The 56,856-nt window shown below is 64.0% G+C and carries 54 protein-coding genes (2 of these 54 only partly in view); 48 read left to right on the forward strand and 6 right to left on the reverse strand.

Annotated features, from left to right (window positions below; all coding sequences use genetic code 11):
- From V1479_RS02580 to V1479_RS02595, 4 genes are all read left to right on the forward strand, one after another.
- Positions 1 to 1,289, forward strand: the 3' portion of a protein-coding gene (locus V1479_RS02580; protein WP_368801525.1) for a sigma-54-dependent transcriptional regulator. Its footprint begins 46 nt before the window's first position; only the last 1,289 of its 1,335 coding nucleotides appear in the window; the start codon falls outside the window, past its left edge; its stop codon occupies positions 1,287 to 1,289.
- Positions 1,290 to 1,487: 198 nt separating this feature from the next.
- Positions 1,488 to 2,444 (forward strand): TAXI family TRAP transporter solute-binding subunit, encoded by a 957-nt coding sequence (locus V1479_RS02585; RefSeq protein WP_368801526.1) that lies wholly within the window; start codon positions 1,488 to 1,490, stop codon positions 2,442 to 2,444.
- 90 nt (positions 2,445 to 2,534) lie between these two features.
- Positions 2,535 to 4,652: a TRAP transporter permease gene (locus tag V1479_RS02590; protein ID WP_368801527.1), complete on the forward strand. Its 2,118-nt coding sequence runs from the start codon at positions 2,535 to 2,537 to the stop codon at positions 4,650 to 4,652.
- Position 4,653: 1 nt separating this feature from the next.
- The gene (locus tag V1479_RS02595) at positions 4,654 to 5,019 is read left to right on the forward strand and encodes a DUF1850 domain-containing protein (RefSeq protein ID WP_368801528.1); all 366 of its coding nucleotides are present in this window, start codon (positions 4,654 to 4,656) and stop codon (positions 5,017 to 5,019) included.
- Between the two features lies 1 nt (position 5,020).
- Here the strand turns inward: V1479_RS02595 and V1479_RS02600 are convergent, their stop codons facing one another.
- Positions 5,021 to 5,170, reverse strand: coding sequence for a hypothetical protein (locus V1479_RS02600; RefSeq protein WP_173188368.1), 150 nt, complete (start codon positions 5,168 to 5,170; stop codon positions 5,021 to 5,023).
- Between the two features lie 367 nt (positions 5,171 to 5,537).
- Here V1479_RS02600 and V1479_RS02605 point away from each other — a divergent pair, with 367 nt between their 5' ends.
- The 19 genes from V1479_RS02605 (at position 5,538) to V1479_RS02695 (ending at position 26,862) form a co-directional block, all read left to right on the forward strand.
- Positions 5,538 to 6,044, forward strand: coding sequence for a YciE/YciF ferroxidase family protein (locus V1479_RS02605; RefSeq protein ID WP_368801529.1), 507 nt, complete (start codon positions 5,538 to 5,540; stop codon positions 6,042 to 6,044).
- A gap of 180 nt (positions 6,045 to 6,224) precedes the next feature.
- The gene (locus V1479_RS02610) at positions 6,225 to 6,791 is read left to right on the forward strand and encodes a thioredoxin family protein (protein ID WP_368801530.1); all 567 of its coding nucleotides are present in this window, start codon (positions 6,225 to 6,227) and stop codon (positions 6,789 to 6,791) included.
- 162 nt (positions 6,792 to 6,953) lie between these two features.
- Entirely contained in the window at positions 6,954 to 8,186 is a 1,233-nt protein-coding gene (locus V1479_RS02615) for an MFS transporter (protein ID WP_368801531.1), read from the forward strand.
- Positions 8,187 to 8,258: 72 nt separating this feature from the next.
- Positions 8,259 to 9,146: a MurR/RpiR family transcriptional regulator gene (locus V1479_RS02620; RefSeq protein WP_368801532.1), complete on the forward strand. Its 888-nt coding sequence runs from the start codon at positions 8,259 to 8,261 to the stop codon at positions 9,144 to 9,146.
- Positions 9,143 to 10,495, forward strand: coding sequence for an aspartate aminotransferase family protein (locus V1479_RS02625; protein WP_368801533.1), 1,353 nt, complete (start codon positions 9,143 to 9,145; stop codon positions 10,493 to 10,495). Before V1479_RS02620 ends, V1479_RS02625 begins: the two co-directional genes overlap by 4 nt.
- Complete coding sequence (locus V1479_RS02630) at positions 10,495 to 11,346, forward strand: beta-keto acid cleavage family enzyme (protein ID WP_368801534.1); 852 nt, start codon at positions 10,495 to 10,497, stop codon at positions 11,344 to 11,346. The genes V1479_RS02625 and V1479_RS02630 overlap by 1 nt, the downstream gene beginning before the upstream one ends.
- Before the next feature lie 89 nt (positions 11,347 to 11,435).
- Positions 11,436 to 12,416 carry a TAXI family TRAP transporter solute-binding subunit gene (locus V1479_RS02635; RefSeq protein ID WP_173188354.1) on the forward strand — a complete coding sequence of 327 codons (981 nt, stop codon included), beginning with the start codon at positions 11,436 to 11,438 and terminating at the stop codon, positions 12,414 to 12,416.
- Between the two features lie 91 nt (positions 12,417 to 12,507).
- Entirely contained in the window at positions 12,508 to 15,180 is a 2,673-nt protein-coding gene (locus V1479_RS02640) for a TRAP transporter permease (protein WP_368801535.1), read from the forward strand.
- 12 nt (positions 15,181 to 15,192) lie between these two features.
- Complete coding sequence (locus tag V1479_RS02645; protein ID WP_368801536.1) at positions 15,193 to 15,627, forward strand: universal stress protein; 435 nt, start codon at positions 15,193 to 15,195, stop codon at positions 15,625 to 15,627.
- A gap of 112 nt (positions 15,628 to 15,739) precedes the next feature.
- On the forward strand, positions 15,740 to 16,696 hold the full coding sequence (locus V1479_RS02650; protein WP_368801537.1) for a sugar-binding transcriptional regulator: 957 nt from the start codon (positions 15,740 to 15,742) through the stop codon (positions 16,694 to 16,696).
- 297 nt (positions 16,697 to 16,993) lie between these two features.
- Positions 16,994 to 17,890, forward strand: coding sequence for a transcriptional regulator GcvA (gene gcvA / locus V1479_RS02655; RefSeq protein WP_368801538.1), 897 nt, complete (start codon positions 16,994 to 16,996; stop codon positions 17,888 to 17,890).
- A 142-nt stretch (positions 17,891 to 18,032) separates the two neighbouring features.
- Positions 18,033 to 19,343, forward strand: a complete 1,311-nt coding sequence (locus V1479_RS02660; RefSeq protein ID WP_368801539.1) for an ABC transporter substrate-binding protein — start codon at positions 18,033 to 18,035, stop codon at positions 19,341 to 19,343.
- Between the two features lie 250 nt (positions 19,344 to 19,593).
- Positions 19,594 to 20,466: a carbohydrate ABC transporter permease gene (locus tag V1479_RS02665; RefSeq protein WP_368801540.1), complete on the forward strand. Its 873-nt coding sequence runs from the start codon at positions 19,594 to 19,596 to the stop codon at positions 20,464 to 20,466.
- Between the two features lie 12 nt (positions 20,467 to 20,478).
- Complete coding sequence (locus V1479_RS02670) at positions 20,479 to 21,303, forward strand: carbohydrate ABC transporter permease (RefSeq protein WP_173188324.1); 825 nt, start codon at positions 20,479 to 20,481, stop codon at positions 21,301 to 21,303.
- A 17-nt stretch (positions 21,304 to 21,320) separates the two neighbouring features.
- On the forward strand, positions 21,321 to 22,319 hold the full coding sequence (locus V1479_RS02675) for an ABC transporter ATP-binding protein (protein WP_368801541.1): 999 nt from the start codon (positions 21,321 to 21,323) through the stop codon (positions 22,317 to 22,319).
- Positions 22,319 to 23,092 (forward strand): L-iditol 2-dehydrogenase, encoded by a 774-nt coding sequence (locus tag V1479_RS02680; RefSeq protein WP_368801542.1) that lies wholly within the window; start codon positions 22,319 to 22,321, stop codon positions 23,090 to 23,092. Before V1479_RS02675 ends, V1479_RS02680 begins: the two co-directional genes overlap by 1 nt.
- A 1-nt stretch (position 23,093) precedes the next feature.
- Positions 23,094 to 24,605, forward strand: coding sequence for a mannitol dehydrogenase family protein (locus V1479_RS02685; RefSeq protein ID WP_368801543.1), 1,512 nt, complete (start codon positions 23,094 to 23,096; stop codon positions 24,603 to 24,605).
- Positions 24,602 to 25,279, forward strand: a complete 678-nt coding sequence (locus tag V1479_RS02690) for an HAD family hydrolase (protein WP_368801544.1) — start codon at positions 24,602 to 24,604, stop codon at positions 25,277 to 25,279. The genes V1479_RS02685 and V1479_RS02690 overlap by 4 nt, the downstream gene beginning before the upstream one ends.
- Entirely contained in the window at positions 25,276 to 26,862 is a 1,587-nt protein-coding gene (locus V1479_RS02695) for an FGGY-family carbohydrate kinase (protein ID WP_368801545.1), read from the forward strand. Before V1479_RS02690 ends, V1479_RS02695 begins: the two co-directional genes overlap by 4 nt.
- A 3-nt stretch (positions 26,863 to 26,865) precedes the next feature.
- On the opposite strand, the gene V1479_RS02700 is transcribed toward V1479_RS02695, so the two are convergent.
- Both V1479_RS02700 and V1479_RS02705 read right to left on the reverse strand, forming a co-directional pair.
- A complete protein-coding gene (locus V1479_RS02700) occupies positions 26,866 to 27,102 on the reverse strand; it encodes an Lrp/AsnC ligand binding domain-containing protein (protein WP_368801546.1) in 237 nt (78 codons plus the stop codon).
- A 195-nt stretch (positions 27,103 to 27,297) separates the two neighbouring features.
- A complete protein-coding gene (locus V1479_RS02705) occupies positions 27,298 to 28,128 on the reverse strand; it encodes a hormone-sensitive lipase (RefSeq protein ID WP_368801977.1) in 831 nt (276 codons plus the stop codon).
- Between the two features lie 149 nt (positions 28,129 to 28,277).
- Between V1479_RS02705 and V1479_RS02710 the strand changes: the two genes are divergently transcribed.
- From V1479_RS02710 to gnd, 14 genes are all read left to right on the forward strand, one after another.
- Positions 28,278 to 30,569, forward strand: a complete 2,292-nt coding sequence (locus tag V1479_RS02710) for a bifunctional salicylyl-CoA 5-hydroxylase/oxidoreductase (RefSeq protein WP_368801547.1) — start codon at positions 28,278 to 28,280, stop codon at positions 30,567 to 30,569.
- Positions 30,569 to 31,324: an SDR family NAD(P)-dependent oxidoreductase gene (locus tag V1479_RS02715; RefSeq protein WP_368801548.1), complete on the forward strand. Its 756-nt coding sequence runs from the start codon at positions 30,569 to 30,571 to the stop codon at positions 31,322 to 31,324. The genes V1479_RS02710 and V1479_RS02715 overlap by 1 nt, the downstream gene beginning before the upstream one ends.
- Before the next feature lie 2 nt (positions 31,325 to 31,326).
- Positions 31,327 to 31,800: a MarR family winged helix-turn-helix transcriptional regulator gene (locus V1479_RS02720; RefSeq protein ID WP_173188312.1), complete on the forward strand. Its 474-nt coding sequence runs from the start codon at positions 31,327 to 31,329 to the stop codon at positions 31,798 to 31,800.
- Positions 31,797 to 32,609 (forward strand): enoyl-CoA hydratase family protein, encoded by an 813-nt coding sequence (locus V1479_RS02725; protein ID WP_368801549.1) that lies wholly within the window; start codon positions 31,797 to 31,799, stop codon positions 32,607 to 32,609. Before V1479_RS02720 ends, V1479_RS02725 begins: the two co-directional genes overlap by 4 nt.
- Positions 32,609 to 33,760: an acyl-CoA dehydrogenase family protein gene (locus tag V1479_RS02730; RefSeq protein ID WP_368801550.1), complete on the forward strand. Its 1,152-nt coding sequence runs from the start codon at positions 32,609 to 32,611 to the stop codon at positions 33,758 to 33,760. The genes V1479_RS02725 and V1479_RS02730 overlap by 1 nt, the downstream gene beginning before the upstream one ends.
- Positions 33,757 to 35,385, forward strand: a complete 1,629-nt coding sequence (locus tag V1479_RS02735) for an AMP-binding protein (RefSeq protein WP_368801551.1) — start codon at positions 33,757 to 33,759, stop codon at positions 35,383 to 35,385. Before V1479_RS02730 ends, V1479_RS02735 begins: the two co-directional genes overlap by 4 nt.
- A gap of 59 nt (positions 35,386 to 35,444) precedes the next feature.
- Positions 35,445 to 36,224, forward strand: a complete 780-nt coding sequence (gene kynA / locus V1479_RS02740) for a tryptophan 2,3-dioxygenase (protein ID WP_438620495.1) — start codon at positions 35,445 to 35,447, stop codon at positions 36,222 to 36,224.
- Between the two features lie 111 nt (positions 36,225 to 36,335).
- Positions 36,336 to 37,481 carry an ABC transporter substrate-binding protein gene (locus V1479_RS02745; RefSeq protein ID WP_173188304.1) on the forward strand — a complete coding sequence of 382 codons (1,146 nt, stop codon included), beginning with the start codon at positions 36,336 to 36,338 and terminating at the stop codon, positions 37,479 to 37,481.
- Between the two features lie 196 nt (positions 37,482 to 37,677).
- Positions 37,678 to 38,598, forward strand: coding sequence for a branched-chain amino acid ABC transporter permease (locus V1479_RS02750; protein ID WP_368801553.1), 921 nt, complete (start codon positions 37,678 to 37,680; stop codon positions 38,596 to 38,598).
- 10 nt (positions 38,599 to 38,608) lie between these two features.
- Positions 38,609 to 39,589: a branched-chain amino acid ABC transporter permease gene (locus tag V1479_RS02755; protein WP_368801978.1), complete on the forward strand. Its 981-nt coding sequence runs from the start codon at positions 38,609 to 38,611 to the stop codon at positions 39,587 to 39,589.
- Positions 39,582 to 40,331 (forward strand): ABC transporter ATP-binding protein, encoded by a 750-nt coding sequence (locus tag V1479_RS02760; RefSeq protein ID WP_368801554.1) that lies wholly within the window; start codon positions 39,582 to 39,584, stop codon positions 40,329 to 40,331. Before V1479_RS02755 ends, V1479_RS02760 begins: the two co-directional genes overlap by 8 nt.
- Complete coding sequence (locus tag V1479_RS02765; protein WP_368801555.1) at positions 40,328 to 41,014, forward strand: ABC transporter ATP-binding protein; 687 nt, start codon at positions 40,328 to 40,330, stop codon at positions 41,012 to 41,014. Before V1479_RS02760 ends, V1479_RS02765 begins: the two co-directional genes overlap by 4 nt.
- A 52-nt stretch (positions 41,015 to 41,066) precedes the next feature.
- A complete protein-coding gene (locus tag V1479_RS02770; protein WP_368801556.1) occupies positions 41,067 to 41,477 on the forward strand; it encodes a RidA family protein in 411 nt (136 codons plus the stop codon).
- A gap of 152 nt (positions 41,478 to 41,629) precedes the next feature.
- Complete coding sequence (gnd, locus tag V1479_RS02775) at positions 41,630 to 43,057, forward strand: NADP-dependent phosphogluconate dehydrogenase (protein ID WP_368801557.1); 1,428 nt, start codon at positions 41,630 to 41,632, stop codon at positions 43,055 to 43,057.
- A 9-nt stretch (positions 43,058 to 43,066) separates the two neighbouring features.
- Here gnd and V1479_RS02780 read toward each other — a convergent pair whose 3' ends face one another.
- On the reverse strand, positions 43,067 to 44,110 hold the full coding sequence (locus tag V1479_RS02780; protein ID WP_368801558.1) for a LacI family transcriptional regulator: 1,044 nt from the start codon (positions 44,108 to 44,110) through the stop codon (positions 43,067 to 43,069).
- Between the two features lie 406 nt (positions 44,111 to 44,516).
- Here V1479_RS02780 and V1479_RS02785 point away from each other — a divergent pair, with 406 nt between their 5' ends.
- The 11 genes from V1479_RS02785 to rpe all read left to right on the forward strand — a co-directional run bounded on the left by V1479_RS02785 (position 44,517) and on the right by rpe (position 56,064).
- Positions 44,517 to 45,755, forward strand: coding sequence for an ABC transporter substrate-binding protein (locus tag V1479_RS02785; RefSeq protein WP_368801559.1), 1,239 nt, complete (start codon positions 44,517 to 44,519; stop codon positions 45,753 to 45,755).
- A gap of 82 nt (positions 45,756 to 45,837) precedes the next feature.
- A complete protein-coding gene (locus V1479_RS02790) occupies positions 45,838 to 46,731 on the forward strand; it encodes a carbohydrate ABC transporter permease (protein WP_368801560.1) in 894 nt (297 codons plus the stop codon).
- Entirely contained in the window at positions 46,724 to 47,659 is a 936-nt protein-coding gene (locus tag V1479_RS02795; protein WP_368801561.1) for a carbohydrate ABC transporter permease, read from the forward strand. Before V1479_RS02790 ends, V1479_RS02795 begins: the two co-directional genes overlap by 8 nt.
- Before the next feature lie 8 nt (positions 47,660 to 47,667).
- Positions 47,668 to 48,765 (forward strand): ABC transporter ATP-binding protein, encoded by a 1,098-nt coding sequence (locus V1479_RS02800; RefSeq protein ID WP_438620496.1) that lies wholly within the window; start codon positions 47,668 to 47,670, stop codon positions 48,763 to 48,765.
- A 25-nt stretch (positions 48,766 to 48,790) separates the two neighbouring features.
- A complete protein-coding gene (locus V1479_RS02805) occupies positions 48,791 to 49,537 on the forward strand; it encodes a sugar phosphate isomerase/epimerase family protein (protein ID WP_368801563.1) in 747 nt (248 codons plus the stop codon).
- Between the two features lie 11 nt (positions 49,538 to 49,548).
- Positions 49,549 to 50,691, forward strand: coding sequence for a Gfo/Idh/MocA family protein (locus V1479_RS02810; protein ID WP_368801564.1), 1,143 nt, complete (start codon positions 49,549 to 49,551; stop codon positions 50,689 to 50,691).
- Positions 50,692 to 50,744: 53 nt separating this feature from the next.
- Complete coding sequence (gene mgrA / locus V1479_RS02815; protein ID WP_368801565.1) at positions 50,745 to 51,791, forward strand: L-glyceraldehyde 3-phosphate reductase; 1,047 nt, start codon at positions 50,745 to 50,747, stop codon at positions 51,789 to 51,791.
- The gene (locus V1479_RS02820) at positions 51,792 to 53,399 is read left to right on the forward strand and encodes a glycoside hydrolase family 43 protein (protein WP_368801566.1); all 1,608 of its coding nucleotides are present in this window, start codon (positions 51,792 to 51,794) and stop codon (positions 53,397 to 53,399) included.
- On the forward strand, positions 53,399 to 54,226 hold the full coding sequence (locus V1479_RS02825) for a TolB family protein (protein ID WP_368801567.1): 828 nt from the start codon (positions 53,399 to 53,401) through the stop codon (positions 54,224 to 54,226). The genes V1479_RS02820 and V1479_RS02825 overlap by 1 nt, the downstream gene beginning before the upstream one ends.
- A 25-nt stretch (positions 54,227 to 54,251) precedes the next feature.
- Positions 54,252 to 55,310 (forward strand): sugar phosphate isomerase/epimerase family protein, encoded by a 1,059-nt coding sequence (locus tag V1479_RS02830; RefSeq protein WP_368801568.1) that lies wholly within the window; start codon positions 54,252 to 54,254, stop codon positions 55,308 to 55,310.
- A gap of 70 nt (positions 55,311 to 55,380) precedes the next feature.
- Positions 55,381 to 56,064, forward strand: a complete 684-nt coding sequence (gene rpe, locus V1479_RS02835) for a ribulose-phosphate 3-epimerase (RefSeq protein WP_368801569.1) — start codon at positions 55,381 to 55,383, stop codon at positions 56,062 to 56,064.
- Positions 56,065 to 56,082: 18 nt separating this feature from the next.
- Here the strand turns inward: rpe and V1479_RS02840 are convergent, their stop codons facing one another.
- On the reverse strand, positions 56,083 to 56,703 hold the full coding sequence (locus tag V1479_RS02840) for a LysE family translocator (protein WP_438620477.1): 621 nt from the start codon (positions 56,701 to 56,703) through the stop codon (positions 56,083 to 56,085).
- A 3-nt stretch (positions 56,704 to 56,706) separates the two neighbouring features.
- Positions 56,707 to 56,856: the end of a hypothetical protein gene (locus V1479_RS02845; RefSeq protein WP_368801571.1), read on the reverse strand. The gene runs 381 nt beyond the window's last position; 150 of the gene's 531 nt are visible here — the last part of the coding sequence; its start codon lies beyond the right edge, outside the window; its stop codon occupies positions 56,707 to 56,709.

A 56,856-nucleotide genomic window follows, 5' to 3' on the forward strand; every position in this document is an offset into this window, starting at 1 on the left:
GCGAATCCGCGCGGGAGTGGCTTGTCCTCAGCGGGTTCGATGTTGTGACCGCACCCAACGCCGAGGCCGCTTTGGCGGGGTTCAACGCGCGCGGCTGCGACGCGCTGATCACGGATGTCCGCATGCCTGGCATGGGCGGTCTCGCGCTGCTTGCGGAGGCACGACGCAGGGACGCCGCTCTGCCCGTCATCCTCCTTACCGGTCACGGCGATGTTCCCCTCGCGGTTGAGGCGATGCGTGGCGGCGCGCATGACTTTCTGGAAAAACCCTACGACGCCGACCATCTGGTCGCCGTGCTCGACCGCGCCGTCTCGCAACGCCGGCTGAACAGCGAGGTCGAGCGGCTGCGCGATGCGGTTGGCGCTTCCGCGTCGATCGAGACGCGCTTCATAGGCGATTCCGGCCCGGCCCGGGCGCTGCGCGCGCAGGTCGCGCAACTGGCATCGCTCGACGTCGATGTGCTCATCCATGGCGAAACGGGTACCGGCAAGGAGGTCGTGGCGCGCGCGCTGCATGATTTCGGCAAGCGCAGCGGCAGTCCCTTCGTCGCCCTCAATTGCGCCGCCATTCCCGAAAGCGTCTTTGAAAGCGAGGTATTCGGCCACGATCGCGGCGCGTTCACCGGAGCGGCCCAGAAACGCGTCGGTCGCATCGAGCACGCGAATGGCGGCACGGTTTTCCTCGATGAAGTCGAATCGATGCCGCTTGGCCTTCAGGCGAAGCTTTTGCGTGTGATACAGGAACGCGAGGTCGAACCGCTCGGCTCGAACCGGCACGTGCCGGTCGATGTCCGCTTCGTTGCCGCGACCAAGGCGGATTTGCGTGCGGAGAGCGACGCGGGGCGTTTTCGCGCCGACCTCTATTTCCGCCTTGCGACGGTCATCGTCACCATCCCGCCGCTGCGCCAGCGCCGCCAGGATGTGGCCTTGCTGTTCCGCCATTTCTGCATCGAGGCGGCAAACCGCCACGGCGTTGATCCGCGAGAGCCGGATGCGGGCCTGCTGACTGCTCTCGAGGATACCGACTGGCCGGGCAATGTGCGAGAGCTGCGCGCCGCCGCCGAGCGCTTTGCGCTCGGACTAACGCTGGATCCGGGGTCGGCGGTCGCGGGGCAGGCTAACCAGCCGTCGCTTGCAGAGCGCGTCGCGACCTACGAGGCGCGGCTCATTGCACAGATGCTGGCCGAAACCGGGGGCAATACGCAGGAGGCGAGCCGCCTGCTTGGAGTGCCGTTGCGAACGCTGAACGAAAAGATCCAGCGCCATGGGCTGAGGCCGTCGCGATCCTGAGACTTCGGCGGATTCTTGCCGCGCTTTCGTAGGGTCAGGCGGAATCCTGCCGCGACCAGCAGGAAGAAGCTCGCTGAGAGCCGGGAATTCCAAGGCTTTGGCGAAATGCTTGGAAATGGCACGCAGGATGCTAGGTTTCATCCGGGTGCGCGGCATCGGTGCCGTGTCACGACAGGAAGTCAGGGAGGACTTTGCACCATGAAACACGTCACCAGGAATCTGCTTGCCGCCGGCGCTGTCGCCGTGTCGCTGGGCTTCGGCGCGACCGCTGCCAAGGCGCAGGAATTCATCAACGTGCTGACCGGTGGCACGTCGGGGGTCTATTATCCGTTGGGCGTGGCGCTGGCGAAGATCTACAGCGACAACATGGACGGCGTGCAGACGCAGGTCCAGTCGACCAAGGCGTCGGTCGAAAACCTCAACCTGCTGCAGCAGGGCCGTGGCGAGATCGCGCTGGCGCTCGGCGACTCGGTTCAGAACGCCTGGGCGGGCAACACCGAAGCCGGCTTCCCCGGCAAGCTGGACAAGCTGCGCGCCATCGCCGCGATCTATCCGAACTACGTTCAGATCGTCGCCTCGCAGGAGTCCGGCATCACCGATCTTGAAGGGCTCAAGGGCAAGAGCCTGTCGGTGGGCGCGCCCGCGTCGGGCACCGAGCTTAACGCGCGCGCCATCTTCGAGGCGGCCGGCATGAGCTACGACGACCTCGGCAAGCTCGAATACCTGCCGTTCGCCGAATCCGTCGAACTCATCAAGAACCGCCAGCTCGACGCTACGCTTCAGTCTGCCGGCCTCGGCGTCGCCTCGATCAAGGATCTGGCGATCTCGCTGCCGACCACTGTCGTGGCGGTGCCGGCCGAGATCGCGGAAAGCATGGGCGCGCCATTCATCGCGGCGACGATACCTGCCGGCACGTATGAAGGCCAGGCCGAGGACGTGCCGACCGTGGCGATCACCAACATCCTCGTCACGCATGACGGTGTCACCGACGAGGTCGCCTATCAGATGACCAAGCTGCTGTTCGAGAACCTCGACGAGATGGTCGCCGCTCATTCGGCGGCCCGTGCGATCTCCGCGGAGAAGGGTCCGCAGGGCCTGCCGATCCCGCTGCATCCGGGCGCCGAGCGCTACTACAAGGAAGCTGGCCTCCTCTAGGCCTTCGCCTTCGGGGCGTGCAATCGGCCGGCGCGGTTTCGCGCCGGCCCGTTGCCCGCAGCAACGTGGCTATCCCTTTCGGAGCACGCGATGACCAATGCAGCATCCAGCCCGTCCAAGGCGGACGAGGCCGCGGCAGCCATTCACGATCCCACCCATGGCAGCTTTCCGCTGACCCGTGAAGGCAGGGTTCTGTTCTGGATCGCGGTAGCCTTCTCGCTCTACCAGATCGGTTCCGCAGCGCACATCATCAACCTGCCGAGCCAGGTGGTGCGCGCCTTCCATCTCGGCTTTCTGGTGCTGCTGACCTTCCCGCTGGTCGCGGCGATGACGGGCCGTGCGCTTCCTGTTCGCGCCGTGGCCTGGGCGCTGGGTGCCGCCGGCATGGCGGTCGCATTCTATCAGTGGTGGGAATACGTCCCACTGATCCAGCGGACGGGGTTTCCGCTCACGCGCGACATCGCCGTGGGCGTCGTCGCGCTGATCACCGTATTCATCGCCGCCTGGGTCATCATGGGACCGGCGCTGCCGATCATTTCGGGCCTGTTCCTCGCTTACTGCCTGTTCGGCCAATACCTGCCGCGACCGCTCAACCATCGCGGCTACGCCTTCGATCAGGTGATCGACCACATGGCGTTCGGCACCGAAGGCATCTACGGCATCCCGATCTACGTATCGGCGACCTATATCTTCCTTTTCATCCTGTTTGGCTCCTTCCTGGAGCGGGCGGGCATGATCAAGCTGTTTACCGACGTATCGCTGGGCTGGGTCGGTCATGCGCGCGGCGGCGCGGCCAAGGTCTCCGTCATCTCGTCCGGCATGATGGGCACCATCTCCGGCTCGGGCGTCGCAAACGTCGTGACAACCGGCCAGTTCACCATCCCATTGATGAAGCGCTTCGGCTACCGCCCCGCTTTTGCGGGCGGCGTGGAGGCGACGTCCTCGATGGGTGGGCAGATCATGCCGCCGGTCATGGGTGCGGTGGCCTTCATCATGGCCGAGACGCTGGGCATCGAATATTACGAGGTCGTCAAGGCGGCGATCATCCCCGCGATCCTGTACTTCGCCTCGGCCTTCTGGATGGTTCACCTGGAAGCGGGCAAGCGCGGGCTGATGGGCCTGCCTCGCTCCGAACTGCCTTCGCCGCTGCGCGCGCTCCGCGAGAGCTGGTATCTGATCCTGCCGCTGGCTGCACTCGTCTACCTGCTCTTTTCAGGCTACACGCCGCTCTTCGCCGGCACCGTCGGCCTGTCTTTGACAGTCCTGCTCATCCTCGGCACCACCGTTGCGCTCGGCCTGCCCAACACCGTGCTGCGCTACGTCTTCTGGATCGGCCTTGGCGTGGTTGCGGCAAGCTTCTTCCGCCTCGGCATCAATGTCATTCTGGCGGCTGTTGTGGCGCTGATCCTGGTGAACGTTTTCATAGCGGGCGGTCGCGACACGCTCGCGGCCTGCCGCGATTCCCTCGCCGAGGGCGCAAAGACTGCCCTGCCTGTTGGTGTCGCCTGCGCGGTCGTTGGTGTCATCATCGGTACCATGACGCTGACCGGCGTCGCCAACACCTTCGGTCAGTACATCGTATCGGTCGGCCAGACCTCGTTGTTCCTGTCGCTGGTCCTGACAATGATCACCTGTCTGATCCTCGGCATGGGCATCCCGACGATCCCCAACTACATCATCACCTCGACGATCGCCGGGCCGGCTCTGCTGGCGCTGGGCGTTCCGCTGATCGTCAGCCACATGTTCGTCTTCTATTTCGGCATACTGGCCGATCTGACGCCGCCCGTGGCGCTCGCCTGCTTCGCAGCAGCGCCCATTGCGCGCGAAAGCGGGCTGAAGATCGCCATGCAGGCGATCAAGATCGCCGCTGCCGGCTTCGTCATCCCGTTCATGGCCGTCTATACGCCGGCGCTGATGCTGCAGGACGGGGGTGCTCTCACCCAGTCGATCGGCTTCTGGCCCGCCGTGATCTACATCGTCTTCAAGACGGGCTTGTCGATCATGCTGTGGGGCGTCGCCGTCATCGGCTATCTGCGCGCCGATCTCGCGATATGGGAGCGCCTGCTTGCAGCCGCTGCCGCCTTCACGCTGATCGCCGCCCTGCCGGCAACGGATGAGATCGGCTTTGCGCTGGCGGCCGCGATGATCGGCCTGCACTGGTGGCGCACCCGCGAGCAGGTGCCGCCTGCGCGCGAGGCGGGCGAATAGGATGAGCGTGTGCATCGCCGCTGCCGGCAAGACGCTGATGCTGGCGGCGAGCCTGTTCACGCTCTCCTGGGAGCACTCGGTCGAGAAGATCGCATGGCAGGAGGACTGGCTGGCGACACCGGCCGGCCTTCACGCTTTGCAGGCACGCGTCAAGGGCTCGGGCGCCGGCATGGACCCGCCCGAGGGTTCGGTTCTTCATGATGGATGGTGGCGCTGGAAGCCCTCGATACCGCCGCTGCCGCGACTGGTGCTTGCCGCCTCGGGCGCAACGGCTTCGGGCTGGACGGTCTGTGCGGAGGGCCGGTGTGTCGAGGTGGGCGCTGACGCGGCGGAGCCGGTCGTCATCGAACCCTGCCGAAAGCCCTGACTTACTGGAAGCTGGCGTCGGGGTGCACGCCGCGGATGCGTGCGCAGGCGGGGCCGGGGCCGCGCATGTAATGGCGCTCCGGGCGGTAGCTCGGCATGAAGAATTCGCGCACCGAAACTGCGCGGCTGATGATGTGAGCCCAGACCGTCATGACCCGAATTTCCCGTCCTCTCGGATGTCCCTTCCGAATGGCATTGATTGTAGCGCAGACCCGTGAATAACCCGTGAACGCGTTGTTAATGGGTAGCTGTTTAGGGCGCGATCCGTGACGCAATTGCGAGTGATTCGCGGCCCTTTCGCGGCTGCGCGACGATTGCCTGCCCGTGTTGCATTTGCGCAACGCCCTTTCTCGCCGCCCCGCTGCCGAAAAATTATCCCGATTGGCCAGGCCCAAGCGGAACCGCCTCCGCGCTTCGACGTTGGAGAGGTGTCCGGACAGACACTGGCCCCGGCGTCAATCGAATGAACGCTGGGAGCCAGCCGCCCCTTAAAAAGAAGAAGCAAGAAAGGCTACGACGATGGGCATTTTTTCCAAGGACATCAAAACGATGGACGATCTCTTCGTCCACACGCTCCGCGACATCTACTATGCGGAAAAGCAGATACTGAAGAACCTTCCCAAGATGATCGACAAGGCGACGAGCGCCGAACTCCGCAAGGGCTTCGAGAAGCACATGGCTGAGACGGAAGGCCATGTCGAAAGGGTGGAGCAGGTGTTCAAGATGCATGGGGTCGAGGCCAAGGCGGTAAACTGCCCGGCTATCGATGGCATCCTGAAGGAAGCGGACGAAGTCGCTGGTGAGGTCGACGACGACCGCGTGCTCGACGCCGCGCTGATCGCCGCCGCTCAGGCCGTCGAGCACTATGAAATGACGCGCTACGGCACGCTTGTCGCCTGGGCGACGGAACTGGGACGCAACGACTGCGCCGCCGTCCTTCAGAAGAACCTCGACGAGGAAAAGGCAACTGACGAAAAGCTGACGAATTTGGCTGAGAGTCGGGTCAACCTCAAGGCTGCCGAGTAGACCCCAGGGTCCACGAGTAGTACGCCGCAGCCGGGTTCCCCTCGCCTGGCAGCCGGCTTTCCGGCCCGCCGCTTTCCCAAGCGGCGGGCCGATGCTTTTTCCGATTGAGCCGCCGGACTTCGCGGGTGCAGCCAAACATGTCTATGATGGGCGTCGATGCACCGACGATGGAGGATGAACATGGCGGCGGTTCCGCCCGTTTGCGATTTTGGCTGGAAGGGGATCGACGCGATCCTTCCCGGTGTGGATGGTAACGAGCATCAGCTTTCCGAGCATGTCGGCCCCGGCGGCCTCGTCGTGGCCTTCATCTGCAACCACTGCCCCTATGTGAAGGCGGTGATCGACCGCATCGTGCGCGATGCGCGAGACCTCAGCGCCCACGGCATCGGTTTCGTCGCGATCAACTCCAACGACGCCGACGCCTATCCGGAAGACTCATTCGAGAACATGAAGGCGTTCTCGCGCCAGCACGGCATGACCTTCCCCTACCTCCACGATGAGGACCAGTCGATTGCACGGGCCTATGGCGCCGCATGCACGCCGGACTTCTTCGGCTTCAATGCCGACATGCGCCTCCAGTATCGCGGCCGGCTAGATGCCTCGCGCCGCGAGCAGGGGCCGGCCGACCTTCGCCGCGATCTCTACGAGGCGATGGTCAAGATCGCGCAGACGGGCGAGGGACCGCGCGAGCAGGTCGCCTCTGTAGGCTGCTCGATCAAGTGGAAGGACGGCGGCGACTGGGCCTGAACCCGCAATGGCTCATCTGATAGCAGTTATCATCACGCCGGCCTGAGCTGTCTGGAACGGTCGATGTCTTGCCCGTGGCGCTTTGGCCCGCGGCACGAAGCGACGATGCTGCCATTGAAAACATGATGGCGGGACCGCCGCCGAAAGGGATCGGAAAACGCCATGGATGCCGCGGCGAACGCGAAGGCTCGGGCCGACATAGACGGCCGCTATGCCTGGACGAGGCTGCTCGTCTCGGTGCTGATCGCCACGATCGGCAGTGTCGGCATGTGGTCGGTCATCGTCGTCTTGCCGGCGGTCCAGGCGGAATTCGGCGTCGATCGTGGCGTCGCCTCGCTGCCCTACACCGCCACCATGATCGGCTTCGCCTTCGGCAACGTCATGATCGGCAGGTTCGTCGATCGGGCCGGCATCCTGCTGCCGATGATGGTTGCGGCCGGCTCGCTTCTTGCAGGTTACGTGCTGGCAGCCATCGCACCCTCCATCTGGCTGTTCGCGCTGCTGCAGGCACTGATCGGGTTCGGGGCCTCCGCCACCTTCGGCCCGCTCATCGCCGATCTCTCGCACTGGTTCGATCGTCGCCGCGGCGTGGCTGTCGCCGCCGCCGCAAGCGGCAACTATTTTGCCGGCGCGATCTGGCCGCTGGTGATGCAGTTTACGCTGCCCACCGAGGGCTGGCGTTTCACCTATATCGCGATCGGCATTGTCTGTGTGGTGACGATGGTGCCGCTGGCGCAGTTGCTGCGCCGCCGCGCGCCCTATGCCGAGCCGGAGTCAGTCGCTGCCACCGGCGTGGCGCATAAGCGCTCCATCGATCTCTCGCCGCGCGCGTTGCAATTGCTGCTGTGCCTTGCCGGCGTGGGCTGCTGCGTGGCGATGTCCATGCCGCAGGTTCACATCGTCGCCTACTGCGTCGACCTTGGCTACGGCGTCGCGCGCGGATCGGAGATGCTGTCGCTGATGCTGGTCGGTGGCATCGCGAGCCGGCTCGTCTCCGGTTTCCTGGCGGACTATATCGGCGGCGTGAAGACGCTGCTGATCGGCTCCGTGCTGCAATGCCTGGCGCTTTTCGCCTACGTGCCGTTCGACGGCCTGGTCTCGCTCTATATCGTGTCCATGGTCTTCGGCCTGTCGCAGGGCGGCATCGTGCCGAGCTACGCCATGATCGTGCGCGAATATCTGCCGGCACGCGAAGCCGGCCAGCGCGTTGGCGTTGTCATCATGGCGACGATCGCCGGCATGGCGCTGGGCGGCTGGCTTTCAGGCTGGATTTACGACCTCACCGGTTCCTACGCGGCCGCCTTCTGGAACGGGATCGGCTGGAACGTCATGAACATCTCGATCATGGTGCTGATCCTGCTCCGCAGCAGCCGACCGCGCCCGGTGCCGGCCTGACGGAATCTGATTGACACAAACGTTTCATTCCAGCTTTACTGCGTGACAAGCGTTTCGTAGGGTGGAAGCGTCGTGAGCCTTCAGGAGATTTGGCAGCGCATCGAATCCCGCTACGGCGCATTCTCGCCGCAGCTTCGCCGCGCCGCCCGTTTCGTCCGAGAGAACCCGCAGGATGTCGCCCTGCATTCGCTGCGCACCGTGTCGCGAGAGGCAGGCGTGTCACCGACATCGATGACCCGTCTGATGCAGGCGCTCGACTTCGACAATTGGGACGCGTTTCAGGCAGACCATCGCGCATGGCTCACCGCTGGCAGGCAGGGTGCGTTCTCGGATCGTGCCGACCGCGTCATCAGCGGATCGCGGGGGCCGGGCGCAGAAGACCTGCTGCTCGACGCGATGGCCGCGGCCGAGCGGAACAACGTTTCCCACGCGCTCGCCCCGCAGGCGCGACGCAGCCTTGTCCAGGCCGCCGACATGCTGGTCGCCGCGCCCGCTGTGGCAATCGCCGGCATCAGAAGCTGCTTCCCGGTCGCCTTCAGCCTGCACTATTCGCTGTCGCTGTTCATGCCGCATGTGAGGCTGATGACCGGCATCGGCAGCGCTCCGCTCGACGAGTTGCACCATCTGCGCGAGAACGATTGTCTGGTGGTGGTCTCGGTCGCGCCCTACAGCCGCGAGACCGTCGATGTTGCGCGCCATGCACGGAACTCGGGCGTTCGCGTCGTCGCCATTACCGACGGTCCGCTGAGCCCGATTGCCCGGCTAGCCGACGCCACGCTTGGTGCGGCTAATGAAAGCCCGGCCCACATCGCCTCGCCCATCGGGCCGATCGCTGCCGCCCAGGCGCTGGCCATTTTGGTGCTGGCGCGCGCCGGCGATGGCGCGCTGGATGCGTTGCGCCGCCGCGAGGCCACCTTCGAAGCCATCTCCGCCTATCTGCCAGAAGAGCCTAAGCCATGAGCGCGAACCACACCCGCATCCTGCATCGTGAACCGTCCCGCGACTTGCCCGTCGCGATGAGCGGCGATGGACCATTCGTCATCGACAGCGCGGGCAAGCGCTATCTGGACGCTTCCGGCGGCGCGGCCGTGTCCTGCCTCGGACACAGCGAGCGTCGCGTGATCGAGGCGATCAAGGCGCAGCTCGACCGCCTGCCCTACGCACACACCGGCTTCTTCACCAACGAGCCGGCGGAGGCGCTTGCCGATCATCTGATCGAACGCGCGCCGGAAGGGCTCGGCCATGTCTATTTCGTCTCGGGCGGCTCCGAGGCCAACGAGACGGCGATGAAGCTCGCGCGGCAATATTTCTTCGAACGCGGCGAGACCGGCCGGCGGCACTTCATCGCGCGCCGCCAGAGCTATCACGGCAACACCATTGCGGCGCTCTCGGTGGGTGGCAATGCGGGACGGCGCGCGATCTACGAGCCGATCCTTCTGCCGGCCAGCCATATCGCGCCCTGTTTCGAATACCGCCACCGTCGATCGGACGAGGCATCTGAGGAATACGGCATCCGCGCCGCCGACGAGCTGGAGGCCGAAATCCTCAGGCTCGGGCCGGAAACCGTTATCGCCTTCATTGCCGAAACGGTCGTGGGCGCGACCGCGGGAGCCGTGCCGCCGGCGCCGGGCTACTTTCGTCGAATCCGCGAGATATGCGACCGCTATGGCGTCCTTCTGATCCTTGATGAAGTCATGAGCGGCATGGGTCGCACCGGCACGCTCTACGGCTGCGAGCAGGACGGCATCGCGCCCGACATTCTCACCTGTGCAAAGGGGCTTGGAGCCGGCTATCAGCCCATCGGTGCGACGATCCTCTCGGAACGCATCTTCGATACGATCACGGGCGGCTCGGGGGCGTTCCAGCACGGCTTCACCTATATCGGCCATGCCACGGCAGCCGCCGGCGCTTTGGCCGTCCAGCGTGTCATCGAGGAAGACGGGCTCCTTGAAAACTGCCGCCTCATGGGCGCGAGACTGAAAGAGCGTCTCGGCGAGGCGTTCGCAAGCCATCCCCGTATCGGCGATATTCGCGGCCGTGGCCTGTTCATCGGCGTCGAACTGGTCGAAGATCGCGAGACGAAGAAGCCTTTTGATCCCGCCCTGCGCTTGCATGCGCGCATCAAGGCTGCCGCGATGGAGGAGGGATTGATGGTCTATCCGGCTGGGGGAACGGTCGACGGCAGGGCCGGCGATCATGTTCTGGTCGCCCCGCCATTCATCATCGGCGAGGGTCATGTCGGCATGATCGTCGAGAAGCTCCAGCGGGCAGTCGCTGCAGCGACCGCTGCGGCCGGAATCGCCGCCTGATGACCCATCCTTTCGCCATTGCCGTCGCGCCGAACGGGGCGCGGCGCACAAAAGCGGATCATCCGCGCCTGCCGATGACGGCGGACGAGATCGCGCGCGATGCGGCAGAGGCGCTGGCCGCCGGCGCGGCGATGATTCATCTACATGTGCGCGACAGCAACGGAGCGCACACGCTCGACGCGGCGCTTTATCGCGAGGCAGTCGCAGCCGTGCGCAAGGCCGTCGGGAACGATCTGGTCGTGCAGGTCACCACCGAAGCTGTCGGACGCTATACACCTGACGAGCAGGTTGCCGTCATCGACGCGTTGCAGCCGGAATCCGTATCGATCGCACTGCGCGAAATCCTGCCCGAGAACGGTGACGAGCGCCTGGCCACCTCGCTCTTCGAGCGTATGGAGAAAGCCGGCACACTGCATCAGATCATCATATACGAGGCGGCCGAACTGGCGCGCCTTGACGCGCTTGCCGGGCGCGGCGTGCTGCCGGATGGGCCGCTCGCAGTGCTCGCGGTGCTCGGCCGGTACACGGAGCAGGGCGCGACTGACGGTGAGCTCGCCGCGTTCCTTTCCAACGGCATCGATCGGCATCAGTGGATGCTGTGCGCCTTCGGGCCCCGCGAAACGGAATTCATGGCGCGCGCGGCGCGCGCAGGCGGCCACGCTCGTGTCGGTTTCGAGAACAATCTCTGGTTGCCCGATGGGTCATTGGCGTCGGATAACGCCGCAATCGTCGCTGCGACGGTGGCGAAGGCAGGAGATTGCGATCGTGGGGTTGCAAAGGCCGCGGATTTGCGCAGGCTTTGGCGAGTACCCGCATCGGCCGTCAGCGAGATTTCGGCAGCCTCCGGGTGACCGAACAACCGACCCTCGCGCACGGAGGGATCCGGGTTATATCAACCAACCCGCTAAGGGGAACGTGCAAGGAGCAAGGAGACGCAAATATGAAACCCAGAAACCTGATTGGCCTCGGCCTGGCGATGGCAATGGGCGGCTCGCTGGCCGCCGGTAGCGCCGTTGCGCAGGAGCAGCAGTTCATCTCCGTCGGCACCGGCGGCGTCACCGGCGTCTACTACCCGGTCGGCGGCGCGATCTGCCGCCTGATGAACCAGACCCGCCGCGAACACGGCATCCGCTGCTCGGTCGAATCGACCGGCGGTTCGGTCTTCAACGTCAACGCGATCAAGGGCGGCGACCTCGAGTTCGGCGTCGTGCAGTCGGACGTGCAGTACAACGCTTTCAACGGCGAGGCGAACTTTGCCGAGGGTGGCGCGCATGAAGACCTGCGTTCGGTGTTCTCGCTTCACGCCGAGCCGCTGACCGTCGTGGCACGCTCCGAAGCAGGCGTGGCCGGCTTCGACGACCTCAAGGGCAAGCGTGTCAACATCGGCAATCCCGGCTCCGGCCAGCGTGCGTTGATGGACCTGCTGATCGCAGAGAAGGGCTGGACCAACGCCGACTTCGCGCTCGCCGCCGAGCTGGCGCCGGCCGAACAGAGCTCCGCGCTCTGCGACAACAACATCGACGCCTTCGCCTACACGGTCGGCCATCCGGCGGGCGCTATCCAGGAAGCCACAACGACTTGCGACAGCGTGATCGTTCCGGTCGAGGGTGAGGCCGTCGAAAAGCTGGTCACGGACAATCCGTACTACTTCAAGGCTGTGATCCCCGGTGGCATGTATCGCGGCACCGACAATGACGTGAACACTTTCGGTGTCGGCGCCACGGTCGTGACCTCAGCCACCGTCGACGACGAGGTCGTCTATCAGTTCGTCAAAGCCGTCTTCGACGACTTCGACAACTTCAAGAGCCTGCATCCGGCGCTTGCCAACCTGACGCCGGAAGACATGGTCGGCCAGGGCAACTCCGCGCCGGTCCATCCGGGCGCCGAGAAGTACTACAAGGAGAAGGGCTGGCTCCAGTAAAACCAGAAATTCGGGGCGTCCGATTGCCGGGCGCCCCGTTTTCGATCAACATGGCCCATTAGGGCAATGTGCGCGTCAGGAGGGGACCCAGATGGCGAACGATCCGAAGACTGCCGGCAAGGCAACAACGGCCATGACCGACGACGAACTTCAGGATCTCGTGGCATCGAGTGATACCGGCGCGCGCAATCCGGTCGGCACGGCCGGTCTTGTGATCGCAGGCGTTGCGCTGTGCTGGTCGCTGTTCCAGCTTTACATCGCTTCGCCGCTGCCCTTCATGCTGTCTCGCATGACCGGTCTGCAACTCGTCTTCAACGACACGCAGACACGCTCCATCCACCTGGCATTCGGCGTGTTCCTCGCCTTCATGGCCTTTCCGGCCCTGTCCAGCAGTCCGCGCGACCGAATCCCGCTACTCGACTGGCTTCTGGGCATTCTGGCTGCGTTCTGCGCGCTCTACATCTTCATCTTCTACCGTGACCTCGCCCAGCGCCCAGGCCTGCCAATCACGCAGGACCTTGTTGCCGCCGGGCTCGGCATGGTTCTCCTGCTCGAGGCGACACGACGAGCCCTCGGCCCGCCGCTGGTGATCGTCGCACTGGTGTTCCTGGCCTATGTGTTCTTCGGTTCGTCGACCTTCGTGCCTGACATCATCCGCTGGGGTGGCGCATCGTTCGCGCGCGCCATGGACCAGATGTGGCTGTCGACCGGTGGCGTCTTCGGTGTTGCGCTGGGTGTTTCGACGGCCTTTGTTTTCCTGTTCGTGCTGTTCGGCTCCATGCTCGACCGCGCAGGCGCCGGCAACTTCTTCATCAAGCTCGCTTTCGCGCTGCTGGGGCACCTCAAGGGCGGCCCTGCCAAGGCGGCCGTGCTGGCCTCGATGATGACCGGCCTTATATCGGGCTCCTCGATCGCCAACGTGGTGACGACCGGCACCTTCACGATCCCGCTGATGAAGCGCGTGGGCTTCTCCGCCGAAAAGGCCGGGTCGGTCGAAGTCGCAAGTTCGGTCAACGGTCAGATCATGCCACCGGTCATGGGCGCCGCCGCGTTCCTGATGGTCGAATATGTCGGCATTTCCTACCTGCAGGTCATCAAGCACGCTTTCCTGCCGGCGGTGGTCTCTTACATCGCTTTGCTCTACCTCGTGCATCTCGAGGCGGTGAAGAACGACATGCCCTCGCTGCCCAAGCGGGTGCAGCACCCGGCCAGGATCGCACTGCTGCGTGCAGGTCTGGTGACCCTGTCGATCATCATCCTGGCAGGCGCGATCTACTACGCGATCAACATGGTGAAATGGCTTCTGCCGGCAATTTCCGCGCCGGTACTGCTGCTTGCCCTGCTGGCGGCCTATGTGTTGCTGATCTGGTATGCCGCCAAGCAGCCCGATCTGGAACTCGACGATCCCAATGCGCCCGTGGTGGAGCTGCCGATCGCGTCCGAGGTGATCAAGACGGGGCTGCATTATCTGCTGCCGCTGTTCGTGCTTGTCTGGTTCCTGATGATCGAGCGCCGTTCGCCTGGGCTGTCGGCCTTCTATGCGGTCATCCTGCTGATCATCATCATGCTCACCCAGAAGCCGCTGAAGGCCATGTTCAGGGGCATGCAAAGCGCTGAGACCAGCGCCGCGATGCGCGAAGGCTTCGACGATCTCATTGTCGGAATGATTTCCGGCGCGCGCAACATGATCGGCATCGCCTGTGCGACGGCGGCCGCCGGCATCATCGTCGGCACGGTCACGCTGACCGGCATCGGGCAGGTGATGGCGGAGTTCGTCGAATTTCTCTCCGGCGGCAACATCTTCCTGATCCTCGTCTTCACCGCGATTATCAGCCTCATCCTGGGCATGGGCCTGCCGACCACGGCGAATTACATCGTCGTCTCCTCGCTGATGGCGCCGGTGATCGTGGAGCTGGGCGCCGCCAACGGCGTCCTCATCCCGCTGATCGCGGCCCACATGTTCGTCTTCTATTTCGGCATCATGGCCGACGTCACGCCACCGGTGGGGCTTGCCTCCTTCGCGGCGGCGGCGGTTTCCGGTGGTGATCCCATCAAGACGGGCTTCACCGCGTTCTTCTATTCGCTGCGCACCGTGCTGTTGCCGTTCATCTTCGTCTTCAACACCGATCTGCTGCTGATAGACGTGAGCTGGGCCGGGGCGATCTGGGTGGTTATCCAGGCAACGCTTGCGATGCTGATATTTGCAGCCGCCACGCAGGGCTTCTTCATGGCCCGCTCACGCCTCTGGGAATCGGCAGCACTTCTGCTCGTCACGTTCATGCTGCTGCGGCCGGGCTTCTTCCTCGACCTCGTGCAGCCGCCCTACGAGCAGGTAGAGCCAACGCGCCTGTTCGAGGTGATGGAAGGTGAGCCCGACGGTGCGCAGGCCCGTCTCGTCATCACCGGTCCGGACTTCGACAATCCCGACACCCTGGTCGAGCGGACGATGGCGTTCGACCTCGGACCCCAGGGCGAAAGCGGCGAGGCTCGTTTCGAGAACGCCATGGGCATGAATGTCACCGTCCAGGATGACAAGGCGATCCTCGACGAGCCGATGGACATGAACAGCCTTGCCGGCCGCACCCTGTCGAACCTGGATTTCTACGATCCGGAACGTCCGGTTCAGATCACTGCCATCGAAGTGACCACCGAGCGGATGCCGCGCGAGATTTTCTACATTCCGGCGCTGCTGCTCTTCGGGCTGGTCGTCTTCACCCAGCGCCGCCGCGGCGGGACGCTGTTCGGCAATCCGAAGGCCGCGTAGGGAGGTGCGATCATGTACAAGAACATCCTGGTGTCGGTCGATCTTGGCGACGCCGAAAACGAAACGCGCACGATTGGCACCGCCGTCGATTATGCAAGGCTCTTCGGCGCGACGCTGCATGTGATGACGGTGGTGCCCGACTATGGCCTTTCCATCGTCGGCGGGTTCTTCCCGAAGGGGCACGAGCAGGAGGCGATCGACCACGCCAACAAGGCGTTACACGAGTTCACCGGCAAGCACGTGCCGGCCGAGGTCAAGCATCGCCATATCGTCGGTCACGGCTCGATCTATCGCCAAATCCTGCACTATGCAGGTGTGGTGAAGGCCGATCTGATCGTGCTCGCCGCGGGACGAGAGGGGCCTGAGGACTACCTGATCGGTCCGAACGCTGCCCGCGTCGTGCGCCATTCCAAAACATCGGTATTGGTCGTCCGCGATAACGGTTGACCATACGGGGAGCAGCCGAAAGGCACGGATTGACTGTGCGTGCCTGCGCGGCCAGAGTTGATCGCTGCGGCGCGGCGATCATTTGTTTTTCGCCGGTCCTGCACAGGTACCCATGAGCACAGTTCGCGATACCACATCATCCAGGCTCGACGATGCGGCCCGAGCCGGCTGGCTCTACTATGTTGCTGGCAACACGCAGGACCAGATTGCGACCAAGCTCGGCGTCTCGCGCCAGTCTGCGCAACGCCTTGTATCGCTGGCGGTTTCCGAGGGGCTGGTGAAGGTACGCATCGATCATCCGATTGCGAACTGCCTCGAACTGGCCTCCCGGTTACGCGAGCGGTTTGGGCTTGATCTTGTGGAGGTCGTGCCCAGCGACCCCGGATCGGCTTCGACAACGCTTGGCGTCGCGGAAGCCGCTTCCGCCGAGATCGAGAGGCGGCTGTCTTCACAGCAGCCGATCGTGATGGCGCTCGGCACCGGGCGCACGCTGAAGGCCGCCATCGAAAAGCTGCCTGCGATGGAATGCCAGCAGCACAAGGTCGTATCGCTGACCGGAAATATCGCGCCGGACGGTTCGGCTGCTTTCTACAATGTCGTCTTCACCATGGCCGACAAGGTCAAGTCGCGCTCTTTCCCGATGCCTCTGCCGGTCATCGCCTCGTCGCCGGAAGAGCGCGCCTTGCTGCACGGTCAGGAACTTATCCGCGCGACGATGACACTCGCCGCCCAGGCCGACGTTACCTTTGTCGGCGTTGGCGATCTCGGGCCGGAGGCGCCGCTCTACCAGGACGGTTTTATCTCCAAGGACGAGCTCGAGGCGTTGCGTAAGGCCGGCGCAGTCGCCGAGATCGTCGGCTGGGCGTTCGACAGCAAGGGCAGACCGGTGGAGGATGTCATCAACGACCGCGTGGCCTCGACACCGATCCCGTCGCGGGATTCCTCCGAGGTGATCGCGCTCGCCATGGGCGAGCGAAAGCTGCCCGGCATTTTCGCTGCGGTCAGCGGTCGGCTCGTCAACGGCCTGATTACCGATGAGCGCACGGCGTCCGCACTTCTTGCCATGTAGCGGCTAGATTCGACTTCGCGGATCGTGGCTGTCTATCAGGCCGATGTCTCTTTGCATGTGTTCCGTCAGATGGCGGATTTCTACCCTTCTCGTCTTCTTGCGCGTCAATCGAGACAGAATGGCATGCGCCAGGCCTGCCCGGTTTGACCTTGTGCGCTTGGGATGTCGCATCGGGGATTCTATTGTAACCATGAGGGGCTGCTTTCCTGAAATCCTGCTTATGCTTCAGTGTTTCAGATCGTCCCAAAAGGCGCTAAAATCCAACAAAACGTCTATCATCAGACATAAGGATTACTTATGTATCGTAACCTGCCGCCACTTTCTGCCGTGCGCGTTTTCGAGGCGGCGGCGCGTCACGGCAGCTTCACGCGCGCTGCCGACGAGCTCGGCATGACGCAGGCGGCGGTGAGCTATCAGATCAAGGCGCTTGAAGAGCGCGTTGGGGCGCCGCTCTTCCTGCGGCGGCCCCGTCAGGTCGAGCTGACGGAGACGGGACTTCGTCTCGCCGCAGCATCGACGCAGGCGCTCGACGTCCTCTCCGCAGCCTTCGGCACGATGCGTGACGATGTTGCGGGCAAGCTGACGATCAGCACCGTGCCCACGCTCGCCACCAACTGGCTGGCGCCGAGGCTGGGTCTGTTCCAGCTTGCCAATCCGTCGATCGCGGTCCGGCTGGAAACGTCGCCGCGCTACGTCGACTTCAGCCGGGAAGATGTGGATGTTGCGATCCGTGTCGGCACCGGCAACTGGCCCGGCCTTGTTGCTCATCCGTTGCTGCCGACGATTTTCACCCCGATGCTCAGTCCGGAGCTTGCAGCCTCGATCGGCGGCATCAACGAACCTGCCGATCTTCTGCGCCTACCGATCCTGACCCCGACCGATCCTTGGTGGGCACAGTGGCTGACGGCCGCGGGCGTCTCTCCGGAGGGACTGAAGGGCCGTCCACAGAACGAGATGGGCTCGCAGGCCAATGAGGCGCGCGCGGCGATCGCGGGTCAGGGCGTCGCGATTCTGACTCCCTTTTTCTTCACGAGCGAACTCGCTTCGGGCCGCCTCATTCAGCCTTTCGATCTCCTGTGGGAGGACAAGGCGTGTTTCTGGCTGGTCTATCCACAGGGGCGCCGCAACCTGCCGAAGATCAGCGCCTTCCGATCGTGGATCCTGGCAGAGGCTGCGGCGTCACAATCGGATTGAGGCAACCCCGCATCGAAGTGTCCGTCGCCTGAGATTCGATGCTGCGCCGCAGCATCGAATCCGGCTTGACTTTCGGCAAGCTAAACTGAATATTTGCCCAACAAACTAGCAATTGCTCATCATGGTTCTAGGGAGGATATCCATGAAACTGAGATCTGCGCTGCTCGGCGCATGCTCCGTCGTCGCCCTGTCGGGCTCCGCGCTCGCCGAGACGATCACCATCGCAACAGTCAACAACGGCGACATGATCCGCATGCAGCGGCTCGCCGAAGACTTCACGGCCAAGCATCCGGATATCGAGCTGCAGTGGGTGACGCTGGAGGAGAACGTTTTGCGTGAGCGGGTCACCACCGACATCGCCGCCAGCGGCGGGCAGTATGACGTGATGACCATCGGCAATTACGAGGTGCCGATCTGGGCAAAGCAGGGCTGGCTGCTCGAACTCAACGGCCTCGGTGACGACTACGACGTCGATGATCTTCTGCCCGCCATTCGCGGCGGCCTTTCCGTCGACGGCAAGCTCTATGCTGCGCCGTTCTACGGCGAGTCGGCGATGATCATGTACCGCACCGACCTGTTCGAGGGTTCCGGTCTTGAAATGCCGGAATCCCCGACCTGGGAATTCATCGGAGAGGCAGCGCGCAAGATCAAGGCGGACAACCCGGATGTGAACGGCATCTGCCTGCGCGGCAAGGCCGGCTGGGGCGAGAACATGGCGTTCATCACCGCCCTGGTGAACTCCTATGGCGGCCGCTGGTTTGATGAGAACTGGCAGCCCCAGTTCGACCAGCCGGAGTGGAAGGAAGCCTTCCAGTTCTACGTCGACCTGATGAACGAGGCCGGCCCGTCGGGTGCCTCGTCCAACGGCTTCAACGAGAACCTGACGCTCTTCCAGCAGGGCAAGTGCGCCATGTGGATGGACGCGACGGTCGCGGCATCCTTCGTCTCAAATCCGGAAGATTCCACCGTGGCCGACAAGGTCGGCTATGCGATCTTCCCCGATACCGGCAACGGCAATCACGGTCACTGGCTGTGGTCCTGGAACTTGGCGGTGCCGGCGAGCTCGGCCAAGGCCGACGCCGCGCAGACCTTCATCGCCTGGGCGACGAACAAGGCCTATACCGAGCTGGTTGCGGAGAAGGAGGGCTGGGCCAACGTTCCGCCCGGAACCCGCACCTCGCTCTACGAGAACGAGGCCTACAAGGAAGCCGCGCCCTTCGCGGAGCCAACCCTTGCTGCCATGAATGCCGCCGACATCACCAATCCGTCGGTGAAGCCGGTGCCCTACACAGGTGGCCAGTTCGTCGCGATCCCGGAATTCCAGGGGCTCGGCACGACGGTCGGCCAGCTCTTCTCGGCGGCTCTCGCCGGGCAGATGTCGGTCGATGACGCGCTGGCGCAGGCACAGAATGTCGCGACCCGCGAAATGACCCGCTCCGGCTACATCAAATAGGCTTCCTCCCGAAGCCTGGCCGTCCGGCTCCGGCCGGGCGGCCGCCCTTTCGGAAGATCATGCGTCCTTCGAGGCTCGCTGCGCTCGCACCTCAGGATGAGGACTGCCGTGCATCAGCCCCACAAGCGGTTGGCTCGATCAAACTACCTGCCTCATCCTGAGGTGCGAGCGCAGCGAGCCTCGAAGGACGCACTTTCCGGCAAATCTCGCCGGACGATACGGACCAGGAACCCAGCAAGGGACCCCTGCCATGGCTACGCGACAAACCAGAACGCTTGCCCGCCTGATGATGGCCCCCGCCGTCGTTCTGCTGCTGATCTGGATGATCGTGCCGCTGTCCATGACGATCTGGTACTCGTTCCAGAACTACAACATGCTGAACCCGGCCATGCGCGGCTTCGCCGGCTTCTTCAACTACGTCTACTTCTATACGGATCCGGCCTTCTATCAGGCGATCATCAACACGCTGTTCATTGTCGTCGGGGTGCTGTTCATCACCATCGTCGGCGGCATCGCTTTGGCGCTTCTGCTCGACCAGCCGATCTTCGGCCAGGGCATCGTGCGTATCCTCGTCATCTCCCCCTTCTTCGTGATGCCGCCGGTCGCGGCGCTCATCTGGAAGAACATGATCATGCACCCCGGCTACGGGGTGCTGGCAGATGTCTCGCGCTTCCTCGGTCTCCAGCCCGTCGACTGGTTCGCTCAGTATCCGCTCACGTCGGTCATCATCATCGTTGCGTGGCAATGGCTGCCGTTCGCGACCCTGATCCTGCTGACGGCCCTGCAGTCGCTCGACGAGGAGCAGAAGGAGGCCGCCGAAATGGACGGCGCCAACTTCGCCAACCGCTTCTGGTATCTGACGCTGCCGCACCTGGCGCGGGCGATCACGGTTGTGATCCTGATCCAGACGATCTTCCTGCTCGCCGTTTATGCCGAGATTCTCGTCACCACCAATGGCGGCCCCGGCTATGCCACGACAAACCTCGCCTTCCTGATCTACCGCACGGCGCTTCTGTCCTACGACGTCGGCGGCGCATCGGCCGGAGGCGTGATCGCGGTCGTCCTCGCCAACATCGTCGCCATCTTCCTGATGCGCGCCGTCGGCCGCAACCTCGATAGGTAAGGGAGAGACGATATGGCACGTGCAGTCTCCACACGCCGCAAATGGATCGCTACGGCAGCCGCCTGGGTGGTCGCCCTGGTGATCTTCTTTCCCATCTTCTACATGGTCGTCACCTCGCTGAAGACCGAGCCCGAGGCGATCGCCGGCATCAGCCTTATCCCCTCCGGCACCTTCGAGAACTATGTCGAGGTCCAGACCCAGCGCGACTATTTCAAGCCGTTCCTGAATTCGGTGATCATATCGTTGGGCTCGACGCTGATCGCGCTGCTGATCGCCATCCCGGCCGCATGGTCGATGGCATTCTCGCCGACGCGTCGGACCAAGGACATCCTCATGTGGATGCTTTCGACCAAGATGATGCCGGCCGTCGGCGTGCTCGTGCCGATGTTCCTCATCTTTCGCGATACCGGCCTGCTCGACACGAGGATCGGCCTGACAGTCGTCCTCACGCTCATCAACCTGCCGATCGTTGTGTGGATGCTCTACACCTATTTCCGCGAAATCCCCGGCGAGATTCTCGAGGCCGCGCGCATGGATGGCGCGACGCTGATGGGCGAGATCGTCTATGTGCTGACGCCGATGGCGGTGCCAGGCATCGCGTCCACCATGCTGCTCAACATCATTCTCGCCTGGAACGAGGCGTTCTGGTCGATCCGTCTTTCGGCGGCGAACGCAGCCCCGCTGACAGCGTTCATCGCCTCTTTCTCCAGCCCTCAGGGCCTCTTCTGGGCCAAGCTTTCGGCAGCGTCCACGCTCGCCATCGCGCCGATCCTCATCATGGGTTGGTTCTCGCAGCGCCAGCTCGTGCGCGGGCTCACCTTCGGCGCCGTCAAATAAGGTTTCGGGAGGAAGCCATGGGCAACATCACGCTCAAGAACGTGCACAAGGCTTTCGGGGCGACAGTCATCATCCCCGACATCGACCTTGAAATTTCGGACGGCGAGTTCGTCGTCTTCGTCGGCCCGTCGGGGTGTGGCAAGTCCACGCTGCTGCGGCTGATCGCGGGTCTGGAAGACACCACCTCCGGCACCATCCTGATCGACGGCGCCGACATGACGGGCGAGGCACCCGCCAAGCGCGGTCTGGCGATGGTTTTCCAGTCCTATGCGCTCTATCCGCATATGAGCGTCTACAACAACATCGCCTTCCCCCTGAAGATGGCAAAGGCCGACAAGGAAACCATCGACGCCAAGGTGCGGGCAGCGGCCCAGACGCTGAACCTCACCGCCTATCTCGAACGGCGCCCGGGCCAGCTTTCAGGGGGCCAGCGCCAGCGTGTCGCCATCGGCCGCGCCATCGTGCGCCAGCCCTCGGCCTTCCTGTTCGACGAGCCGCTGTCGAACCTGGACGCCGCCCTGCGCGGGACGATGCGGCTGGAAATCAGCGAACTGCACCAGCAGCTTAGGACGACCATGATCTACGTCACCCACGATCAGGTCGAGGCGATGACGATGGCCGACAAGATCGTGGTGCTGAATGCGGGCAACATCGAGCAGGTCGGCTCGCCCCTCGACCTCTATCGTTCGCCCCGAAATCTCTTCGTGGCAGGGTTTATCGGATCGCCGCGCATGAACTTCGTCACCGGCGATGAAGCTGCCAGGCACGACGCGGCGACCATCGGCGTGCGGCCCGAACATATCAGGCTGTCGACCACCGAGGGTGCCTGGAAAGGGGTGGTCGGCGTCGCCGAGCATCTGGGTTCGGACACGTTCCTTCACATTCAGGCCGAAGGCATCGGCCAGGTCACGGCGCGCGCGGATGGCGAGTTCACCGTGCACCACGGCGATGAAGTCTGGCTCACGCCAGAGCAGACGAAGATTCATCGTTTCGACGCGGACGGGCACGCGATCTGATGGGGCGTCTGGCCGGCAAATCGGCATTGATCACGGGCTCGGCGCGCGGCATCGGCCGCGCCTTCGCCGAAGCCTATGCCGGCGAGGGCGCGACAGTCGCCATCGCCGATATCGATCTCGACAGGGCCAGTGAGACCGCGCGTCAGATCGGCGACGCTGCCTACGCGCTCCAGCTCGATGTAACCCGTCAAAGCTCCATCGACGAGGCGGTCAAGGCTGCCGAAGAACATGCCGGCGGCATCAATATTCTCGTCAACAATGCTGCCCTGTTCGACATGGCGCCGATCGTCGATATCACCCGCGAGAGCTACGATCGCCTGTTTGCCGTCAATGTCGCCGGCGCGCTGTTCACCATGCAGACCGTCGCCCGGTCGATGATCGCGCGCGGAAAGGGCGGCAAGATCATCAACATGGCCAGCCAGGCAGGGCGTCGCGGCGAGGCGTTGGTCGGCGTCTATTGCGCCAGCAAGGCCGCGATCATCTCGCTCACCCAATCCGCGGGCCTCGATCTCATCCGGCACGGCATCAACGTCAACGCGATCGCGCCGGGTGTCGTGGAAGGCGAGCATTGGGAGCATGTCGACTCCCTGTTTGCGAAACACGAGGGTCTGGCTCCGGGCGAAAAGAAGAAGCAGGTCGGCGCGGCCGTTCCCTATGGCCGCATGGGCACCGCGCAGGATCTCGTCGGAATGGCGATCTTTCTGGCGACGAAGGAAGCCGACTACGTGGTCGCCCAGACCTACAATGTCGACGGCGGCAACTGGATGAGCTGAGATGGCAACGACACTTTCCCTCGCCACGCTCGACCGCCTGCCCGAAGGCATCGCGCGCCCGCAATATCAGCGCGAGGCGCTTTCACCGGGCATTCTGCATTTCGGTGTCGGCAATTTTCATCGCGCGCATCAGGTCGCCTATCTGGACGACCTTTTCAACGCGGGACGGGGGCACGACTGGGCGATCGTGGGTGCCGGCGTGCTGGAAGCGGAGCGGACGGGCAGGCAGAAGCTTGCCGCGCAGGATTTCCTGTCGACGCTGGTCGAGCAGGATGCCGGACATATGAGCGCAAGGGTAACCGGCGCGATGATCGACTTTGTCGAGCCTGGCGACGCGCAGGCGACAATTGAGCGGCTGGCCGACCCGGCAATCCGTATCGTCTCGCTGACCATAACCGAGGGGGGCTACTTCATTGATCCCGCGTCGGGGCGGTTTGACGCGGCGCATCCCGCGATCGTTGCCGATGCGCGCGACATTGCTGCCTCGCGTACGGTGTTCGGCATGATCGTTGCCGGCCTGATGAGGAGGCGGTCGGCTGGCATCGCGCCCTTCACCGTCATGTCGTGCGACAACATCCCAGGCAATGGCCACGTCACCGAAGACGCGGTCGCCGGTCTTGCCTCGCTGGTCGATCCGGACTTGGCGCAATGGGTGAAGGAGAACGTTGCATTCCCCAATGCCATGGTCGATCGCATCACGCCGGCCACCAGCGACCGAGAGCGCGAGATCCTCGCGCGCGAATTCGGTGTCACCGACGCCTGGCCCGTTTTCTGCGAACCGTTTCGGCAATGGGTGCTGGAGGACAGGTTTTCAGCCGGCCGGCCTCCGCTGGAAGAGGTCGGCGTGACGCTTGTCGACGATGTCGCGCCGTGGGAACTGATGAAAATCCGCATGCTCAACGGCGGCCATGCGGCAATCGCCTATCCAGCCGCGTTGATGGACATTCATTTCGTGCACGAGGCGATGGAGGAACCGCTGATCCGCGGTTTCCTCGAAAAGCTGGAGCGGGAGGAGATCATTCCGGTCGTGCCGCCGGTGCCGGATACCAAGCTCGAGGATTATCTGGCGCTGATAGAGCGGCGTTTCGCCAATCCGAAGATCGGCGACACCATTGCGCGGCTGTGTCAGGATGGCTCGAACCGCCAGCCGAAATTCATCTTGCCGTCGGCTGCCGACCGGTTGAAGGCTGGCGGCGGCGTGAAAGGCCTGTCCCTGGTCTCGGCGCTGTGGTGCCGCTACTGCACGGGGACCAGTGACTCAGGCCGGACCATCGAGCCGAATGACGCGAGTGCGGAGCGCCTCAAACAGGCGGCCCTTCAGGCCCGGCAGTCGCCGCAGGCCTTTCTGGCGCTTTCCGACATTTTCGGCGATATGGGCAATGTGCCTGCCTTCGCGGACGCTTTTTCCCGCAACCTCAATGCCGTGTGGGAGCAGGGGGCGAGGGGCGCATTGAAATCCTATCTCGCCGGCAAGCTCCGACCGGCCTTGCCGGAGGCGAATAAATATCCATGAAACGCGAGACCGAACTGGTCATCTTCGATTGCGACGGCGTTCTGGTCGACAGCGAGCCGATCTCGATCGCGGTGCTCCGCGACGTGATCGCAAGCGCCGGCTGCGACATCGACGAGGCAACCGCCTACCGGCTGTTCCTCGGCCGCTCGATGACGACGATCGGCGAGACGCTGGTGCTGCGCTACGGCCTGCGCTTCACCGAAGAGCACCTGGAAGAGACGCGCCGGTTGATGTCGGCGCGGTTCCGCGCCGAACTCAAGGCGATCCACGGAATACGCGAAACGCTGCTGGCGCTTCCGCACCGGCGCTGCGTGGCTTCTTCCAGCCGACCGGAGCGCATTCGATTGTCGCTGGAGGTCGCGGGCATTCTGGACCTGCTGGAGCCGGCCATCTACAGTGCGACCATGGTCAAGCGCGGAAAGCCTGCTCCGGATCTCTTTTTGCATGCCGCCAGCCAGATGGCGGCAGACCCGGCCGCTTGCATCGTCATCGAGGACAGCCCTGCCGGCATCGAGGCGGCGAAAGCCGCGGGCATGCGGGTTTTTGCGTTTGCCGGCGGCTCCCATGCCGGACCGGGCCGCCTGCGTGAAGCCTTTGAAACGCTCGGGCCCGATCTGGTTTTCGATGACATGCGGAGCCTGCCCGCGCTTCTCGCGGAGGCGTCGCTTCCGTGAGCGAGCCGCTGGTTTGCGCCGTCGATGTCGGAACGGGCAGCGCGCGGGCCGGCGTGCTTGATAGCACCGGGCGGCTGCTCGGGCGCGGCGAGCATCCAATACTGATGAATCGGCCCAGCGCTGACCATGCCGAACACGATTCGGAAGACATCTGGTCGGCGGTGTGTGCGGCAGTGCGCGCCGCATTGTCCGTTTCCGGCGCGGCACCGGAATCGATCGTCGGCATCGGCTTCGATGCTACCTGTTCACTCGTGGCGCGCGACACGGGCGGGCGCCAACTGACGCTGTCGTCGACCGGTGAGGCAAGGTGGGACACGATCGTCTGGCTCGATCACCGCGCCATCGCGGAAGCCGACGAATGCACCGCCACCGGCCATGCCGTCCTCGACCATGCCGGCGGCGTGATGTCACCGGAGATGCAGGCGCCCAAGCTGATGTGGGTCAAGCGCCATCTGCCCGAAAGCTGGCAGGTCGCCGGGCATTTCTTCGACCTCGCGGACTTCCTGACCTACCGCGCCAGCGGATCGCTGGCGCGGTCGCAATGCACGCTGGCTTGCAAATGGACGTTCCTGGCGCATGCCGAGCCGGGCTGGCAGCGCGATTTTTTCGATGCCGTCGGCCTGCCCGAGCTGCCGTCGCATGGCGGCTTGCCGGATCGGACGGTCCCCGTCGGAGCCGACCTCGGTGCGCTCACGGAGGCGGCGGCCCGCGAACTCGGCTTGACGACAAGCTGCCGGGTCGCGGCCGGCATGATCGACGCCTATGCCGGCGCGCTAGGCGTCATCGGAGGCTTCGCTGCCGATGACGACGAGCTCGAGCGCCACATGGCACTGATTGCGGGCACGTCGAGCTGTGTCATGGCGATGTCCAGGGATCGCCGGTCCTTTGCAGGGGCCTGGGGCCCTTATTGGGGCGTGACGTTGCCGGATTTCTGGATGATCGAGGGCGGCCAGTCGGCCACGGGCGCGCTGCTCGATCACGTCATCCGATGGCATGGCGCGGGCGGCGAGCCCGATGCCGCCATGCACCGGCGCATCGGAGAGCGTATTGCCGTGCTGCGGGCCGAGCAGGGAGATGGTTTTGCCGGCCGGCTGCATGTCCTGCCGGACTTCCATGGCAACCGCTCGCCGCTCGCGGACCCGCATGCGGTCGGCGTGATCTCCGGCCTGACGCTGGACTCATCCTTTGACAGCCTCGCGAAGCTCTACTGGCGCACCTGCGTGGCGATCGCGCTCGGCGTCCGCCATATCCTCGAAACGCTGAATGACGGCGGCTTCGTCATCGACACGCTGCACGTCACCGGCGGGCATACGCGCAACCCGATCCTGATGGAGCTTTATTCGGATGCCACCGGCTGCCGAGTCGTCGAGCCCCTTGGCGACGATGCCGTGCTGACCGGTTCCGGCATGGCAGCGGCCGCCGCCGCCGGGCTCTACCCCTCGCTCGCGCAGGCCTGCGCCGGCATGCGGCAGCAAGGTCGCGAGCGCCGGCCCAACGCCGCCGCGCACGCCCGCTTCGACCGCGACTACCGGGTGTTCCTCGAAATGCACCGGCAGAGGAAGGCGCTGGAGCGGATGGAGTGAGCCTCAGAAAGCCTTGAAGGTCAGCGTGGTCAGCGAGCGGACGATACCGGGTACGTTGGCGACGTTGTCGTTGATGAACTTGCCGATATCCACGCCCTCATCGATGTAGATCTTCATCAGCAGGTCGTAGTCGCCGCTGGTCGAATAAAGCTCGGACGCGACCTCGCGCTTGAACAATTCGTCGGCGACCTCGTAAGTCCTGCCCGGCGAAACCTGAAGCTGTACGAAAACCGCTCTCATCAAAATACTCCGGAATGTTGGTGCGTCCTTCGAGGCTCCCCTTCGACAAGCTCAGGGTCGCACCTCAGGATGAGGGAAGTGGTTTGTCGAACTCCGGCATAGCGGGCTCGATGCACACCCTCCCTCATCCTGAGGTGCGAGCGGAGCGAGCCTCGAAGGACGCACTCTCTTTTTAGCCAGACTCGTGTCTGGCCGTCAGCCTGTCAACAACGTTCGCGTCAGCGCATGGTCCGGGTCTGCCAGTCCGTCGATGACGTTGAAATGGTGCCGGTCGGGCTCCTCGACCGTCAGCGTTTCCGCGCCGAGTCCGGTCCACGCATTGGCGAGCAGCGCATTCTGGCGCACGAATTCGGAGCGCTCGGCCGCGCCTACCCAGCAGGCGATCCGCGCGCCCGCCATCGGCTCCAGCAGCGCCGGGCTTTCGCCGTCCGCTTCCTCCCGGTCGATCTTCAGCGTCTCGTTCATGGCCGTCGCCATCATCGGTCTCAGATCGTGCACGCCGGAGATCGAAACGGTGTTGACTATGCGCGACCGCACGACATCCGGCAGCGGCGAGTTGGCGCAGATCATCCGGCTGACGAGATGGCCGCCGGCGGAATGACCGGTGAGGCGGATCGGACCGGCCACCATGCCGGCCGCGGCCTCGACGGCCGAGCCGATCTCCCCGACGATGCCGGCGATGCGGATGTCCGGGCAGAGCGTATAGGAGGGCATGGCGACGGCGTGGCCGTGCGCAAGGGGACCTGCGGCCAGATGCGACCAGAAGCTCCTGTCGAGCCGCAGCCAGAAACCGCCATGGACGAAAACGACGAGACCTTTGGCATCGCCCTGCGGCATGAACAGGTCGAACCGGTTGCGGGGCGCATCGCCATAGGCAATCCCCAGTCGAGCGCGCCCGTCCGTGGCAAGCCGGTCGCGGAACGCCTTTGCCGGCTCGACCCAAGCCTGCGGCCAGCGATCGCCCTGCGGGATATTGGCGCCATTGGCGTATGCGTCGTCCCAGTCCGTGATGCGGTGATAGATCATGTGGTTCACGCTCTCCCTGCGCCATTCCTTCGCCTGCCGGCTTCATACTGTCCAGTGCGCAAAATATTTCAACCTTGAAATTTTAGGCTTGAAGCATGCCGGGATCGGTGCCATGCTCCCTGAAAATAAAAGAACGGGGAACGTGACGGATGAAGGTTGCAGTGCTCGGCGGTGGCCCCGCCGGCCTATACTTTGCCATCTCGATGAAGCTGCGCGACGCCGCGCACGACGTCACCGTGTTCGAGCGCAACCGGGCTGATGACACCTTTGGCTGGGGCGTCGTTCTGTCGGACGAGACGCTCGATAATCTTGCCGCCAACGACCCCAAGAGCGCTGCCACGATCCGCGAACATTTCGCCTACTGGGACGACATCGCCGTCATTCACAAGGGCGTACGGACGCTGTCTACCGGACACGGTTTCTGCGGCATCGGCCGCATGCGGTTGCTTCTGCTGCTGCAGGAACGCGCACGCGAGCTCGGCGTCGATCTTCGCTTCCAGACGGAAGTGGGTGACCGCGCAGAACTGATGGCCGAGTACGATCTGGTGATCGCCGCCGACGGGCTCAATTCGAGGACGCGAACGGAATTCGCCGAGCATTTCCGTCCGGACATCGATACCCGCAAATGCAAGTTCGTCTGGCTCGGCACCCGCCAGAAATTCGACGACGCTTTCACCTTCATTTTCGAGAAGACGAAGCATGGCTGGGTGTGGGCGCATGCCTATCAGTTCGATCCGGATACGGCGACCTTCATCGTCGAATGCTCGCAGGAGACGTGGGAGAAGTTCGGCTTTGGCGACATGAGCCAGCAGGAGTCGATCGCCGTCTGCGAGGAGATTTTCAGGGATCACCTCGACGGTCACGCGCTGATGACCAACGCCAACCACATTCGCGGATCAGCCTGGATCAGTTTCCCGCGCGTGCTGTGCGAGCGCTGGTCGTATCGCAACCTCGCGCTGATGGGCGATGCGGCTGCGACCGCGCACTTCTCGATCGGTTCCGGCACCAAGCTTGCGCTGGAGTCTGCCATCGCCATGGCCGATTATCTGCATTCCGAACCGACGCTCGAAGCCGCCTTCGCCAAATACGAGGAGGCGCGCCGGCTGGAAGTGCTACGGCTGCAATCGGCGGCGCGCAACTCGATGGAATGGTTCGAGGAGGTCGAGCGCTATCTCGATCTCGACCCCGTGCAGTTCAACTATTCGCTGCTGACGCGCTCGCAGCGCATAAGCCACGAAAACCTGCGGCTGCGCGACGCCGAATGGCTGGGCAGCGCCGAGGCGTGGTTCCAGCGGCAGGCGGGTGCCGCCGCCAACGAGAACCGCGCGCCGATGTTCGCACCCTACAGGCTGCGCGGCATGGAGCTGCAGAACCGCATCGTCGTGTCGCCGATGGCGCAATACAAGGCCATGGATGGCTGCCCCACCGACTGGCATTTCGTCCATTATTGCGAGCGCGCCAAGGGTGGTGCGGGACTGGTCTATATCGAGATGACCTGCGTCTCGCCGGAAGGACGCATCACCCCCGGCTGCCCCGGCTTCTACGCGCCGGAGCACGAGGCTGCGTGGAAACGCATCGTCGATTTTGTGCATGCCGAGACGCAGGCCAAGATCTGCGCACAGATCGGGCATTCCGGCGCCAAGGGCTCGACCCAGCTCGGCTGGGAAGAAATGGACGCGCCGCTCGCGCAAGACAATTGGCCGCTGCTTGCCGCATCGGCTGTGCCATGGTCGCCGCAAAACCAGACGCCCAGGGCGATGGACCGCGCCGACATGGATGTGGTGCGCGACCAGTTCGTGGCGGCAGCCGAAATGACGGAGCGCTGCGGCTTCGACATGCTCGAACTGCATATGGCCCATGGCTATCTGCTGTCTTCCTTCATCTCGCCGCTGACCAACCTGCGTGATGACGACTATGGCGGCAGCCTCGAAAACCGAATGCGCTATCCGCTCGAGGTCTTCCATGCGGTGCGGGCCGTGTGGCCGGAGGACAAGCCGATCTCCGTGCGCATCTCGGCCAATGACTGGGTGGGCGAGGAAGGCATCACGCCGGCCGAGGCGGTGGAGATCGCGCGGCTGCTGCAGGCCGCCGGCGTCGACATCTGCGACGTCTCTGCGGGCCAGACCTCGAAGCGCGCGCGCCCGGTCTATGGCCGCATGTTCCAGACGCCATTCTCGGATCGCATTCGCAACGAGACGGGCATGGCGACGATGGCGGTCGGCAACATCTACGAGCCCGACCACGTCAACTCGATCCTGATGGCGGGCCGCGCCGACTTGGTGTGCCTGGCACGGCCGCATCTGGCCGACCCGTACTGGACGCTTCACGCCGCAGCCCAACTGGGCGACCGTGGCGTGGTGTGGCCCGACCCCTACCTGCCGGGCCGCGACCAGCTCTATCGCCTTGCCGAACGGCAGGAACAGATGACGGGGAAAGTGTGATGACGATGGCATGGAAGCACGCGCTCGTCACAGGCGGCTCGTCGGGCATCGGTCGCGCGATCGCTTTGTCGCTGGCCGGGGCGGGCGTCGCCGTGACCATCTGCGGGCGCCGCGAAAGCGAGCTGGCCAAGGTCGCCGACAAGGCAGACAACATCCACGCGATTGTCGCCGACGTGACCGACGAGGATTCGGTCCGGGCGCTCTATGCGCAGGCGGAAGCCGCACGCGGTCCCTTCGACATCGTCGTGGCCAATGCCGGCATCGCTTCCAGCGCGCCCGCGCATCGCACGACGCTCGAGGACTGGAACCGCATCGTCAACGTCAATCTCACCGGCGCATTCCTGACCGTGCGTCCGGCGCTTGCCGGCATGGCCGAGCGCGGGCGCGGGCGCATCGTCTTCATCGCGTCGGTCGCCGGCCTGCGCGGCTCTGCCTATGTCGCGCCCTATGTGGCCTCCAAGCACGGCGTGGTCGGCCTCACCCGCTCGCTTGCCGCCGAATTGCTCAAGACCGGCGTCACCGTCAATGCCATCTGCCCCGGCTATGTCGAGACCGAGATGCTGGAGCAATCGATCCGCCGCGTCATGGACAAGACCGGCCGCAGCGAAGAAGAAGCGCGGCGCGGTTTTGCGGAGATCAATCCCAACCACCGGCTGATCAAGCCGGAGGAGGTGGCCGCCGCCGCCATGTGGCTCGTCAGCGATGCGGCCATCTCGGTGACTGGCCAGGCGATTCCGATCTCGGGAGGCGGATGACGATGGACGCATCCCCAGAGACGCTGGAAAAACCCGCTGCCAACAAGGAGCGGCTGCGCCTTTGGATCCGGCTGCTGCGCGCCGCGCGGGTCGTCGAGGGTGAATTGCGCGAGCGGCTGAAGCGCGAGTTCGACACCACGCTGCCGCGTTTCGACGTGATGTCGGCGCTCTATCGCCAGCCCGAAGGCATGCTGATGAGCGACCTGTCGCGGTTTCTGCTGGTTTCGAACGGCAACGTGACCGGCATCGTCGACCGGCTGGTGACCGACGGGTTCGTCGTGCGCGCCAACCGCGACGGCGACCGGCGCACATCGATCGCGAGGCTCACGGAAGCTGGCTCGGCGCGGTTTGCGGCGATGGCTGAGGCCCACGAGATATGGATCGCCGAGCTTCTGGGCGAGGTGAGCGAGGAGGATGCTCGGCGGCTTTCGGTCATGCTGAAAGCCTTCCGCAGCAATTGGGAGAACGAACATTGAGCCAGATGGCGGGCCTGAAGCCGAAGCATTTTCTCTGGAGTGTCGAGAACCGGGTCGCGACCGTGCGGCTCGACAGGCCCGAGCGCAAGAACCCGCTGACTTTTGAAAGCTACGCCGAGCTGCGCGACACTTTCCGCGACCTCGTCTATGCCGACGATGTCGATGTCGTCTGCTTTCTCCCCAATGGCGGCAATTTCTGCTCGGGCGGCGATGTGCACGACATTATCGGTCCGCTGGTCGACATGGACATGAAGGGCCTGCTCGCCTTCACGCGTATGACCGGCGACCTCGTCAAGGCGATGATCAATTGCGGCAAGCCGATCGTCTCGGCAGTCGACGGCGTGGCCGTGGGGGCTGGCGCCATCATTACCATGGCCTCCGACATCAGGCTGGCGACGCCGGAGGCGAAGACCGCGTTTCTCTTCACCCGCGTAGGCCTCGCGGGCTGCGACATGGGCGCCTGCGCCATGCTCCCGCGCATCATCGGCCAGGGCCGCGCTGCCGAATTGCTTTATACCGGCCGTACGATGAGCGCGGACGAAGGCGAGCGCTGGGGCTATTACAACCGGCTCGTCGCCGCCTCCGATCTGGAAGCCGAGGCGCTCAAGCTTGCCGGCCAACTGGCCGCGGGCCCGACCTTCGCGCATGGCATCACCAAGACCCAGCTCAACCAGGAGTGGTCGATGGGCTTGGACCAGGCAATCGAGGCGGAAGCGCAGGCGCAGGCGATATGCATGCAGACGCGCGACTTCGAACGCGCCTACCGCGCCTTCGTCGCGAAAGAACGTCCGGTATTCGAGGGGGATTGATGGCCGACCGTTCCTTCCTTTCCTGGCCCTTCTTCGAGGACCGCCATCGCGAGCATGCCGAACGGCTGGAAGCGTGGTGCACGTCCAACCTGCCGGTCGACCATTCGGATGTCGACGTGGCCTGCCGTCGGCTCGTTGCAGCACTTGGCGACGCCGGCTTTCTCAGGCCGAGCGGGATCGATCCCGCCGACCCGCAGCCGCTCGACGTGCGTACGCTCTGCATCACCCGAGAGACGCTTGCCCGGCATGACGGCCTCGCCGATTTCGCCTTCGCCATGCAGGGACTCGGCACGGGGGCGATCAGCCTGTTCGGCACGCCGGAGCAGCGCCAATCGCTGGAGAAGACGCGCGCCGGCAAGGCGATCTCCGCGTTTGCGCTGTCCGAGCCGCGCTCCGGTTCCGATGTCGCGAACATGGAGATGACGGCGACGCGGGACGGCGGCGATTACGTGCTCTCCGGCGAAAAGACCTGGATTTCCAACGGCGGCATTGCCGATCTCTATTGTGTCTTCGCCCGTACCGGCGAAGCGCCGGGCGCGAAGGGCATCTCCGCTTTTGTGGTGCCGGCCGATACGCCCGGCCTGACGGTTGCCGAGCGGCTGGAGGTGATCGCGCCGCACCCGCTGGCGCGTCTGTCTTTCGATGAGGTGCGGGTCCCCGCATCGGCAATGATCGGAAAGCCTGGGGACGGCTTCAGGATCGCCATGTCGGTGCTGGATGTCTTCCGCTCGACCGTCGGGGCCGCGGCGCTGGGCTTTGCCCGCCGTGCGCTTGATGAAACGGTTAGGCGCGTCGGCAACCGCGAGCTCTTCGGCGCGCCGCTCTTCGACCTGCAGATGGTGCAGGGTCATGTGGCCGACATGGCGCTCGATGTCGATGCGGCCGCGCTGCTCGTCTATCGTGCGGCCTGGACCAAGGATGCGGGTGCCGCACGCGTCACGCGCGAGGCGGCGATGGCCAAGCTCTACGCCACCGACCGCGCGCAGGCCGTGATCGACAAGGCGGTGCAGATACATGGGGGCGACGGTGTGCGCAGGGGACACATCGTCGAGAGCCTCTACAGGGAAATCCGCGCATTGCGCATCTATGAGGGCGCATCAGACGTCCAGAAGGTGGTGATCGCGCGGCAGACAATGGGAGCAGCGTCATGAGCCTCGGGCCCAGCGGTCACGTCGACACCTTCAGTCGCGACAACCTTCCGCCTCTCGACCAGTGGCCGGACCTGCCGCAGCAGGGTTTCGACTATCCGGATTACCTCAACTGCGCGGTCGAGCTCACCGATCGTCTGGTCGAGAAGGGGTACGGGGACCGCACGGCGCTCATCGGCAACGGCCGGCGCCGGACCTACAAGGAGCTTTCGGACTGGACCAACAGGCTGGCGCGCGCGCTCGTTGAGAATTACGGCGTCAAGCCCGGCAACCGTATCCTGATCCGTTCGCCCAACAATCCTGCGATGGTCGCCTGCTGGCTGGCGGCGACAAAGGCCGGCGCGGTGGTGGTCAACACCATGCCGATGCTGCGCGCCGGCGAACTCGCCAAGATCGTCGACAAGGCGGAGATCGCAGTCGCGCTCTGCGACACGCGCATCAAGGACGAGCTTGTCGCCTGCGCCAAGGACAGCCGTTTCCTCAAGCAGGTGGTGGGTTTCGACGGCACCGCCAATCACGATGCGGAACTCGACCGCGCAGCACTCGACAAGCCGGTCACCTTCGAGGCGGTGAAAACCGGTCGCGACGACGTTGCGTTGCTCGGTTTCACGTCGGGCACTACGGGCGTGCCCAAGGCGACCATGCATTTCCATCGCGATATTCTCATCATCGCCGATGCCTACGCACGCGAAGTGCTGAACGTGACGCCGGACGACGTATTCGTCGGCTCGCCGCCGCTGGCCTTCACCTTCGGTCTCGGCGGGCTGGCGGTTTTTCCGTTGCGGTTCGGGGCTGCCGCGACGCTGCTGGAAAGCGCGACGCCGCCGAACATGGTCGAGATCATCGAGACCTACAAAGCGACGATCTCATTCACAGCACCGACCGCCTATCGCGCAATGATGAAGGCGATGGACGAGGGCGCGGATCTGTCGTCGCTGCGCATCGCCGTATCGGCGGGCGAGACGCTGCCTGCCCCGGTTTACGAGGAGTGGGTTGCCAAGACCGGCAAGCCCATCCTCGACGGTATAGGTGCGACCGAGATGCTGCACATCTTCATTTCCAACCGGCTGGACGATCGCGCGCCCGGCGTGACCGGCAGGCCGGTGACCGGCTACGAGGCGAAGATCGTCGACGGCGACATGAAGGAACTGCCACGCGGCACGATCGGCCGGCTTGCCGTTCGCGGACCGACCGGCTGCCGCTATCTCGCTGACGAGCGGCAGATGGTTTATGTGCGCGACGGCTGGAACCTCACCGGCGATTCCTTCGTGCAGGACGAGAACGGCCGCTTCCGGTTCGCAGCGCGCTCCGATGACATGATCCTGTCCGCCGGCTACAACATCGCCGGGCCGGAGGTCGAGGCCGCGCTGCTGGGGCATGCGTTCGTTGCTGAATGCGCCGTCATAGGCGCGCCGGACGAGGAGCGGGGGCAGGTCGTCGAGGCCTATGTCGTGCTCGTTGATGGAGCTGCGGCCGACGGCAGTACGATCCGCACGCTGCAGGACCACGTCAAGGCGACGATCGCGCCCTACAAATACCCACGCTCGGTGAAGTTCGTGACCGCACTGCCGAAGACGCAGACCGGCAAGATCCAGCGCTTCCGCCTGCGCGAAGGAGGCGTCGCGTGACCGACGACGACGCTAGGACCACGCCGCCGGACGGCGCGGAAACAGACTTTCGCGGCCGTATGTCCTACGCCGACTATCTGCACCTGGAAAAAATCCTCGACGCGCAGGAGACCCTCTCCGCCTCGCCCGACGAGTTGTTGTTCATTATCCAGCATCAGACATCCGAACTGTGGATGAAGCTTGCCATCCACGAGATTTCCTCGGCGATGGAGGCGATCCGGCGTGACGATCTTCAGCCGGCTTTCAAGATGCTGACGCGCGTTGCCCGCATCTTCGAGCAGCTCAACAGCGCGTGGGACGTCCTGCGCACGATGACGCCGTCTGAATATACGCGGTTTCGCGGAGACCTCGGCCAGTCGTCCGGCTTCCAGTCGTGGCAGTACCGGGCCATTGAATTCCTTGCCGGCAACCGGAACGCGGCCATGCTCAAGCCGCACGACCATCGGCCGGAAATCCTGACGCGGCTCCAATCCATTCTTGCGCGGCCAAGCCTCTACGACGAGGCGATTGCCTTGCTTGCCCGCAACGGCTTCAACATCGGCGGTGATGCGAAACGGACGGACTGGCGCGCCACGCGACAGCCGGACGATGCGGTCAAGGCTGCCTGGCAGGCCATCTACCAGGCGCCGGAAACCCATTGGGCGCTCTACGAGCTGGCCGAGAAGCTGGTCGATTTCGAGGATTATTTCCGTCGCTGGCGGTTCAATCACGTCACGACGGTGGAACGCATCATCGGCCTCAAGCGGGGCACGGGCGGCACCGCCGGCGTCTCCTATCTCCGGCGCATGCTGGAGGTCGAGCTTTTCCCTGAACTCTGGACCGTGAGGACGGAGCTTTGATGCGGTGGCCGCAAGGCCCAACAAAATGAAGGAGACGGGCTGGCCAACGCCCGCGGATTTTTCCAACGTAGGGAACCCAGAGGGGTTCCAGGTAACAACGGGAGTAGAACTATGAAGAAAGTGATTGCAGCGGGCCTTGCCGCGCTTGCCATGAGTGTGTCGGGCGCGGCCTTCGCCGAGCCGGTCAAGATCGGAATGATCACCACGCTTTCGGGCGGCGGTGCTGGCCTCGGCATCGATGCCCGCGACGGCTTCATGCTCGCGCTCAAGAATGCCGGCGACGCGGCATCCGAGATCGAGGTCGTGACCGAGGATGACGGCCAGAAGCCCGAGCTCGCCGTGCAGATCGCCGACAAGATGATCCAGTCGGACCAGGTCGACATTTTGACCGGCATCATCTGGTCGAACCTTGCCATGGCCGTCGTGCCGAGCGCCGTGGCGCAGGGCAAGTTCTACCTCTCTGTCAACGCGGGGCCCTCGCCGCTTGCCGGGTCGCAGTGCAACGAGAATTATTTCAACGTCGCCTACCAGAACGACAACTTCCACGAGGCGATGGGCCAGTATGCAAACCAGGACTACCAGAAGACCTTTATCCTTGCGCCGAACTATCCGGCCGGTACCGACGCGCTGACCGGCTTCAAGCGCTTCTACAAGGGCGAGTTGACGGGCGAGGTCTACACCCAGCTCGGTCAGACCGACTACGCAGCCGAGATCGCGCAAATCCGCGCTTCCGGCGCCGACTCCGTCTTCATGTTCCTTCCGGGCGGCATGGGCATCGCCTTTACCAAGCAGTACGCGCAGTCGGGCGTCGACATCCCGCTGATGGGTCCCGGCTTCTCGTTCAGCCAGGATGTGCTGGGCGCGATCGGTGACGCGGCCCTCGGCGTCAAGAACTCCGGTTCTTGGGCGAAGGATCTCGACAACGAGGCGAATGCAAAGTTCGTCGAAACCTTCCAGGCCGAATACGGCCGCCTGCCGTCCGTCTATGCCGCACAGGCATACGACACGGCGAACCTTATCGTCGCTGCGGCGGGCAAGGCGAGTGTCAAGGACGCGGATGCGTTCCGGGCCGCGCTGAAGGAAGCCGACTTCGACAGCGTCCGTGGCAAGTTCTCCTTCAACACCAACAACCATCCGATACAGGACATCTACGTTCGCGAAGTTATCAAGGAAGGTGACGTGCTGACGAACAAGATCGTCTCGACTGCCTTCACCGATCACAAGGACGCCTACGCGGCCGAGTGCTCGTTGCAGTAGGTCCATCGCTTAGCGGCAGGCACCTTCTCCCCGCCTGCGGGGAGAAGGTGCCGGCAGGCGGATGAGGGGGGCGGGGACTTGTTAAGATCATCGTGCCGCCCCTCCTTCAACCCTCTCTCCACGAACGGGGAAAGGGGACAACAATGCCGCACCCATCAGACAGCGAAGCAACAGGCCTGACCCGGACATTCCACCCGTGCAAACCGCTCTCTTCATCGAACAGATTCTCAACGGGCTGCAGCTGGGCGTGATGCTGTTCCTCATGGCCGCCGGGCTGACGCTGATCTTCGGCGTCATGGGGCTGATCAACCTTGCCCACGGGTCACTCTATATGGTCGGCGCGTTCGCCTGTGCCGCGGTCGCGGGCGCGACCGGCTCGTTCTGGCTGGGGCTCGCGGCCAGCCTCGCTGCGGCTGCGGCTGCTGGCGCGCTGGTCGAAATCCTCGTCATCAGGCGGCTGTACGAACGCGACCATCTCGACCAGGTTCTGGCGACCTTTGCCCTCATTCTTATCTTCTCCGAAGGCACGCGCTGGCTCTTCGGCTCCTTCCCGCTCTATCTGGACATCCCGCCGCTGTTGCAGGGAACCGTCCCGATTCCCGGCGGCTCGCGCTATCAGCTCTACCGGCTGGCGATCATTAGCGTCGGCGTCGCGGTCGCGGTCGGCCTGTTCCTCCTGATCTCGCGCACCCGGTTGGGCATGCGCATCCGCGCCGGAGAGTCCGACCGTGAGATGATCGGCGCGCTGGGCGTCGACATTCGCACGCTCTATACGGTTGTGTTCGCGCTGGGCGCGGCACTTGCCGGGCTTGCCGGCGCAATGGTCGGCGCGCTGCAATCCGTGCAGGTCGGCATGGGCGAGCCGGTGCTGATCCTCGCCTTCGTGGTGATCGTCATCGGCGGCATCGGCTCGATCAAGGGCGCCCTTGTGGGAGCATTGTTGGTCGGTCTCACAGATACAATGGGGCGCATCCTGCTGCCGCAGCTTTTCGGTGTGTTCATGGACCCGTCGCGGGCGGGCCTCGTCGGCGGCGCGGTCGCGTCGATGCTGATCTACATTGTCATGGCCGTCATTCTTGCGGTGCGCCCGCGGGGCCTCTTTGCGGCGAAGGGGTAAGGCGATGACGATCTCACGCGAAACGGCGATCAACGTGGTTCTGGCCTTGCTGCTGCTGGCCGTGCCTTTCATCGCCATGCAGCTCGGCAAGCCGTTCTACGTCACGCTTGCGACCCGCATGGCAATCCTTGGCCTCGCGGCCATCGGTCTCAACATTGCGCTGGGCCTGGGCGGCCTGGTGTCGTTTGGCCACGCGGCCTTCTTCGGCATCGGCGGCTATGCGGCCGGCATCCTGGCCAGCCATGCCTTTTCCGGCCAGCCGCTCGATTTCGGACTGTTCGCGGTGCCGGGCAGCAAGCTGATGCCCGTGATATGGGCGGTCGCCATCGTGGCGGGCGGGCTGCTTGCGGCGGCGATCGGTTCCATCAGCCTGCGTACGTCGGGCGTCTATTTCATCATGATCACGCTCGCCTTCGCACAGATGACCTATTATTTTGCGATCTCATGGCCCGCCTATGGCGGCGAAGACGGGCTGTCGATCACGATCCGCAACACGTTTCCGGGCGTCAACACGCTCGTGCCTCAAAACTATTTCCTGATCTGTTATGCGTTGCTGGTGGTCGGCCTCGTGCTGTTTGCCCTGCTGCGCGACTCGCGTTTCGGAGCGGCGCTGCAGGCCTCGCGGCAGAACGAGGTGCGTGTCGCTTCCGTCGGCATTGCGCCCTTCCGCATCAAGCTCGTCGCTTTCGTTATTTCGGGCATGATCACCGGGCTGGCGGGGGCGCTCTATGCCGATCTCAACCGCTTCGTCAGCCCGTCGATGCTGTCCTGGCACATGTCGGGCGAATTCATCGTGCTCATCATCCTTGGCGGTGTCGGCCGGCTGTGCGGCCCGCTCGCAGGCGCGATGCTGTTCGTCATGTTAGAATACATCCTCGGCGGCCTGACCGAACGCTGGCAGTTCTTCCTCGGGCTCTTGCTGCTTGGTGTCGTTCTCTTTGCGCGTGGTGGGCTGATCGGATTGCTTGCGGGGAGGGCGCGTCATGGCTGAAGCCGTTCTTGCCATCCGCGATCTCTGCAAGTCTTTCGGGGCGTTGCGAGCAACGGAGAATGTCAGCATTGATCTCGTTCCGGGCGAAATTCACGCCCTGATCGGCCCCAATGGAGCCGGGAAGTCGACGCTCATCCACCAGATCGCCGGCACGCTGAAACCGGACAGCGGCGAGATCGAGTTTCTAGGAAAGCCTGTCAGCCATATCGGCGCGGCAGAGCGCGCCCGCATGGGCCTGGGGCGTTCGTTCCAGGTGTCCTCGCTGGCGCCCGAATTCTCGGCGCTGCGCAATGTCATGCTTGCCGTTCAGTCGCGGCAGGGAACATCCTTCCGCTTCTTCAAGCCGGTGATGCGCGATGCGGCTCTGGTCGAGCCCGCGATGGAGGCGCTGGAACGCGCCGGCCTGAAGGACCGGGCCCGCGTGCCGGCCGCCGAGCTTTCGCACGGCGAGCGGCGCCAACTCGAGATCGCCATCGCGCTCGCGCTCGGGTCGCGGGCCTTCCTGCTCGACGAACCGATGGCCGGCATGGGCCCGGAGGGGTCGAAGACCCTGACAAGTTTCCTCGACGGGCTGCGCCGCGAGGCGCCGATCCTGCTGGTCGAGCACGACATGGACGCCGTGTTCGCGCTGGCCGACCGCATCTCGGTGCTGGTCTATGGCCGCGTCATCGCAACCGGCACGGTCGAGGAGATACGCAGCGATCCGGAGGTCCGCCGCGCCTATCTGGGAGGTGCCGAATGAAGCTGCTCGAGATTGCCGGGCTGGAGACCTTCTACGGCGCGAGCCAGGCGCTGTTCGGCGTCGACCTGGACGTTGCCGAGGGCGAGGTCGTGGCGCTGATGGGCCGCAATGGCATGGGCAAGACCACGACCATCCGCTCGATACTCGCAATGACCCCGGCGCGTGCCGGCAAGGTGCGGCTTGGCGGGCGCGAGATACAGGCCATGCGACCCCATCGGATCGCCCGGCTGGGCATCGGTCTGGTGCCGGAAGGCCGGCGCTGCTTCCCCAACCTGACGGTCGCGGAGAACCTGCTGGCCGCAGCCCGCTCGGGCCGCTGGAACCTCGCCGAGATCAACCGGCTGTTTCCGCGCCTGGAAGAGCGCCGCGACCAGATGGCGCGCACACTCTCGGGAGGCGAGCAGCAGATGCTGGCGATCGGCCGCGCGCTGATGACCAACCCGCGCCTGCTGATCCTGGACGAGGCGACCGAAGGCCTCGCGCCCGTGATCCGCAATGACATCTGGGCCGTGATCCGCGTGCTGAAAGCGGAAGGACAGTCGATCCTCATCGTCGACAAAACGCTCTCCGAACTGCTGCCCTCGGCCGATCGCTGCGTGGTGCTGGAAAAGGGCGCCACGGTCTGGAGCGGCCGTCCGGGCGAACTCACGCCATCGCTTCAGGACCGCTATCTCGGCGTTTGACGCCGCAACGAAGAACAGGCGGCAAGCGCCTGTCTATCGGAGGATTATACCGATGACCGACATACAAACCCCGCACCAGCTTCTCCATCCAGCATCCTGGAAGAAGGCTGTGGGTTATGCCAACGGACTGATGACGGAAGGCCGTACCGTCTGGATGGGCGGCCAGATCGGCTGGACCGGCGATCAGGTCTTCGAGGCGAAGGACCTTGTCGGCCAGACGCGGCAGACGCTGGAAAACATCGTGGCGATCCTCGGCGAAGCCGGTGGCCGACCGGAACACATCGTCCGCATGACCTGGTATGTCACCGACAAGCAGGATTATCTCGCCAACCTGAAGGGTATCGGCGAAGCCTACAGGGCCGTCATGGGGCGGCATTTCCCGGCGATGACCATGGTTCAGGTGGTGGCCCTGATCGAGGACGAGGCCAAGGTCGAGATCGAAGCGACGGCTGTCCTTCCTTAGGGGGCGTCGTGTCGTTCGCGCGTGCCTTGCACCACATCATTGTGCAGCGCTTCCGTCATGGCTGCCATGCGGAAGGAGCAGGTTGACGCATCGATTGGCTGGCGTTCATCATTGCCGCCAGAACAAAAAACCCACATCGATGGAAACGCCTCATGTCCAAAGCGGAAATCGGCCTGATCGGCCTCGGTGTCATGGGCTCGAACCTCGCGCTCAATATTGCCGAAAAAGGCTATCCCATAGCCGTCTACAACCGCACCTCCACTCGTACCGGTGCCTTCTTCGAGAATGCCGGGGACCTGCGGGGCAACATCGTGCCCTGTGCCTCCCTCGAGGAACTCGTCGCGCAGATCAAGCCGCCGCGCCCCATCATTCTCATGGTGCAGGCCGGCAAGGCGGTCGACGAGCAGATCGAGGGCCTGCGCGACCTGCTGGCACAGGGCGACATCATCATCGACGCCGGCAATGCCAATTTCCGCGACACGATGCGGCGCTTCGCCGAGCTTGAAGGTTCGGGCCTGACATTCATCGGCATGGGTGTTTCGGGTGGCGAGGAAGGCGCGCGTCACGGCCCGTCCATCATGGTCGGGGGCAAGGAAGACGCCTACAAGCGGGTCGAATCCGTCCTCACCGCCATCGCCGCCCGCTACGAGGGTGAGCCGTGTTGCGCCTGGCTGGGCGAAGGCGGAGCCGGGCATTTCGTCAAGACCATCCACAACGGCATCGAATATGCCGACATGCAGATGATCGCCGAGATTTACGGCATCCTGCGCGACGGCTTCGGCATGGAAGCCAAAGAGATCGGCGCGATCTTCGCGCGCTGGAACGAGGGGAGGTTGAACTCCTATCTGGTGGAGATCACGGCCGCCGTGCTGGAAGCTGCCGACCCCGTTTCAGGCAAACCCATGGTCGACATGATCCTCGACCGGGCGGGCCAGAAGGGTACAGGCCGCTGGTCGGCGGTAGAGGCGCAGATGATGGGGGTGCCGGCGACCGCGATCGAATCGGCCGTCGCCGCGCGCAGCCTGTCTGCCGAAAAGGAGCTACGCGAGGCTGCAGCCAGCGCCTACGGCGGCGCTGCCGAGCCGGCGGGGCGCGCTCCGGACAAGGCCTTCATCGACGATCTCGAACTCGCCCTGTTTGCCGGCAAGATCGCGGCCTACGCCCAGGGTTTCGCCGTGATGGCGGAGGCGTCGTCGGAGTTCAAATGGAACCTTCCGATGCCGGCGATCGCGCGCATCTGGCGCGCCGGCTGCATCATCCGCTCGCAATTCCTTGGAACGCTGGCGCGCTCCTTCGAAGCCGATACGAAGGCGGAAAACCTCCTGCTGATCGGCGATTTCGTGGAGATGATGAACGAGGCGCAGCCGTCACTCCGCCGTGTGGTTTCGCACGCGGCACTTGGGGGACTGCCCGCGCCCGCGCTTTCGGCAGCATTGGGCTATTTCGATGCGTTCAGGCAGGCGCGTGGAACCGCCAATCTCATCCAGGCCCAGCGCGACTATTTCGGAGCCCACGGCTTCGAGCGCGTCGACGTCGAGGGTGAACACCATGGACCGTGGGGATCCGGCGCGGCGAGTTAAGGGCTGAGGTCAGGATCTGGGGGCTTCGACGCCATCGGGTACGGCAAGCGTCTGCAATGATGCCGGCACTGCGCCGTCGATGCTCGCCCTGACAGCGCGGGCCAGTTCGCGACCGGCAAGGCGGAAATCCTCGTTCACCACCAGTATCTGCGGGCGGAACATCTGCACCAGTGGCGTCGATTGCTTGGTGACGATGTCGATGTCGCGGCCTAGCTGCAGCCCGCATTCCTCGATGGCTGCGACAAGTGCGAAGGCGCCTGCACCGCTGCCCGAGACGAGACCGTCAGGTGGCGTGCTGCGTCGTAGAAGCGCCGTCGCGGCTGCCTTGATCTGTTCGACGGGCATGTCCACCCAGGCATCGCGAAACGGGATTGCAGCGCAGCCCTGTTCTTCGATACCTTCGGCGAAGCCGTCGCTCATGTGGCGATAGTAGGTCAGCTTCGGCGACGGCGCGAGCAGGGCAAGCCGGCGTCGGCCCTTCGCCACCAGAGCTCGCACGGCCTGCATGGCGAAGGCATGGTTGTCGAAATCATGCCACGGGTGTTCGATCCCCGTATGCGTGCGCCCGTGAGTGGCGAACGGAAATCCGTGTTCCGTCAGGTAGCGCACGCGCGGATCGTTGGGTTCGGTCTGCGAAATGATGACGCCGTCGGCGGAATGGGTCTCCACAACGTAGCGGATCGGATCCATCGGATCGTTACGGCTGGAATAGGGCGTCAGGATAAGGTGATAGGACGATGAGGCCAGCTCTTCCGACACGCCGTAGATGATGTCGGAAATGAAGCCCATCAGTTGTTCGTCGGTATTGAGGACAAGCGAGATCACGTTGGTCTTGCCGGTGCGCAGGCGAACGCCCGCGCGGTTGGGGCGATAACCGACCTGGCGCGCGACGAGCTGGACGCGCTTCTTCGTCTCCTCGCCGATGTCGGGTGCGTCCTTCAGGGCGCGCGAAACCGTGGTGACGCCGAGCCCGGTCATGAAGGCGATCGTCTTGAGGGTGGGCCGGCCGCCGGCCGCCACCTCGTTCTGTCCGTTCCTGCGCTGATCGTTCATACGTCGCTGCCCGTTGACCCGGCGCACGGCCTATCGCATTCGCCCAAGCCGCACCAGTCCCGAGCTGAAAATGGAAACTGTAACGTTACAGTTTTTGAGGAGAGTTGCACGGGAAATCTGCCGATTGTTGAAGTCGATCTGATCTCCATGGGGTCTGGATCGCGCCCTGGGTGGGCCATATGCTGCAATGCACAGCTTCTATGAATCAGCGCTTTAGCTACAAATTCGAAACGAAATACCGCAATGCAGCATGTTTTCGCCGCGAGCCTGAGCTGCGCAGGAGCGAGTGGTACATTAGTTCGAGGTTCGAAAAAAATCGCCGCTGACGCCGCTTTCCCCGTTGCGCGACCTTCTGGATTGCCCTACGCTTCAATCTGTAACGTTACAGTTTCAGGGAGGAAATATGATGCGTTATAGGCTCCTTACCGCCGCCTTCGCTGCGACGGCGGCTCTCAACATTGCCGGCCCGGTGCAGGCCGCAGAACTCGAAGTCACGCACTGGTGGACCTCTGGAGGCGAAGCGGCGGCCGTTGCCGAATTCGCGAAGGCGTTCGACGCCAGCGGTCATAAATGGATCGACGGCGCAATTGCCGGCTCCGGCGGCACCGCCCGGCCGATCATGATCAGCCGCATCACCGGCGGCGACCCCATGGGTGCGACGCAATTCAACCACGGACGCCAGGCCGAGGAGCTGGTGGAAGCCGGATTGATGCGCGATCTGACCGACATCGCCGAGGAAGGCAAATGGCGCGAGGTGGTGCATCCGAGCTCGCTGCTGGATTCCTGCACCCTTGACGGCAAAATCTATTGCGTGCCGGTCAACATTCACTCGCAGCAGTGGCTCTGGCTTTCGAACGCGGCGTTCGAAAAGGCCGGCGTCCCGGTTCCGACCAACTGGGAGGAATATGCCGCCGCCGCACCCGCGCTCGAGGAAGCGGGAATCATTCCGCTCGCTGTCGGCCAGCAGCCCTGGCAGACCACGCTTGCGTTCCAGGTTCTGCTGACGGCGATTGCCGGGCCGGATGCCTACACCAAGATCTTCGGCGAAAAGGATGCGGACCTTGCCGCCGGCGAAGAGCTTGCCAAGGTCTTCGAGGCGGCCGCGCAGGCCCGTTCCATGTCGGCGAAGTCCAACGTGCAGGACTGGAACCAGGCCACGAACATGGTCATCACCGGCCAGGCCGCAGGCCAGATCATGGGCGACTGGGCGCAGGGTGAATTCCAGGTTGCAGGTCAAGTCGCAGGCAAGGATTACACCTGCCTGCCCGGGCTGGGCGTCAACGAGGTCATCATGACCGGTGGCGACGCCTTCTACTTCCCGGTTCTGGATGACGAGGAAAAGAGTGCCGCGCAGGCGGACCTCGCCAAGCTGATGCTGTCGCCGGAAGTGCAGGTTGCCTTCAATCTCAAGAAGGGATCGTTGCCCGTGCGCGGCGACGTCGACCTGGAAGCGGCCAACGACTGCATGAAGAAGGGACTGGAGATCCTTGCCCAGGGCAACATCATCCAGTCGCCCGACCAGCTCATGTCGGCGGACTCGCTGACGCAGATCAACGATCTGTTCGTCGAGTTCTTCAACAATACGAGCATCACGGCCGAGGACGCGCAGAAGCGCTTCGTCGACCTGGTGGCGAACGCCGACTGATCTGCGAGCCAGCAGCGCCGCGCCGCCCCTGGAAGTCGGGGGCGGCGGGCGCGAGCGTGACCCTCATCAGGGAGTTGCCGTCATGCACGAGGCCCGGCGCCCGAACCCGCTGTTCAGGAATCTGAGCGCGAAGATTGCCGCGATCCCAATGATCCTCACCGCGCTGGTGGTCTTTGCCGGCGGCACGATCTGGACGATCATCTATTCCTTCACGAATTCGCGGCTTCTGCCGCGCGAGAATTTCGTCGGGCTGGACCAGTACGAACGGCTGTGGTCGTCCAGCAAATGGATCATCTCGATCCAGAACCTGCTGATCTATGGTGTGTGCCTGCTTGTCTTCTCGCTCGTCGTCGGCTTTCTGCTGGCGGCGCTGCTGGACCAGAAGATCAGGTTCGAAAACACCTTCCGCACCATCTTCCTTTACCCGTTCGCGCTGTCCTTCATCGTCACCGGCCTTGTCTGGCAGTGGATCCTCAATCCGCAATTCGGCGTCGAGGGCATCGTTCGCTCGTTGGGCTGGACAAGCTTCTCGTTCGATCCGCTCTACAATGCCGACATCGTCATCTACGGCATACTGATTGCCGCCCTCTGGCAGAGCACCGGTCTCATCATGTGCCTGATGCTCGCTGGCCTGCGTGGCATCGACGAGGACATCTGGAAGGCCGCGCGCGTCGACGGCATACCGATGTGGAAGACCTACGCTTTCATCGTCATCCCGATGATGCGCCCGGTATTCATCACGACGCTGGTCATAATCGCTTCGGGCATCGTCAAGGTCTACGACCTCGTGGTGGCCCAGACCGGCGGCGGACCGGGCATCGCCTCTGAGGTGCCCGCCAAATACGTCTATGACGCGATGTTCCTGTCGCAGAACCTCGGCCAGGGCTTTGCCGCATCGACCATGATGCTGCTGACCGTGCTGATCGTGCTGATCCCGTGGGCCTATCTCGAATTCGGAGGTAAGAAACGTGGCTGACGTCGCTATTCCCGTTTCCGCGCCGGCGGGCCACGCGGACCAGGCACTTGCTGGTCCGAGCGGTCCCCGTCCCCGCAAGGTCATCTCCCGGCGCAACATCATCCTCTACGGCACGCTTTTCGTTGTGGCCGTCTACTACCTGCTGCCGCTCTATGTGATGATCGTCACCTCGCTGAAGGGCATGCCGGAAATCCGCCTCGGCAACATTTTCTCGCCCCCCGTCGAGATCACCTTCCAGCCCTGGGTCAAGGCCTGGGCCGAAGCCTGCACGGGTCTCAATTGCGAGGGGCTCAGCCGCGGCTTCTGGAATTCGGTGCGCATCACCGTTCCTTCGGTCGTGCTGTCGATCGCGATCGCATCGGTCAACGGCTATGCGCTGGCGAACTGGCGCTTCAAGGGCGCCGACGTGTTCTTTACCATCCTGATCTTCGGCGCGTTCATCCCCTATCAGGTGATGCTCTATCCGATCGTCATCATGCTGCGCGAGATCGGCCTTTACGGCGGTCTCTACGGTCTGATCATCGTCCACTGCATCTTCGGCATGCCGATTCTGACGCTGCTATTCCGCAACTACTTCACCTCGCTGCCGGAAGAGCTGTTCAAGGCCGCGCGCGTCGATGGGGCGGGCTTCTGGGGGATCTATTTCAAGATCATGCTGCCGATGTCGCTGCCCATCTTCGTCGTGGCGGTCATCTTGCAGGTGACGGGCATCTGGAACGACTTCCTGTTCGGCGTCGTCTACACGCGCCCCGACTACTACCCGATGACGGTTCAGCTCAACAACATCGTCAATTCTGTTCAGGGCGTGAAGGAATACAACGTCAACATGGCGGCGACGTTGCTCACCGGGCTGGTGCCGCTGATCGTCTACTTCATTTCAGGCAAGCTTTTCGTGCGCGGCATCGCCGCGGGCGCGGTCAAGGGTTGATGCATATGATGGATACCAGCAACACGCCGAGTGTGGCGGTGCGCGGCGTCTCGCTCAATTTCGGTGCCGTCGAGGTCTTGAAAAGCCTCGACCTGGAGGTCGGCAGAGGCGAGTTCCTCGTTCTGCTCGGTCCTTCGGGTTGCGGCAAGTCCACGCTGCTCAACTGCATCGCAGGACTGCTCGACGTCTCCGCCGGCCAGATCTTCATCAACGACCGCAACGTCACCTGGGACGAGCCCAAGGACCGCGGCATCGGCATGGTGTTCCAGTCCTACGCGCTCTACCCGCAGATGACCGTGGAGGGAAACCTCTCTTTCGGGCTGAAGAACGCCCGGCTGCCCAAGGATGAGATCGAGCGCCGCATCGCACGCGCGGCGGAGATCCTGCAGATCGAACCGCTCCTCAAGCGCAAGCCATCGGCACTGTCCGGCGGCCAGCGGCAGCGTGTCGCGATCGGTCGGGCACTGGTCCGCGACGTCGACGTATTTCTGTTCGACGAGCCTTTGTCGAACCTCGACGCCAAGCTGCGCTCCGAGCTGCGCGTCGAGATCAAGCGGCTTCACCAGAAGCTCGAGAACACGATGATCTATGTCACGCACGACCAGATCGAGGCGATGACACTGGCCGACCGCATCGCCGTCATGCGCGGCGGGATCATCCAGCAGCTCGATACGCCGCAGGCGATCTATTCGCGGCCGGTCAACCGTTTCGTCGCCGGCTTCATCGGCTCGCCGGGCATGAATTTCATCGAGGGTGAGTGTGTCGCCGGCGGCAGCGGGACATTCGAGGCAAACGGCGTGAAGGTTCCGCTCGACCGCTATGAGTTCGCGGACGGCCTGCGCGCAGGAAAGGCGGTGTTCGGCGTGCGGCCGGAACACGTGGTCCTCGGGGATGGCGCGGAGGCGATGCCCTTCCAGAGCGACCTTACGGTCGAGATCGTCGAGCCCATGGGCTCCGACTCGCTGGTCTGGGGCAAGTTCGGCGGCCAGAACCTCAGCTTCCGGATCGATGCCGAGCGCGTGGTCGCCAAGGGGGACGTGGTGCGCATCGGCTTCGATCCCGGCCGCGCCTCCATTTTCGACGCCGGCACTGACGAGCGCATTTGATTTTCCCAACCGACGGACAAAAACGATGAATTGGTCATTCCAACTTTACTCAGCCCGCAAGTTCCAGCCCTGGGAAGACGTCTTCGCCATGGTTGCTAAGGCAGGTTATGCGCAGGTCGAAGGGTTTGGGGGGCTCTACGATGACCCGGCCGCCCTGCGCGCGATGCTCGATCGCAATGGCCTGACCATGCCGACGGGGCACTTCTCCCTCGACATGCTGGAGGGCGATTTCGCCGCCGCGCGTCGCATTGCGGAAACGCTGGGGATCGGCACGCTGATCTGTCCGCATATCGCTGAGGAGTCACGCCCGTCCGACGAGGCCGGCTGGCGGGCCTTTGCTGCGCGCCTTGCCGCCGTGCATGAGAATTGCCGCAAGGCCGGCTTGCGCTTTGCCTGGCACAACCACGACTTCGAGTTCGTGCCTTGCAGCGACGGCCCGGTGCCGCAGCGCGTGATACTCGATGCAGCGCCGGAGATCGGTTGGGAGATGGACGTTGCGTGGGTGGTACGCGGCGGCGCCGATCCGATGCGATGGATCGACGAATACGCCTCGCGCATCGTTGCAGCCCATGTGAAGGACATAGCTCCCGCAGACGAAGCCCAGGACGAGGACGGTTGGGCCGATGTCGGCCACGGCACGATGGACTGGCCGGCGATCATGAAGGCGTTGCGCGACAAGACGCCGGCGCGCGTCTTCGTCATGGAACACGACAACCCGAGCGATGTCGGGCGTTTCGCGCGCCGGTCGATCGAGGCAGCAAAGACCTTCTAGGAGAGACTTGGATGGCGAAGAAACTCGGAGTCGGCGTGATCGGCTGCGGCAACATCTCGGCCGCCTATTTCATGCTTGCGCCTCTGTTCAAGGGCATCGAGATGCGCGCGGGCGCGGACCTCGACATGAAGATGGCGCAGGCGCGCGCCAAGGAGTTCGGCGTGCGTGCGTCCAGCGTCGCTGACCTGCTGGCCAGCGACGATATCGACATCGTGGTCAATCTGACCATTCCGGCAGCTCATTATGAGGTGTCGAAGGCGATTCTCGACGCCGGCAAGCATGTCTATTCCGAAAAGCCCTTCGTGCTGTCGGTGCGGGAAGGGCAGGACCTGAAGAAGCGGGCCGACAGGAAAGGCCTGCGTGTCGGTTCCGCGCCGGATACGTTCCTCGGCGGCGCGCACCAGCGCGTGCGCAGTCTGATCGACGACGGCAAGGTCGGGCGTGTCACCAGCGGCACGTGCTACGTCATGAGCCATGGCATGGAGCACTGGCATCCGAACCCCGACTTCTTCTTCCAGCCGGGCGGCGGGCCGATCCTCGACATCGGCCCCTACTACATCACCAATCTCGTCCAGCTCATCGGCCCGGTGAAGCGTGTGGCCGCGCTCGCGGCAACGCCTGCGAGCGAGCGTACGATCACCTCCAAGCCGCGCTTCGGTGAGAAGATCAAGGTGACGACGCCGACGACGATCCATGCGCTGATGGAATTCGAGAACGGCGCCACGGTGACGTTCAACGCAAGCTGGGATGTGTGGAAGCACGGCCACGCGCCGATCGAGCTCTATGGCGAGGAAGGCACGATCTTCGTTCCCGACCCCAACTTCTTCGGCGGCGACGTGATGATGACCAATCGCACCGATGCGGTGAAGAAGCTGCCGAAATGGGAGCACGCCTTCGCGGTGCCCAACCAGCAGCATGCCCAGGGCATGATGGCGAACTACCGCGCGTCGGGTCTCGCCGACATGGCGCTGGGCATTCTGGAGGGCCGGCCGCATCGCTGCTCGCTGGAGCTTTCGCTGCACGTCATCGACGTGATGACCGGCATCCTGCGTTCGGGCGAGACCGGCAGGTTCGTTGCCATGCGCACGACCTGCGAGCGGCCGGAAGCGCTTTCGCCCGCGCAGGCCAAGGCTATGCTAGCGCGGAAGAAATAGTTACGACGGGGCTGGCGCGTCTTCCGCGCCGGCCTCTCGTGAAAGGAACCGACATGACCTGGCAGCCAGCCGACATCCGCTACGACACCATGACCTACAACCGCTGCGGACGGTCCGGTCTCAAGCTGCCTGCCATCTCGCTTGGACTTTGGCACAATTTCGGTGGCGACACGCCGCACGAGACCAAGCGCGCGATCTGCCGCAAGGCCTTCGACCTCGGTATCACGCATTTCGATCTCGCCAACAATTACGGCCCGCCTCCGGGCTCTGCCGAAGTCGCCTTTGGCGAGATGCTGCGCGACGATTTCGCCGGCTATCGCGACGAGATGATCATCTCGACGAAGGCCGGCTACAATATGTGGCCCGGCCCCTATGGCGAATGGGGCAGCCGCAAATACGTTCTTGCCTCGCTCGACCAGAGCCTCAAGCGGATGGGGCTCGACTATGTCGACATCTTCTACTCGCACCGCTTCGATCCCGAGACGCCGCTTCAAGAGACGATGATGGCGCTCGACCATGCCGTGCGCTCTGGCAAGGCGCTCTATGTCGGCCTCTCGTCCTACAACTCGAAGCGCACGCGCGAGGCGGTGGCGATCCTCAAGGAACTCGGCACGCCGTGCCTGATCCATCAGCCAAGCTACTCGATGATCAATCGCTGGGTTGAGGAGGACGGCCTGCTCGACACGCTCGACGATCTCGGCGTGGGCTCGATCGTCTTCTCGCCGCTCGCGCAGGGCATGCTGACCGGCAAATACCTCGGCGGCATCCCCGACGACGCGCGCGCGGCGCAGGGCAAATCACTGCGTCCAGGCTTCCTCAACGAAAAGAACCTGGCCAATATCCGCGCCCTCAATGAGATCGCTTCGCGGCGCGGCCAGACGCTTGCCCAGATGGCGCTGGCCTGGGTGTTGCGGGGCGGCCGCGTAACCACGGCGCTGATCGGCGCCAGCCGTCCTGAACAGGTGGAAGACTGCGTCGGCGCGCTCGCCAATCCGAACTTCACGCCCGAGGAACTCGCCGAGATCGACCAGTTCGCCAAGGATGCGGACATCAACCTGTGGGCGGCATCCGCCGAGCGCCAAGGGCCGCAGAGGAAGTAGATGATCCGCAACCCGATCCTGCCCGGCTTCAATCCGGATCCCTCGATCTGCAGGGTCGGTGACGACTACTATATCGCAACCTCAACCTTCGAGTGGTATCCGGGCGTGCAGCTCCACCACTCGAAGGATCTCGTCAACTGGCGGCTGGTCGGGCGGCCGCTCGATCGCGCGAGCCAGCTCGACATGCGCGGCAATCCGGACTCTGGCGGCATCTGGGCGCCGTGCCTGTCCTATGCCGACGGGCTGTTCTGGCTGGTCTACACCGACGTCAAGCGCATCGACGGGGCCTTCAAGGATACGCATAACTACATCGTCACTGCGCCGTCCATCGAGGGGCCGTGGTCCGACCCGGCTTACGTCAACTCGTCCGGCTTCGACCCGTCGCTTTTCCACGATGAGGATGGCCGCAAGTGGTTCCTCAACATGGTCTGGAAACATGTGTCGTCGGGCGTAGGCGGGCAACCCAAGCATCCGTCCTTTGCCGGTATCTTGCTTCAGGAATGGGATGCAAAGACGAAGACGCTCGTTGGCGCGCCGCGCAACGTCTTTACCGGCAGCCCGCATGGGCTGGTGGAGGGGCCGCATCTCTTCAAGCGGGCCGGATGGTATTATCTGACGACCGCGGAGGGCGGCACCGGCTACGACCATGCCGTCACCATGGCACGTTCCCGCGCCATCGATGGGCCCTACGAGCTGCATCCCCTCACCCATCTCATTACCTCGAAGGACGATCCCGACGCGGTTCTCCAGCGGGCAGGGCATGGGCAGATTGTGGAGACGCCGAACGGCGAAATCTACCACACGCATCTGACCTCGCGGCCGCTGCCGGGCCTGCGTCGCTCGCCGCTCGGCCGGGAAACGGCAATCCAGAAATGCGTCTGGAAGGAGGATGGCTGGCTCTATCTGGAGCAGGGCGGCCAGGTGCCGGCGGTCGAGGTTCCCGCGCCGCGAGATGTGCAGCGCGCCGATCCGCCCGCGGTCGAGCGACACGATTTCGATGATGGCAAGCTGCCACTCGAATTCCAGTGGCTGCGCACGCCGGATTGGCAGCGACTGTTCTCGTTGAGCGACCGCCCGGGCTTCCTGCGGCTGTTCGGCCGCGAGTCGATCGGAAGCTGGTACGAGCAGGCGCTTGTCGCGCGGCGACAGGACGTCTTTTCCTTCCGCGCCGAGACTCGGCTCGACTATGAGCCCAAGACATTTCAGCAGGCCGCCGGCCTCGTCCACTACTACAATCGGCACAAGTTCCATTTTCTCGCCGTCACCCACGACGCGCGCCATGGCCGCGTGTTGACCGTGATGAGCTGTCCCGGAGACTGGCCGGACGGCCGGCTTACCTTTCCACTTGGCCAACCGATCCCGCTGCCGGGCGATGCTCCCGTCACCCTGGCAGCCGAGGTGCACGGCGCGACCCTGGCCTTCAGCTACCAGCGCGACGGCCAGTGGACTCAAGTTGGGCCGACGCTCGACGCCAGCGTGATCTCGGACGAAGGCGGTCGCGGCGAGCACGGCTCCTTTACCGGGGCCTTTGTCGGCATGGCCGCATTCGACACCAGCGGCAGCGGCCTTCATGCCGATTTCGACTGGTTCAGCTACGAGCGCGGGTGATGAAGAGCGAAATCGTCATCCACGAACCCGCGACGGGTGCCGAGCGCGTCGTCCACGCCACCGACGCGTTGATAGAGGCGCCAAACTGGTCGCCCGACGGCACGTTTCTCGTGTTCAACGGCGAGGGCCTGATCTGGCGGCTCGATCTTGCAAGCGGCGCGAAACCGCAACGCATCGATACCGGCTTCGCCACGGCCTGCAACAACGACCACGGCATCTCGCCGGACGGCGCCACGCTCGTCATCAGCGACAAGTCCGAAACCGGGCAGTCCTGCATCTACACGCTGCTCATCCATGGTGGCGTGCCGAGTCGTGTCACGGACAACGTACCGTCGTGGTGGCATGGCTGGTCGCCCGACGGCAGGACGCTGGCCTACGCGGCAGCACGCGATGACGGCATGAACATCTACACTGTCGGGTCCTCCGGCGGCGAAGAGACCCGGATCACCGATGGTGGCGGTCATTATGACGGGCCGGACTACACACCGGACGGGAAATGGATATGGTTCAATTCCGACCGGGGCGGAACGATGCAGTTATGGCGCGTTCGGACCGACGGCAGCGGCATCGAGCAGATGACGAATGACGACCGCGTGAACTGGTTTCCGCACCCCTCTCCCGACGGAACCGCCGTGCTCTATCTTGCTTATGAAGCGGGCACGGAAGGCCATCCGCGCGACAGAGACGTGGATCTGCGCCTGATGAACCCCGAGGGCGGCGGCATCCGCACCGCAGTCTCGCTGTTTGGCGGGCAGGGGTCGATCAATGTGCCCTGCTGGGCGCCGGACTCGACTGCCTTCGCTTACGTGCGCTACGCGCGCCCGTGAAATCGACACAGGAAAGGAACATGACATGCCGGCTACGATGAAGGGCCCTGCGATCTTTCTGGCGCAATTCGCTGGCGACGAGGCGCCGTTCAACACGCTGCCATCGATCGCCAGGTGGGCAGCCGGACACGGCTACAAGGGTATTCAGGTGCCGAGCAATGACGGGCGCCTCTTCGACCTGGAAAAGGCGGCGTCTTCGAAGGACTACTGCGACGAGGTCAAGGGCGTCTGCGCCGAGGCGGGCGTGGAGATCACCGAATTGTCCACCCACATCCAGGGCCAGCTTGTCGCCGTCCACCCGGCCTACGACGCGCAGTTCGACGGTTTCGCGCCGGAGAAGGTGCGCGGAAATCCCAAGGCGCGGCAGGCATGGGCCGTCGAGCAGATGAAGCTCGCGGCGAAGGCATCGCAGAACCTCGGGCTCAAGGCGAGCGTGTCCTTCACCGGTTCGCTGGCCTTCCCCTATCTCTATCCTTGGCCGCAGCGTCCGGCCGGCCTTGTCGAGGAGGCATTCGGCGAACTCGGCAAGCGCTGGAAGCCGATCCTCGACGCTTATGAGGACGCTGACTGCGATCTCGGTTTCGAGATCCATCCGGGCGAGGACGTTTTCGACGGCGCGACCTTCGAGATGTTCTTGGATGCGGTCGGCGGCCACAAGCGCTGCACGATCAACTACGATCCGTCGCATTTCCTGCTGCAGCAGCTCGACTACCTCGCCTTCATCGACATCTATCACGAGCGCATTTCGGCCTTCCACGTAAAGGATGCCGAGTTCAACCCGACTGGCCGGCAGGGCGTCTATTCGGGCTATCAGGGCTGGACCGAGCGGGCCGGCCGCTTTCGTTCGCTGGGCGACGGACAGGTCGATTTCGGCGGCATCTTCTCGAAGCTGGCGCAGTACGGTTACGACCGCTGGGCGGTGCTCGAGTGGGAATGCTGCCTCAAGCACCCCGAGGACGGGGCGGCAGAAGGCGCGCCCTTCATTAAACGTCACATTATCCGCGTCACCGAGAAGGCATTCGACGATTTCGCCGATTCGGGCGTCGACCGCGCCGCGCTGCGCAGGATGATGGGCATAGGATAAGGTCTTCGGCCTCTCGACAACGGCGAACGCACACGCTAGGCGGACGGCAGATCAACGGGAGCCGTCCGCAATGACCGGAACCATCATCGCACCGTCCGTGCTTTCGGCCGACTTTTCCCGGCTCGGCGACGAGGTCGAGGCGGTGGTTGCCGCAGGCGCCGACTGGATCCACCTCGATGTGATGGACGGTCATTTCGTGCCGAACATCACCTTCGGCCCGCCCATCATCAAGGCGATCCGCAACCGCACCGACAAGGTGTTCGACTGCCATCTCATGATTGCGCCGACGGACGCCTATCTCGCTGCCTTCGCGGATGCCGGTTGCGACATCATCACCGTCCATGCCGAGGCCGGCCCTCATCTCGACCGCTCGCTGCAGGCGATCAAGGCGCTCGGCAAGAAGGCTGGTGTGTCGCTAAACCCGTCGACGCCGGAAAACGTCATCGAATACGTGCTCGACCGGCTCGACCTCGTGCTTCTGATGACGGTCAATCCCGGCTTCGGCGGACAGGCTTTCATTCCCTCGGTCGTGGAAAAGGTGCGCCGCGTGAAGGCGCTGATCGGCGACCGTCCGATCGACATTGAGATCGATGGCGGCGTGACGCCGGAAACGGCCCCGCTGGTCACGAAGGCCGGAGCGAACGTGCTTGTCGCAGGCTCGGCGGTGTTCAAGGGCGGATCGAAAGACGCCTATGCCACGAACATCTCCGCCATTCGTGACGCGGCGGATGCAGCCGTCGGGCGAATGGTCTAGGAAACGTCGGTGCCCCTTTCAGCGGGCCGTGGTCCACCCGAACCAGACCGCAACGAGCGCCAGCAGGGCTGAAAGTGAGCGTCGCGCAATCCGTTCCCGGCGCGGGTCATTCAGCAGCGGTTCGAGCGCACCGGCTAGGACGACGATGCCCGCGTGAATGAGTGTTGCGACCAACACATAGACGACGGTCAGCGTCACGGTCTGCGCCAGGAGGGGCCCGGCAGCGTCGATGAATGTCGGCAGCACGGCGACGTAGAACATCGCAGCCTTCGGGTTGAGCAGGTTGGTGACGAGTCCGCGCAGGAAATAACGGCCTCCGACCCTGGCATCCGATGCCACGACATCGCCGCCGCCGCGCCATCCATCCCAGGCTAGATAGAGCATGAAGGCCACGCCGGCCCAGCGCAGGATTTCGTATGCAAGCGGCGAAGCGCTGATGAGCTCCGCGACGCCGAAAGCTGCCGCGAACCCGATCACGGCCAGACCAAGCGCGACGCCGGCGACGGTGGCGAAGCCGACACGCCGGCCTTCCGACGCCGAAACCAGCGCCAGATAGGTCATGTTCGGGCCAGGTGTCAGCTCGATGATCGTCGAGGCGAGCGCGAAGGAGAGGAGGGTTGTGAAAGGAAGCACATCCATGCTCTAGAAAAGAAGTGCCAGATTTTCCAGAGTAACAGCTTCCGGTGTCCCTCGAGCTTTAATGAAAACAAACGATTCCTCGGGATCGTTCGATCCTAGGAATGGACCGAGTTTGGCGCTTACACTGCTCACGCCGCTGTCATCGTCCATTAG

It is taken from the genome of Neoaquamicrobium sediminum (assembly GCF_040970315.1).
GTDB classification, from domain to species: domain Bacteria; phylum Pseudomonadota; class Alphaproteobacteria; order Rhizobiales; family Rhizobiaceae; genus Aerobium; species Aerobium sediminum.

What these genes read in the sequence shown, in the direction of transcription:
- V1479_RS02780 (WP_368801558.1), bottom strand. Translation starts at nt 44,110, where the DNA reads ATGAACGATCAGCGCAGGAACGGACAGAACGAGGTGGCGGCCGGCGGC.
- V1479_RS02610 (WP_368801530.1), top strand. Translation starts at nt 6,225, where the DNA reads ATGGCGGCGGTTCCGCCCGTTTGCGATTTTGGCTGGAAGGGGATCGAC.
- V1479_RS02680 (WP_368801542.1), top strand. Translation starts at nt 22,319, where the DNA reads ATGGGGCGTCTGGCCGGCAAATCGGCATTGATCACGGGCTCGGCGCGC.
- V1479_RS02635 (WP_173188354.1), top strand. Translation starts at nt 11,436, where the DNA reads ATGAAACCCAGAAACCTGATTGGCCTCGGCCTGGCGATGGCAATGGGC.
- V1479_RS02595 (WP_368801528.1), top strand. Translation starts at nt 4,654, where the DNA reads ATGAGCGTGTGCATCGCCGCTGCCGGCAAGACGCTGATGCTGGCGGCG.
- V1479_RS02800 (WP_438620496.1), top strand. Translation starts at nt 47,668, where the DNA reads ATGGATACCAGCAACACGCCGAGTGTGGCGGTGCGCGGCGTCTCGCTC.
- V1479_RS02745 (WP_173188304.1), top strand. Translation starts at nt 36,336, where the DNA reads ATGAAGAAAGTGATTGCAGCGGGCCTTGCCGCGCTTGCCATGAGTGTG.
- gcvA (WP_368801538.1), top strand. Translation starts at nt 16,994, where the DNA reads ATGTATCGTAACCTGCCGCCACTTTCTGCCGTGCGCGTTTTCGAGGCG.
- V1479_RS02660 (WP_368801539.1), top strand. Translation starts at nt 18,033, where the DNA reads ATGAAACTGAGATCTGCGCTGCTCGGCGCATGCTCCGTCGTCGCCCTG.
- V1479_RS02625 (WP_368801533.1), top strand. Translation starts at nt 9,143, where the DNA reads ATGAGCGCGAACCACACCCGCATCCTGCATCGTGAACCGTCCCGCGAC.
- V1479_RS02605 (WP_368801529.1), top strand. Translation starts at nt 5,538, where the DNA reads ATGGGCATTTTTTCCAAGGACATCAAAACGATGGACGATCTCTTCGTC.
- V1479_RS02830 (WP_368801568.1), top strand. Translation starts at nt 54,252, where the DNA reads ATGCCGGCTACGATGAAGGGCCCTGCGATCTTTCTGGCGCAATTCGCT.
- V1479_RS02810 (WP_368801564.1), top strand. Translation starts at nt 49,549, where the DNA reads ATGGCGAAGAAACTCGGAGTCGGCGTGATCGGCTGCGGCAACATCTCG.
- V1479_RS02645 (WP_368801536.1), top strand. Translation starts at nt 15,193, where the DNA reads ATGTACAAGAACATCCTGGTGTCGGTCGATCTTGGCGACGCCGAAAAC.
- V1479_RS02715 (WP_368801548.1), top strand. Translation starts at nt 30,569, where the DNA reads ATGACGATGGCATGGAAGCACGCGCTCGTCACAGGCGGCTCGTCGGGC.
- V1479_RS02760 (WP_368801554.1), top strand. Translation starts at nt 39,582, where the DNA reads ATGGCTGAAGCCGTTCTTGCCATCCGCGATCTCTGCAAGTCTTTCGGG.
- V1479_RS02600 (WP_173188368.1), bottom strand. Translation starts at nt 5,170, where the DNA reads ATGACGGTCTGGGCTCACATCATCAGCCGCGCAGTTTCGGTGCGCGAA.
- V1479_RS02770 (WP_368801556.1), top strand. Translation starts at nt 41,067, where the DNA reads ATGACCGACATACAAACCCCGCACCAGCTTCTCCATCCAGCATCCTGG.
- V1479_RS02690 (WP_368801544.1), top strand. Translation starts at nt 24,602, where the DNA reads ATGAAACGCGAGACCGAACTGGTCATCTTCGATTGCGACGGCGTTCTG.
- V1479_RS02785 (WP_368801559.1), top strand. Translation starts at nt 44,517, where the DNA reads ATGCGTTATAGGCTCCTTACCGCCGCCTTCGCTGCGACGGCGGCTCTC.
- V1479_RS02700 (WP_368801546.1), bottom strand. Translation starts at nt 27,102, where the DNA reads ATGAGAGCGGTTTTCGTACAGCTTCAGGTTTCGCCGGGCAGGACTTAC.
- V1479_RS02730 (WP_368801550.1), top strand. Translation starts at nt 32,609, where the DNA reads ATGGCCGACCGTTCCTTCCTTTCCTGGCCCTTCTTCGAGGACCGCCAT.
- V1479_RS02675 (WP_368801541.1), top strand. Translation starts at nt 21,321, where the DNA reads ATGGGCAACATCACGCTCAAGAACGTGCACAAGGCTTTCGGGGCGACA.
- V1479_RS02640 (WP_368801535.1), top strand. Translation starts at nt 12,508, where the DNA reads ATGGCGAACGATCCGAAGACTGCCGGCAAGGCAACAACGGCCATGACC.
- V1479_RS02590 (WP_368801527.1), top strand. Translation starts at nt 2,535, where the DNA reads ATGACCAATGCAGCATCCAGCCCGTCCAAGGCGGACGAGGCCGCGGCA.
- V1479_RS02630 (WP_368801534.1), top strand. Translation starts at nt 10,495, where the DNA reads ATGACCCATCCTTTCGCCATTGCCGTCGCGCCGAACGGGGCGCGGCGC.
- V1479_RS02585 (WP_368801526.1), top strand. Translation starts at nt 1,488, where the DNA reads ATGAAACACGTCACCAGGAATCTGCTTGCCGCCGGCGCTGTCGCCGTG.
- rpe (WP_368801569.1), top strand. Translation starts at nt 55,381, where the DNA reads ATGACCGGAACCATCATCGCACCGTCCGTGCTTTCGGCCGACTTTTCC.
- V1479_RS02720 (WP_173188312.1), top strand. Translation starts at nt 31,327, where the DNA reads ATGGACGCATCCCCAGAGACGCTGGAAAAACCCGCTGCCAACAAGGAG.
- kynA (WP_438620495.1), top strand. Translation starts at nt 35,445, where the DNA reads ATGTCCTACGCCGACTATCTGCACCTGGAAAAAATCCTCGACGCGCAG.
- V1479_RS02705 (WP_368801977.1), bottom strand. Translation starts at nt 28,128, where the DNA reads ATGATCTATCACCGCATCACGGACTGGGACGACGCATACGCCAATGGC.
- V1479_RS02820 (WP_368801566.1), top strand. Translation starts at nt 51,792, where the DNA reads ATGATCCGCAACCCGATCCTGCCCGGCTTCAATCCGGATCCCTCGATC.
- gnd (WP_368801557.1), top strand. Translation starts at nt 41,630, where the DNA reads ATGTCCAAAGCGGAAATCGGCCTGATCGGCCTCGGTGTCATGGGCTCG.
- V1479_RS02805 (WP_368801563.1), top strand. Translation starts at nt 48,791, where the DNA reads ATGAATTGGTCATTCCAACTTTACTCAGCCCGCAAGTTCCAGCCCTGG.
- mgrA (WP_368801565.1), top strand. Translation starts at nt 50,745, where the DNA reads ATGACCTGGCAGCCAGCCGACATCCGCTACGACACCATGACCTACAAC.
- V1479_RS02685 (WP_368801543.1), top strand. Translation starts at nt 23,094, where the DNA reads ATGGCAACGACACTTTCCCTCGCCACGCTCGACCGCCTGCCCGAAGGC.
- V1479_RS02840 (WP_438620477.1), bottom strand. Translation starts at nt 56,703, where the DNA reads ATGGATGTGCTTCCTTTCACAACCCTCCTCTCCTTCGCGCTCGCCTCG.
- V1479_RS02670 (WP_173188324.1), top strand. Translation starts at nt 20,479, where the DNA reads ATGGCACGTGCAGTCTCCACACGCCGCAAATGGATCGCTACGGCAGCC.
- V1479_RS02710 (WP_368801547.1), top strand. Translation starts at nt 28,278, where the DNA reads ATGAAGGTTGCAGTGCTCGGCGGTGGCCCCGCCGGCCTATACTTTGCC.
- V1479_RS02665 (WP_368801540.1), top strand. Translation starts at nt 19,594, where the DNA reads ATGGCTACGCGACAAACCAGAACGCTTGCCCGCCTGATGATGGCCCCC.
- V1479_RS02650 (WP_368801537.1), top strand. Translation starts at nt 15,740, where the DNA reads ATGAGCACAGTTCGCGATACCACATCATCCAGGCTCGACGATGCGGCC.
- V1479_RS02790 (WP_368801560.1), top strand. Translation starts at nt 45,838, where the DNA reads ATGCACGAGGCCCGGCGCCCGAACCCGCTGTTCAGGAATCTGAGCGCG.
- V1479_RS02615 (WP_368801531.1), top strand. Translation starts at nt 6,954, where the DNA reads ATGGATGCCGCGGCGAACGCGAAGGCTCGGGCCGACATAGACGGCCGC.
- V1479_RS02735 (WP_368801551.1), top strand. Translation starts at nt 33,757, where the DNA reads ATGAGCCTCGGGCCCAGCGGTCACGTCGACACCTTCAGTCGCGACAAC.
- V1479_RS02765 (WP_368801555.1), top strand. Translation starts at nt 40,328, where the DNA reads ATGAAGCTGCTCGAGATTGCCGGGCTGGAGACCTTCTACGGCGCGAGC.
- V1479_RS02825 (WP_368801567.1), top strand. Translation starts at nt 53,399, where the DNA reads ATGAAGAGCGAAATCGTCATCCACGAACCCGCGACGGGTGCCGAGCGC.